Raw genomic sequence first — 57,671 nt, 5'->3', positions numbered from 1 at the left:
GCCGAGTAATCCGGCACTTTTTTCATTTTTGGTGACTGACAATCCAGTTTTAATGCTTTTTGTCAGTAGTTAATAAGAGTGTGACGCGCTTTGCTTTTTTTATTGTTCTGGTATGGTTAAATTAAATCCTCAAAAAAATGAAGAATAAAAATGAGTAGTCAAAACTATATAAAGAAAAACGGAGCGGCCATTATTCATATCGCTCGCTATTTATTAACGACTGAGGCTGGAGATAGGCTCAAGACGATTGATGAGCTGTCGATCGACATCGGTTGTTCCGTTGGCTATGTAGCAAACGCGATTAAATTTATCGAAAAGGAAGAGGCGGTCTACCTAAGCCGTCAAGGGCGTAATGGCACCATTATCTCTTCACTAAACTTCAATAAGCTGGTGGGTATTTCCGAGATTGGTAATATCGTTTGTGCGATGCCGCTGCCGTATACAAAGCATTACGAGGGATTGGCCTCTGGTCTTAAGCAACAGATAGACAACGTGCCCCTGTATTTTGCTCATATGAGAGGCGCAGGGGTTAGGGCGGAATGTCTTAGTGACGGTATCTACGATATCGCTATCATGTCCAAATTGGCGTCAGAAAAGTATGTTGCAGAGGGCGACTTAGAGATTGCAGTAGAGTTGGATGCACACAGTTATGTACCAGAACATCGATTAATTTACAGGCAGTCGGAGCGTAATAACATTAAACGAATCGGTGTTGATGCTGAATCGCCAGACCAAAAACTGCTTACTGAAATCTACTTTAAAGATCAAGAAATTGAGGTGGTTCCAGTACCTTATAACGAATGTCTCAAACAGATTGTCAAAGGTGAGATCGATGCTGCAATCTGGTATGCCTCACGAGAAGATTCTATTGAGGCGATGGGCCTTAGCGAAGAGCCGCTCACGTCTATTCCGGATTTTGAAAAGGCGTCGATTGCAGTGTTGATGGTTAGAAAAGGTTCGGACTATCTAAAGGCTATGCTAAAGAAATTCGTCAATAACGAGAAGTTACTAGCGCATCAAACGGACGTGATATCCGGTAAAGTGATTCCAACTTATTAGGTTCGAGCTAACAAGGAGAAAATGAGATGTCATTCGACACAACCGGTTTTACCTATTGCCATGAGCATCTGCATATCGATTTATCTCCTCAGAAGGGAGATATTGATTGCAAACTTGATCAATTTGAATTGATTAAACAGGAGCTTATCTCGCTTAGGAAACTTGGAGTACGGAATATCGTTGAGGTGACTAATCGTTTTATGGGTAGAAATCCTCAATTTATTGAGGATTTAATTAAAGCGTCAGAGATGAATGTTGTTTTGTCGACTGGCTATTACATCGAGGGTTTCTTTCCGGATTTCTTAGCGAATCTGTCGATTCGAGATATTGCCCAAACCATGATTGACGAAATTGAACAGCCTTTGGATAGCACCTCTCTAAAGGCGTCTGTGATTGGTGAGATTGGAAGCAGCGAAAACCAATTCTCCCCACTAGAAAAGAACGTCTTCTTAGCTGCGGCCATTGCTCACAAAGAAACAGGCGCGCCTATTTCAACGCACACCTCATTTAGCACGATGGCGAAGCAACAGATCCAGTTACTTGGTGGTGAAGGTATCGACCTTAGGAAGGTGACGATAGGACACTGCGACCTTCGAGATAACCTTGATGACTTGCTCTACTTGTTGGATCACGGGTGTTACGTGCAGCTCGATACAATTGGTAAGAACAGTTACAACCCAGATGAAAAGAGAATTGAAGTGATTAATACCCTGATCGCTAGGGGATACGTCGAGCAACTTATGTTGTCGATGGATATAACTCGACGTTCGCATTTAAAAGCGAATGGCGGGTTAGGTTTTAGCTACTTGATGGAGGAGTTTGTTCCTCGACTGTTCGCTTCTGGTGTAAGCGAAAGTGATGTCGAAGTTATGCTCAAACACAATCCAAACCGATTTTTCAATAACGGATAAACATAAAAGGAAAGCAGAATGAAAACGATCGCAATCGCGGGTTTACAACGCGAACAAATTAAAGCGCAGATAGAAGAGGCGGCACCAGGAAAGTTTGAGTGCCACATTCTCAACGACATGGATGCCGCGATGAAAGTAAAAGCAGGAGAACTTGATTACTACGTCGGGGCTTGCAATACAGGTGCGGGCGCTGCACTTAGCATGGCTATTGCTATTATTGGCTTCAATGAGTCGTGCACGATTGCGAAGCCTGCTATTCAAGCTAAGGAAGAGCAAATTGCTCAATTTATTACTGAAGGCAAAAAGGCATTTGGATTATCAATTGAGCACGTAGACCACGCGGTTCCTATGTTAGCGACATTGCTAGCGAGAGAGGTGTAGTTATGGATATCACCAACATTGCTCTAATTGCGACCTTGTGTGCAATGACTGCTTTAGTCGCACATATGTCGGCCGCCGTATTTCACGACGGGATACGACCCATATTGCCGCAGTTGATTGAAGGCAACATGACACGCCGAGATGCTGGTTCCGTTGCTTTTGGTTTGTCTATCGGTTTTGTCGCGTCTGTGGGTATTTCTTTTACCTTATCGACAGGCCTTCTTAACCCGTGGCTGCTTTTCTTACCGACGGACATCATAGGTGTTATGGCAACGAGCCGCATTATGGCGGTGCTTGGGGGCGGCATTTGGGGCGTATTAGTGGTTACCAGTCTGGCTGGTGTTAATGCGGTTCTGACAGGTCTTCCAATTGATGCGCTGGGTGCTTTGGGTGAGTTGGGTACACCTGTCATGTCGGCGTTTGCGTTATTCCCACTGTTAGCTATTTTCTACCAGTTTGGATGGAAAGCAGGGGCTGTTGCAGGTGTTGTGATACTTCTATCACGACTGTTTGTTATGAAGTTTACGGGTATCTATCCTGAGTCGATTCAGATCTTTGTTGGTATGGTGATGCTTGTGGCTATAGCGATTCGTAAAGATGTTCAAGATAAAGCGAACGGTATTACCCCTCCAGATATGAGTGGTATGCGAAGCTTGTTTGAAGAGCGAACTAAGCGAATTTTCAAGAACATGCCTTACTTAGCTGTTGTCGGTGCACTGATTGCCGCCGCCGCTGCGTCGGGGATCTTTGCGGGTTCAGAAGTCTCTATTTACTCGTTAGCAGATGCCTACAAAATAGAAGACCCTGTTGCTCAAAAAGAAGCATTAAACCAAGTCGCTTTGTCTGAAATGATGCGTGGTTTAGGCTTTATTCCACTGATTGCCACTACGGCACTTGCTACTGGGGTTTATGGCGTTGTTGGCTTTACGTTTGTGTTTGTAGTGGGTTATCTCTCACCAAATGTACCTGTGGCGGCAGTACTTGGCGCGATTACAATTTGCATCGAGATTTTCTTGCTTCGTGGTATTGGTCGCTTCTTAGAGCAGTTCCCTTCAATTCGAAATGCTTCGGACAATATTCGTAATAGCATGAACACGCTAATGGAATTTGCTTTGCTTATTGGGGGTGTGCTTGCAGTGATGAAAATGGGTAGCACGACCGGGTTCACGATCTTTGCAATGTTGTACTACTTGAACGAAGTAATGGGTCGTCCAATTTTGAAAATTGCAGCGCCTGCAGTAGCGGCAATACTTACCGGGGTCGTGCTAAACCTACTTTACGTCTTTGGGCTTTTTGTTCCTGCATAAATACGTGTACAGCTTTTTTCATACCTATCTGTACAGAGATTTGGAGAAATTATGAAACAACGAATGTCTCTTCTTTTGGTGCATAACGTAATCAGTCAAATCGCGTTTGATGCGACCATGAGGGCTGTCGGAATCTTGATGATTGAATGGAATGTGAAAGAGGATTCAGAACAATTTCAGATGGCGATGACTCATTTTGCACGTGCTATTGATCGAGTACTACAAAGCAATCCTATTGTAGAAGGCTTGGACTCTGAGATTCTAAAAGAAATGCAAGATGACGACGTATTTTCAGACATTGTCAGTATGAACAATCAGTTATGTTCGGCGTCTGGCGTACCAGAGATGCCTGAGACGGAAATCAGTTTTCTTTTGAGCAATCTGTACGCAATCAAACTGAGTGTGTCGTAACTGGATTTTTTTGGAAATTAATCTTCAAAAAAATGAAAATAAATTGAGTGGATTGAAAAGTATATGTATTTAAATGCTTTGCAACATCAAAACGACGCACTGATTCAGGCTACCCTTGCTCTTTATGAGCAGGGGAACCTGTTACCGGATTCGTACGTCATTGATGTCGAACAATTTACAGCAAACGCCAAAGTCATAAGGCAGCGTGCTAGCGACCTTGGGTTAAAGCTGTATGGCATGACCAAACAATTTGGGCGTAACCCATATTTAGCACAGCTTCTTCTCGAATTAGGCTATGACGGTATTGTTGCTGTGGATTTCAAAGAAGCGCGAGCTCTGCATTTAGCGGGAGTCAAGGTTCAACACGTGGGTCATTTAGTCCAGCCTCCATCAGCTATGGTGGAACAAATCGTGGCAGAGATGAAGCCAGAAGTTATGACCGTCTATTCGCTAGATAAAGCACGTCAAATCTCAGATGCAGCCTGCAAGTGTGGCAGAGTGCAACCTGTGCTAGTGAAGTTTTATGGTGACGAGGACAGGCTTTATGTCAACCAAGAGGCAGGATTTCCGATTGCTGAAGTCGACTCTGTGTTAGAGGCACTTGGTCAAATGAAGGGGATTCGCCTAGAGGGAGTGACTCATTTCCCTTGCTTTTTGTTTGATGGTGAGCAGCTTGCAGCAACAGAGAATGTCGACACGCTGCATCAAGTCATCGAACATTGGCCAGAGGGTGGGGTGCCTCACCAAGTTAACATGCCTTCAGCGACATGTTGTAACACTTTAACCATGATTAAACGGCTAGGTGGAACGCATGGTGAGCCGGGGCATGCTTTGACTGGTACATTCCCAGCTAACATTGATGGCAGTCAGCCTGAAAAAGTTGCGATGCTGTATTTATCAGAGATTTCTCATCAGTTTCAAGGTGCGTCGTATTGTTATGGCGGTGGTTACTACCGTCGTGGTCAACTTGAACATGCATTGATTGATGGTTCGGTATTCCCTGTTAGCAATGAGGATGTGAACGCTATCGATTATCACCTAAAAGTATCTGGGATCCATAAAATAGGTACACCGATAATCATGGCATTTCGAACTCAGGTCTTTGTCACTCGTTCCGATGTGGTTTTAGTTGATGGTATTCAATCTGGGAACCCAAGGGTTATCGGGCGCTATGATTCATTGGGAGGGGCGATAGATGGGTAGATTTATCGTTATTGTCTTGGATGGATTCGGTGTTGGTGCCATGGATGATGTCTATGAAAGCCGAACCAAAGATATTGGAGCGAATACCGCATACAAACTACTGGCCTCTTACCCCAATAGAGATTTACCCGCTCTAGCGTTATTGGGACTTAATAATGTTGTTGATTGCAACGTATCGCGCCTTAAACAGTACCCTAACGCCAACACCGGCACCATCAACCTAAAACACCAAGGATGCGACACATTTGCTGGACATCAAGAGCTTATGGGAACGCTACCTAAATTACCAAGGGTCAATCCATTTCATAACTCCATTGATACGATTCAAGAGTCCCTTGAAGAGGCGGGGTATTTCGTTGAGCGGGTAAAGAGAGGAGAGCTTGCTGTACTGTTGGTCGAGCAATCCGTAGTGATTGGCGACAATCTGGAAGCTGAATTAGGTGAGGTGTATAACGTTGCTGCGGATTTAAATCGTATCGAATTTGATAGTTTATTGAATATCGGTCGAATTGTTCGTGCAAATAATGATGTAGCAAGAAACATTGTGTTTGGAGGGCGACTTGATGCGACCGAACAGCTTATTGATTCGATAGAAGTCCGTGGAGAGTGCATTGGAGTTAATGCACCTAAATCTAGAGTTTATGAAAGGGGGTTTCAGGTCGCTCACCTAGGGTACGGGGTTAACCATTTAGTGCAAGTTCCCCATTTACTCGCCAATGTTGATTGTGAAACTGTTTTGGTTGGTAAGGTGGCCGACATTGTAGAAAACAACCATGGTGTGAGTTTCAAAGGATTAGTGGATACCGAACAGATCTTATCTATTGCTTATCAGGAAATTGATAAGCGAAAACATGGGTTTATTTGTATCAATGTGCAGGAAACCGATTTATCTGGGCATCGACAAGATCCAGATTTATATTGGCAGGTGTTGGAAAAAAGCGACGTTGGAATCGCTAAAATTATGCAATTGATGAACGATGAGGATATTTTAGTGGTTACAGCCGACCATGGGAATGACCCCTATATTGGTCATGGGCAACACACTAGGGAAAAAGTACCACTATTGGTCCATAAACTTGGTCTAGAGAATGTTTATTTGGGTGAACGAAACACTCTTGCTGATATTGGTGCAAGTGTTGCTGAATACTTTGGTGCATGCTTACCTGAAAGTGGGCAATCGTTTATCGAACAACTTACTTGATGTGATACGGTGGTAAGGAGAGCATGCCGGTTGGGATGCTCTCTGCTTGTTGAGAACGATTAAAACCTGAAACCAGCTAAAAAGCTAACCGTTGTTTTGTCAAAGCCTGAAGGTTCAGATTTACCATCAACAACGATTGTATCGATTCCGTCGAACGTAGCGTGCACACTCAACACGATATTATCCGATACCGGATAACCCAACCCAACGAACGGCGTGTATTTAGTCTTAGTCATGTCATACAGCACTTCAGATGTTGCATTGCCATTTTCTGTACCGTAAACATCGGCATTGAAATTGGCTCTTATCTGAGAAACACCAGCTTTAAACGCTAGACCTTTTAGCATAGTCGTATCTAATTGGTAGCCAGCATAGAGACTGTAGCTTTGCAATGAGCGTTTTTGGGTATAGGTGGCATTGGAAATATCTGGGTGATTGTAAGGGCCTGAATTGTACTCATCAGTAGAGCCTAAGTTTGCTTGTGCTCCTAGCAGAAAATTGTTGTAAACCAACCCTTCAATGCCAAAGGCAAATGATTTATTGGTATCTACGCCCGCGTTAAATTGAAAACTATGAGCGCTAGCAGTTGTACTTGCTAACAACAAGGTTAGAGGGAGGGCGACAGCAAAGGGCTTCACACTAAGATCCTTAAATTTTTATCCATTTATTCATAGGCTAAGTTGATATTTATTGAGTTGCAATACAAAAATCTTAGTTTTGTATCCACTGCCATGAAAGTGGGCAAATGGTGGCTAATTCACCACCACTTTAGTAATGACAATAGGTTCACAAGGGACATCATCATGCCCTTTGTAGGAATGCGTTGCTACTTTTCCAATGGCGTTGACCACATCCATGCCTGCGGTCACTTTGCCGAAAACCGAATAGCCCCAGCCACGGTTGGTGGTGGCAGTGTGATCAAGGAAGTCGTTGTCGGCTAAATTAATGAAAAATTCCGATGTTGCAGAATGAGGAGCTTCGGTACGAGCCATCGCTATAGATCCTGTCACATTTTTAAGTCCTCGATTGGCCTCGTTGACGATAGGTCCGCGCCCCGGCTTTTCTTCAAGGTTTTTGTTGTAACCGCCAGCTTGTATCATGAACCCGTCAATGACACGATGAAATACTGTTCCTTGGTAAAAACCTTCTTGGCAATATTTAAGAAAATTTTTGGCACTAACAGGGGCTTTTTCGATATTGAGCTCAATGTCGATATTGCCGACGTTCGTTTCCAAAGTGATAGTAGTCATGGTTAAGTCCTGAGTTTTCATTCCAAAAAGTAAGAAGTTTGCTATTGATAATGTAACTGTAATACTGAGTGTAGTAGTGACATAAAACGATGTATTGAAAGACAACAGCAAATGCGATTGCTTTCTGGCTAGAGCCTATGATGAAATAGCGCCGCATTCCACCCACACACTATTTGGAACTTTTAATGAGCACTGAACAACCAAACAACCCGTTACATGGCCTAAAGCTAGAGAAAATTCTTACTCAATTGGTGGAACATTACGGGTGGTCTGGGCTACACGATATCATTCGAGTGAACTGTTTTGCGAATGACCCTTCTATTAAATCATCGCTCAAGTTTCTACGTAAAACGCAATGGGCAAGAGACAAAGTAGAGCGTCTATATATTGAAACGTTTTGCTAGAAATTGTTAAGGCCAGTCATAGACTGGCCTTATTGGTCTTGGTGACCTGCACATTAGTGACCTGCAAATTTCACGCGAATCTTGCTGCCATTGAACATGGTAAGGTTCAGTTCTTTGATCGCCACTTTCGCTTCATCTTCGTTTGGCATATCTACGAACGCAAAGCCTTTGGACTTACCCGTTTCCTTATCCAACACCAGTGTACATTCAACAACGCGGCCGTAGCCTAGAAACAGTTTTCGTACGTCGTGTTCAATTGTGTCACGGTCAAGGTTTCGAACTAAGATTTTCATAATGAGCCATTTGATATAAGAATTACCGGCGGATTGTCTCAGGTTATGCGGTGTAAACCAAGTGATTCTGTGGAAATATCAATCCCGCAAAAATCTGATAATTGTGAAATCTCATTAATCAGGTATAACTAGACCACGACTAAAAGAAAAGATTCTGATTAATCTGTTAGTTAGACGTTGAAGGGAGACTTGTGGTGTTCACTCTAAAAGTTGATAACGAAATTGAGCTTGCGTTGGTACAACCTTCTTTTGCAAGACAGTATCTGGAGATTGTTAACGAGCAACGTGACTACTTAGCGCAATGGTTAGCGTGGCCACCTCATGCCGACTCAGAAGCTTTTTTCCAGCGATTTATTAGCCAGTCACTGCACGATTACGCGGATGGTAAATCTTTGGTGTGTGCCATGATCTATCGTAGCGAGTTGGTAGGAAACATTAGTTTTAACGCTATCAACCTGTCGCTAAAGAAGGTGGAGTTAGGTTACTGGCTGTCATCAAAGGCACAAGGTAACGGGATTGTAACGCGCAGCGTCGGTAAGCTTATCGATTATGCATTTAACGAGCTTGGTATGGAAAAGGTTCAGCTGTGTGCTGCGACGGAAAATACGGCTAGTAGAAATGTGGCGGAGCGTTTGGGCTTCTCGCTGGAAGGGATAATTACGCGCAACGAGAACTTAAATGGCAGGGTTGTTGACCACGCTGTCTACGGATTGCTGCGCTCTTGAGTAGCGCAGCACCGAGCTAACTCTAGTTATCTTCTGCTTACCGAAGAGCGTTTTACTAATATTGGCGCAAAGAGGTTTTGTGCTCTTTCAACGTCTTTCCCGCTGGCTCTTTGCAATGCTTCTAATACAGCTTGTTTAGCCATTACCTGAATTGGGTAACGAATAGTTGTCAGTCGAGGGTAGATAAAACGAGCGATCAATCCATCATCGAATCCAATAACCGACATATCTTCCGGAATTCGAATACCATTTTCTTGGATTAATGCTAAGCAGCCTGCCGCCATATCATCGTTATAAGTAGCAACGGCTGTAATCGATAGATTCTTGGCGAGTAGGTTCACCATGGCCTGTTCACCGCCAATCTCATCCGGCTCACCATACTCAATAAATTCTTCATTGGGCTCGATGTTGTGATCTTTGAGTGCCGCTAGGTAACCATCTCTACGATCATGAGCATCATCGATGTCGTGGCTGGAGGCGATATAACCTATTTTCTCGTGGCCGTTTTTAATCAAAAACTCAGTGGCCAAATACGAACCTTTGAAATTATCGAGTGCAATGCAGCGATCTGCGATTGCCGGAACAGAGCGATTAATGAGCATCATTCCGGGTATTTCGTCGGCCAGTTCGGTGAGCTCTTCATCTGACAGTCCTTTACTGTGGATGACAAGTGACTCACAGCGACTGCTAATGAGCAGGTTGATGGCATTTCGCTCTTTGACTGGATCGTGGTATCCGCTACCAATAAGAATTTGTTTGCCTTGTTCTGCAGCAATGGTATCTATGGCTTTAACCATAGCCCCAAAGAACGGAGCAGATACGTCGTGTACCAGAATCCCTACAGTATTGGACGATTTGCTAACCAGCGCGCGCGCGTTTGCATTTGGTCGATAGCCAAGTTTTTTCATAGCAGCTTGAACTGCAACGATAGCGGCCTCACTGGTGTGGGGCGCGTTGTTTATGACTCGGGATGTGGTCGCGATTGAAACGCCAGCTTCTTTTGCGACTTCTTTGATTGTGGCCATGACGCTCTCTACATCTTATTAATCATTTTATTAAACAATGCTTAAGCAAATATGACAAACGCTATTAGTGTGCGTGAACCCCCATTTTTAACGATTAGAGTAATCGTTTCCAAAAATGTCACTGTGAATAAAGTTTAACTCTATCTGACCGTCTTGCTTGAACACAATTTTACGTTTCGTCGCTTTATCCTCCTACGCTCAGAAAACGAGCTTTGAATATACTATAATTGTAAACGTTTCCATGATTATGCAGTGCCTCACAGAATTTCTATGATTTGAAGCTATTATGTAGAGCAAATCGTTTCTGAGGTTAGAGTGAATGACAAATAAAACGCTGATTGAACTTAAGGGCACCAGCACACAGATGCTTCTTGAAGTCGGGGAGTTAGCCGAGATTTTGCACTGGGGTAAGAACATCGATGTATCTCACCCTCAATCACGGTTGGCGTTGCATCGCCCAGTTCCTTATGGGCGCTTGGATGATGATATCGCTATGTCTTTAACTCCGGAGTTAGCTCGCGGGTTATTTAGCAGTCCGGCCTTAGAAGGACACCGCAACGGCCTAGATTGGGCTCCGGCTTTTACCATTTCAAAGACACTCCACAAGGATGGTCAGCTTACCTTAATCAGTGAAGATGCTACTGCAGGGCTAACGTTAACCACTGAACTGCATCTGGATCAGCACGATGTGGTTAAAGTTCGTCATACACTCACGAATACCAAGTCGGGTGCGTATCAAGTAAACCGATTAGCCAATACTCTGATGTTGCCAGAACGAGCCAAAGAGTTGATGAGCTTCTTCGGGCGCTGGGTCCATGAATTCCAAACGGTACGCCAGCCATTATTGCAAGGAGGCTTCCAACAAGAGAACCGCCGTGGACGGACCTCTCATGAGCATTATCCAGCAATTATTGCGGGTACCAGCCATTTTGATGAAATGTCTGGTGATGTGTGGGGTTTCCATTTTGCGTGGAGTGGGAACCACAGGTTAAGAGTTGATGTGAAAGCTGATGGCCGCCGTTATGCTCAGGCTGAAGTTATCTATCTGCCCGGAGAAGTGACTCTTGAACAAGGTGAAAGTCTAACTACTCCTTGGCTGTATGCCAGTTACAGCGATAAAGGGTTGAATGGCATGAGCCAGCAATTCCATGAACACGTCCGCCACTCAATTTTACCTTCTGAGTTTGTGAATAAACCTCGTCCAATTCACCTAAATACATGGGAAGGTATCTATTTCGATCACGATCCTGACTACATTATGTCTATGGCGACACAAGCATCACAGATGGGCGTTGAGCGCTTTATTATAGACGACGGGTGGTTTAAGGGCCGCGATGGCGACAAAGCTGCGTTGGGGGATTGGTTTCTAGATGAAACGAAATATCCAAACGGTTTGCAGCCTGTTGTTGAGCATGTAAACAGTCTCGGAATGGAATTTGGCCTATGGTTTGAGCCGGAAATGATCAACAAAAATTCCGATCTTTATCGTAGTCACCCTGATTGGCTGCTGGCAGTTGATGGCTATCAACAGCCTACTGGGCGCAACCAATATGTCATCGATCTTCAAAATGATGCCGCGTTTGAGTTCTTGTTTGAGCGCTTGGATTATTTCCTATCCACATACAATATCGGCTATATCAAGTGGGATATGAATCGTGAAGTGGTGCAACCCGGACACAAAGGTAGAGCGGCTGGGTATCAACAAGTGGTTCGCTATTATCAGCTGGTTGATAAAGTGCGAGAAAAACATCCTAACGTAGAAATTGAATCGTGTGCAGCAGGCGGTGGGAGAATCGATTTTGAAGTGTTGAAGCGTACCCATCGCTTCTGGGCATCAGATAATAATGATGCGCTCGAGCGACAGTCTATACAACGAGGTATGAGCTATTTCTTCCCACCGGAAGTCATGGGGAGCCATATCGGCGCGAGTCATTGCCATAGTACCAGACGCCGTCACTCTATCGAATTTAGGGGCCTCACCGCCTTGTTCGGTCATATGGGAATCGAACTTGATCCAGTCAAAGAAAGTGACATTGAAAAGCAAGGATTTGAGCGCTACATCAAGTTGCATAAATCATTGCGATCGTTGCTACACAGCGGGAATTCATGGCGTCTTGAAACCGATGATAACGCTCATAAGATCTCGGCTGTTATTGCCAAGGACCAGTCTCAAGCGGTTATCCAGATCGCTCAGTTGGCCATGCCAACGAATTCGTTGAGTGGGCATCTACGGATACCAGGATTGGATCCTAAAGCAAGGTACAAAGTTTCCGTGATTGATAAACCTGCTTTGTTTGATGACATCGTTAACTACCAACCGCCTTGGATGGAAGAGGGATGTGAGTTAACCGGAGAATGGTGCGAAGAGATTGGGTTGACGATGCCGATACTAGACTCAGAATCTGCGGTTCTAGTGGTGTTACAGAGACTCTAAACTGTACTGATTGCAAAAAGGCTGCATGACTTTGTCTTGCAGCCTTTTTTATTGGTCTATTTGTAATCGTTTCCTGTTTGTTTTTACTCCTTAAAGCTAATATTAGATGTACTCGATCACATTTAATTTACATATTGTCATGTTTTGTTGTTTTAGATCTCATTTCTCAATATGTATGTGTAAACGTTTCCAGTTGTGGTCATTGATCACAGAAAGGTGACTCTTCTGTCAGTAGGATTGCGCTCAGACCAATAAATCAAAGAAACTAAGTGTAACCTATGTCTGATCAACTGACTCTAAAAACCAAACTCTCATATGGCCTAGGTGCTTTAGGCAAAGACTTTGCTTGTGCACCTATCTACATCTTCCTAATGTTCTACTTTACAGACGTCGCAGGGTTGTCCGCTGCGTTTGTCGGTTCAATCTTCCTTGTGGCCCGAATTTTCGATGCTGTGACTGACCCACTTATGGGCGTGATCGTTGACAACACTCGTTCAAAAATGGGTAAGTTCCGTCCGTGGATTGTTGTTGGGACGATTCTAAACGCGGTTGTGCTGATTGCGTTGTTTAGTACTCATATGTTTGAGGGTACAACCTTATATGTATATGCTGCGGCAGCGTACATCTTATGGGGACTGACCTATACCATTATGGACATTCCTTATTGGTCGATGATTCCAGCGTTGTCTAGCTCTAGACAAGAGCGCGAGAAGTTAGTCGTATGGCCTCGTCTATTTGCTAGCTTGGCATGGTTTATCATCGGTACTTACGGCTTGCATATTGTTGGTACGTTAGGAGATGGCAATCAAGGAGACGGTTTCTTCAATCTATCAATCCTAATCGCGATTCTATTTGTGTTAAGTGCTTTCTTGGTAGCTCGAAACGTAAAAGAAGATACCAACATCAAAGCAAATGCAGCGGAGAAGTTTAATTTCAAAGATGTCATGGTAATTATTGGTCAAAATGACCAACTAAAAGCACTGATTGGCACGGTATTATCTTTCCAAATCGCTAACTTGCTAGTGGGCGGATTTGCTATCTATTATTTTTCTTATGCGCTAGGAAATCCTGAACTTTTCCCAATCTATATGATGGTTGCTGGTGCCGCGGAAGTCGCGGGTGTTTTCTTATTCCCACGCATTGCTGCTAAGTTGCCTAGAAAGAACTTGTGGTTTATCGCTTGTGGTTTCCCGATACTCTCATGTGGCCTGTTACTTGCGATGAGTGGCTTGGCTCCGGGTAACGTGGTGCTTATCGGTCTCTCAGGTGCAGCTATCAAATTTGGTATCGGTATTGCGAATGCACTACAAACAGTGATGCTTGCTGATGTTGTGGACTATGGTGAATATAAAACTGGTCGTCGCAGCGAGAGTGTTATTTTCTCAGTTCAAACCATGTTGGTAAAATTCGCGGGTGCAGCCGGTGGCTTCATCGTTGGTGTGGGACTGTCATTAGTCGGCTATGTACCGAACGTAGAACAAACTGCGGATACTATTTTTGGCATTGAGTTCATGATGGTGGGCTTACCTGCAATCTTAATGGCGATTAGTGGCATTGTTTACAAACGCTATTATCACTTGCACGATGGGTTTTCTGAGAGTGCGGTTCAGCACATCGAACAGGTGGAATCTCAAACGGCTAACGCGCAATAATTCAACATCTCTCTAATTATTATGAATCACACGGTTTAATGCAGTTTGTACAGAATGCATTGAATGGTGTGATTCATAAATAGAATCAGTCACTTCTCGTTTTACTCTTCCGATCTGAAGGTACTCTTCTGTCCCTTCGATGCTGACATTTCATTACAGCTCTTGACTATCTATCCATATAGACTATTCATATTATAAGTATCACTTATTTATATAACTTATTAATAACTAAGATATTTACAGAAAAATGACTTGAAGCCATTTTGTGATGCACTTCAAGTGAGTAAAGTCTATCGCCAAAACCTTCTATTTTGACTTTTTAGGGGAGCCCTTTTTAGCCAATGTTTTCAACTATTCTCAGTTTTGACCGAGCATCCATGAGTTCAACAGATGTGCAGCGTTCGCATCGCTTTGCATTCATGTGGTGTTTTTTCTATGCCGTCGCTTGGTCTTTGGTGTCTTATCACCTAGATCCAACCGTACCTTATGACGCAGTGGAAGCGTTGAACTGGGCCAGTAATGGGGAATGGGGAAGTCCGAATAATCCGTGGTTTGTAGGCTTCTTTGCTCGTATTTTACTTGTCTCAGATACCACAGAGTTTGCATCAGCATTTTGGTATGTAGGACACTTCTCTGTTATCGCATTGGGTATGCTGGGTTGCTACAGACTCGCTTACAAACTTACGGACTCAACGGCCTTAGCTTGGTTGGGGTTGCTGACTCTGAACTTATCAGGCGTTATCAACTTTGAAGCCATCCCATATAACGACAACTATTTGTTGTTTGGTTCTTGGTCATGGATTTTGCTGTTTTTTGTCAAAGCGGTTTATGAAAACGCGAAGTGGTGGTTACCGTTTGGTGTGTTAGCCGGTTGCTCTGCAATGGCTAAATACACGACCTTTGCACCAGTTGCGATGGTATTTGTACTTAGCCTTACAGTGCCAAACGTGCGTCGCTTTTGGAAAGAACCGTATTTCTATGCCGGTATTGTCGCATTTCTAGCTTTAGTAACGCCAAACTTCTTTTGGATGTTTGCCAACAACTTCTCGTCAGTGAAATGGGTGAGTGGTCAAGTATCGGCGCAGTTGAGTCCTGGTAGTTGGTTAGCGCTATTATCGGTATTCTATCCGTTTGTTTTGTTAGCGGCGTTGCTAGGCAAACGGGCGCTTAAACTGACTAAAGATGTGCCTGAAAAAGTATGGCTAACAACGTTTGTTTTATTGGCTCCTCTGGTGCTTATCATGGCTTGGTTCACCTTCCATAAAGGTAATCGCCTTGTGGAATGGCTACACCCGTTCTTCATGCCAGCACCAGCAGTATTAGTTGCCTATCTAGCAAAAGATGTTGTGGGTAAACTATCGAGACCATTTAAAGTATTGTCAGTGATGGCATTAGTTATGATTGTTGGTTATGCCTCGGTGATGATCTTTAACGTTCGCAATGCGGGGCAGAGCTTTAGCGGCATTAAGACGTTAAGCATTGAAGCAGAACAGTTTTGGTATCAGCACAATGATAAGCCACTGACATTAGTTGGTGGGACAGAGCTTTCTCAATGGTTTACCTTCTATATCGCACCTCATCCAAAAATGACAAACCAGTGGAGCAATGAGACGCTACCAAATGTTTACAATCGTCATATCACAGCAGAGGCAATTGAGCAGCAAGGTGTGTTGTTGATGGGCAATATGGGGGCAGGATGTAAAGAAGGAGTATTTGCTCGCTTTACTAATGAATGGCCGCAGTTTGTACCTGATATTCAACAAGAAGTGATTTATCAAGATTCTCCACAGGACAAACAACAAGTAGTATGTTTGGGAATCGTGAGTCCACGTTCTTAACCAGTACTGCGTTACAACGAATTAAGCCCTCCATTATGGAGGGCTTACTTTTTGAATCGACTTCTACAATAGAACTTAAGCGATCTTGATACCTTCCAGATGCTGCTGACATTGCGTTCTTGCTGTGCCGAAAAATGCCTGCAGATAGTGTTTATCCTTTTCTCCATTTCTCACCCCAGCAAAGAGTCTTCGCCAAAGCCCTTGTCCTAGTGGCTTGCTGGTGATTAACCCTTGACGAGAAAACTCACTCACTGCCCAGTTAGGTAAAGCAGCGACCCCTAAGCCCGCCGATACCATTTGCACCAACATTAAGGTGTTGTCAGCTTGTTTCCATTTGTTTGGTTCTATCCCTGCTGGGGTTAAGAAGTGTTTTACTACATCGAGACGTTGCTTTTGAACTGGATACGTCAATAAGGTCTGCTCTGATAGATCTTCCGGCTCAATTACAGATTTTTCTGCTAGTGGGTGAGAGATGGACGTGACTAAACGCATCTCAAAATCGAATAGGGGTTCATAATGAATTTCAGAGCGCGGTTGGATATCGGAGGTAATCACCAAATCTAGCTCTCCAGCAACTAAAGCAGGAATAGGCTCAAAGCCAAAACCAGAGGAAAAATCGAGCTCTACATGTGGCCAAGCGAGTTGGTACTCTTTCAAAGCAGGCATCAGCCACTGAAAGCAAGAATGACAGTCTATTGCCATGTGTAAACGCCCGTTGATGTCTTCCTTGAGACCTGCTAAATCCCCCTCTGCTTGCGCTATGCGAGGAAGAATTTCATTCGCGAGGTTGAGCAGTATCTCACCTTCCGAGGTAAATCTAACTGGGCGTGTCTTGCGAATAAACAACGGTGAACCGATACGCGCTTCTAAGTCCTTTAGTTGATGAGAGAGGGCGGACTGAGTTAGGTGTAGCGATGTGGCGGTCGCAGTTAGTGATCCTGTATCTCGTAGCGATGCCAATGTCTTTAAGTGCTTTAGCTCTATCATGAATATCCCTCATCCTGTTCCCTTAACTATTAACTTAACGTGATTTGCAGGATGTGTAAACATCTAGACGTCCATAATTATTTCGAACTGTTGTTGAATTAATTTCATATTCAATGTGAATAATTTGAGATTGTTCATATTTATTGGCTGGGAGATAGTTTAGCCATCCAGACAGCTTCAGATAAAGGACATCAACATGACAGTAACGCACATTCTTGGCTATCCACGTATCGGTGAAAAACGCGAGCTCAAATTTGCTCTAGAAAAATACTGGAAAGGGGAGAGCGACCAAGCTGCTCTCAAGCAAGCCGCAAGTGACATCAAAGAGAACAACTGGGCTCTGCAGCGAGATAATGAATTGTCTTTCGTGACAGCGGGTGATTTTGCTTGGTATGACCATGTACTTGGTACCAGCTTACTATTAGGCCATGTGCCAAAGCGTCATGCTAAAGGCTTTCCTGACCTTGATACTCTTTTTCGTGTAGGACGAGGTCAGTCACAAGCTCAGTGCGGCTGCAGTGGCGAAGCAGCGTCAGACATGACGAAGTGGTTTAACACAAACTATCACTACATTGTTCCTGAGTTTTCCTCTCAAGATAGTTTTCAAGTCAGTTGGACCCAGTTATTCGATGAGATAAATGAAGCTCAGCAAAATAACCGCAATGTGAAACCTGTGCTTCTAGGTCCCTTGAGTTACCTTTACCTTGGTAAAGAAGTCGAAGGCGGTTTTGATAGACTCACGCTGTTGCCGCGTCTTTTGACAGCCTACCAATCTATCTTAGCGAAGCTAGAAAAGCTGGGTGTAGAGTGGGTGCAAATTGACGAGCCAATATTGTCTCTTGAGCTTCCAAAGCCATGGCTAAGTAGTTTTAAGCTTGCTTATCAGGTAATTAGAAGTGACGTGAAGGTGCTACTGACAACCTATTTTGACTCTGTTGTTGAATCGTTAGATGTGATTAAGCAACTAAGTGTCGATGGCCTGCACATTGATGTGGCAGCGGCTCCCGAACAGCTAGATATCGTGGTTGATCAATTGCCAGAAGATTGGGTGTTATCGGTCGGTACTATCAATGGCCGAAATGTATGGCGCGCAAATTTACACAGTAAGCTCCAACAATTGCAGTCAGTGAAAGAAAAGCTTGGTGAACGTTTGTGGGTGGCCACCTCATGCTCTCTGCTACACAGCCCGGTTGATTTGGAACTGGAAACCAAACTTCCAGAAGGGACAAAAAACTGGTTCTCTTTTGCCAAACAGAAGGTTAGTGAAGTGCAATGGTTGGCTAAGGCATTAGATGGTGATGAAAATGCAAAACAGTATTGTGCTCAATACAGTCAACCAATTATAGAACGTGAGCTATCGACTTGGGTGAATAAGCCTGAGGTTCAAAAGCGTGTTGCCGCTCTGGGTCAAACCAACGGTGATCGCTGCGCACCTTATGATGAGCGAGCCCATCACCAGAAAGAAGTATTGAAGCTTCCTTTATTGCCAACTACGACGATAGGTTCTTTCCCGCAAACGTCTGAGGTTCGACAAACACGTGCAGCGTACAAACGTAATGACATTGATTTTTCAAGTTATCAAACCGCTATGCATGCATTTATCAAAGATACAGTAGAGCGACAAGAAGCCACCGGATTAGATGTTTTGGTGCACGGTGAAGCTGAACGTAATGATATGGTGGAGTATTTTGCAGAGAATCTTTCAGGCTTTCAAACTACTCAATTTGGTTGGGTACAGAGTTATGGATCGCGCTGTGTGAAACCCGCCATCGTGGTTGCTGATATAGAACGTGACAAGCCAATGACAGTTGAGTGGTCAACCTACGCTCAGTCGCTAACCTCAAAACCGATGAAAGGTATGTTAACGGGGCCTGTAACTATCTTATGCTGGACGTTCCCTCGTGAGGATGTGACGCGAGAAACGATAGCCAATCAGCTTGCATTAGCACTTCAAGATGAAGTTAATGATTTGCAGAACGCTGGAATTAATATCATTCAGATTGACGAACCTGCAATTCGCGAAGGCTTACCGTTAAAACAGCGTGACCATAAAGCGTATTTAGAGTGGGCGGTGAAAGCATTCAAGGTGTCTGCTGCAAGTGCTAAACCAGAAACACAAATACACACTCATATGTGTTACAGCGAGTTTAATGAAATCATTGAATCTGTGGCTGCGTTAGATGCAGACGTGATTACTATTGAAACTTCTCGTTCAAATATGGAACTGCTAAATGCGTTTGAAGAGTTTAACTATCCAAATGAGATTGGACCGGGGGTTTACGATATCCACTCTCCAAACATTCCGACCGTTGAATGGATTGAGCAGTTGATTGAGAAAGCAGCTGAGCGCATTCCTGCAGAGAGACTCTGGGTGAACCCGGACTGCGGCTTAAAAACACGTAACTGGGAAGAAACGGAAGTATCATTAAACAACTTGGTGAAAGCAGCGAGTAACTTACGTAGAAAGCTAAGTTAATCGGTGGAAAAATAAAAAAGGCTTGCAGATGCAAGCCTTTTTTGATGATTCGAATTAGTTCGCAGGCGGCTTGTCGCAATAGTCTTTTGTGACAAGCTGGTCTACCATAAGTTGACCGCGCGAGTTGCGAATTTTGATCCGGTAGGCCAAGCCCATATCCAGATTTGCTTTCACTTCACGGTCGGTACAGTAATAGTTCATGCTATTACGCAATACCGTATCAAGCGGTTTAGCGCCTTTAGCATCGGTATTGTAGATCATCATAATCTCAACCGTACCTTTGTTGGCAGAGGCCTTCATGATGGACAACGGGCCCTGTTCGATCGGCAAACCAGAAGACAACACGCTAGCGCGGCTTTGAGCTAGCATTTCTATCTGACGCTGTTGGTCATCGTTGGTGCTAGAACAGCCCGCTAACACGGTCACTGCCGTGATAACCATCCAAAGAGATTTTTTCATCGTTCGCCTTTAGAATACTTTCTTAAATGGTTTAACGATAACGTTAGCATAAACACCAGCTTCAATGTATGGGTCGGCATCTGCCCATTGCTGCGCTGCCGCTAACGACTCGAACTCAGCAATAACGGTTGAGCCTGTAAACCCAGCATCTCCCGGATTATCACTGTCAATGGCTGGCATTGGGCCTGCGGTGAGCAATCGACCTTCATCTTGGAGTGTTTGAAGTCTTTCCAGATGTTGTGGGCGAACGCTGAGACGTTTTTCTAATGAGTTCTCAACGTCTTGTGAAAAAATAACGTACCACATATTTGTTTCCTTCAAATAGTCATGTCTTCTTAAGATGTCATTTTTTCACGGAAAAGTCATCGCTAGAACTGCTTTAATTTGGATTAATTGGACGGGGGCGTCCATTTGCATCAATGGCAACGTAATGGAAGGTAGCTTCACATACTTGGTAACGCTCCCCGACACCTTCTAAACTTACGGGTTTAACCCATACTTCTAGGTTGATCGTCATTGAGGTGTTACCAATTTTGGTGCATTCACCGTAGCAGCAAACCACATCGCCAACTTTTACGGGGTGCTTGAACGTGATTCCTGAAACTGAAACCGTCACGATACGGCCATGAGAGATCTCTTTCGCCAGGATACCGCCGGCTAAGTCCAATTGAGACATAATCCAACCACCAAATATATCGCCATTCGCGTTGGTATTCTCCGGCATAGCCAGAGTGCGAATTATAGGTTGGCCTTTAGGTGTGTTTGATGTTGTATTGGTCATGGTTATAGTCTTCCTGAAACAAGACAGCGACCCGTAGGTCGCTGTTTTCAATTATCTGCGGAGTATACAAAACTTCCGCCTTGAATCAAGATGTATGATCTTGGTTCTCATTTTTGGCAGGTTTGCCTTCTTCATCTTTCGGGATGTGTTTGTAGATATATACACCAGTGAGAATGGTGAAGAGCAGGGTAGCTGCCAATAGGCCGAAGACTTTAAAGTTTACCCAAACGTCGAGTGGAAGGGAGTAAGCGACGTAAATGTTCAAACCCGCGCAGAAAGAAAAGAAGCCAACCCACGCATAGTTTACTTTGGCCCAAACCGCGTCAGGTAAGGTGATTTCTTTACCCAGCATACCTTTAATAGCACTTCGTCCCATCGCATGACTAACCGCTAGACCTATCGCAAATATCACGTAAACAATAGTTACTTTCCATTTTATGAAGTTGTCATCATGCAAGAATATTGTCATGCCTCCAAACACAGCGACCATTAAGAAGGTAATGACCTGCATTTTTTCGACTTTCTTATATAGGAAATAGGTGACGACGATTTGAACTGCGGTTGCGACGATCAATGCGCCCGTAGCCACGTAGATATCTTGCATCTTATATAGAACGAAAAAGATAATCAGTGGAATAAAATCAAGTAGTTGCTTCATGTTTCTCGCAAACCTTTCAGTGATGATTCACGACAGTGTAACCAAAACGTTGCCAATACAAAACAATTTGAACAAATTCGTGGTGAAGATGCTCGGGACAAGGGAGGTGTGCCAGTGACGAGACGAGTTAGAAAGACCCGAAAAGTCGGGCCTTTGTTAATCTTCTATTCCTAATACACTATTCGGTGATAGGTTTTTTTAAACCAGAGATCGATGCGTACTGAGGGGGATTAAGATCTTGCGGCTTTATTTGCACTCTGGCATCACTGGCTCGGCAGACACCATCGGTGAAATTGCCGCCACGGATGTACTTGTGTATGCCATCAAATCCGTTTTTATAGTAGGAGTCGAGCTTTCCTCTGTAACCGTAGTAAGTACATTTATCGTAGCCCCAGCCATACATATAATCAGCAAGAGCTTGAGCGAAGCTTCGCTGACCATTTACCCAGGAGGCACTGTTACAGTTATAGCATTTGATTTTGCCTGTAAAAGTCTTTGGAAGGCCATTTTCTTTTAGTCGGTCGACGACAAACCTGTGACCTACGACAGTGCCCCAGCATTTAGCCATGGTGATATGTTCTTTCCCCGGGAATCCATGTCCACGGATATATATTTGATCATCATTAGAAATATTGACTAGCTCGTTAATGGTAACGCCTTTTTGATACCAGATCTGAATGGCTTCTTTATCTTTGGTCGTAGCAAGATGTTGTATCCAGCGATGGTTTTTGCGATGCATTATGTTGTCAGAGAAATTGCCATCCTCGTCGGTCATTTCACCATACTCCATCCAAGCTCGAGCGTCAGAGGTTGGTGTCGGCATATAAAAGATTATCTTTCCCATGGGTACGTCAAACTCCTTTTGTTTGTAACCATAGATAACCTAGTAGAAAAATCATATTAAAACAGTTTTATATAAAAAAGGGCTGTCACTATAAAGTGACAGCCCGTGAAACTGGTTTTTTGGCCTAAGTTACGCTTGCTGTTTTTGTAACTCAGCCTCTTGTGCTTCTTCTTCAACCAGAGCATCAACGATGACCGCACAAGCTGCATCACCAGTGATGTTTAGAGCAGTACGAATCATGTCGAAGATACGGTCTAGAGCGAATAGCAGAGGTAGGCCTTCAATAGGAATGCCTGCCGCCAGTAGTACCGCTACGACAAGGAATGACGGACCAGGAACACCGGCTTGACCAACCGCACCTAATGTCGATGTCACGATGATAGCAATGTATGCACCCATTGAAAGATCGATATTGAATAACTGTGCAAAGAAGATAGCTACCAAACCATAGTAAATTGCGTTACCAGACATATTGATGGTCGCACCAAGTGGCAGTACGAACGACGCTGTCGAGTTCTTAACACCTAACTCTTTTTCTACTGTGTCCATAGTCACAGGTAGTGTTGCCATTGAAGAAGCCGTCGAAAGCGCAACTGCTTGAGGCTTTTTCATTGCACTAATGAACTTCTTCGCTGAGGTCTTTGTAAACACTTGAATCATCAGCGGGTATACAACAAAGCCGAAGATAAGGATGGCTGCAATGTAGACGACGAAGAGCTTGAATACCACCATTAGCGCACCAAAGCCGAAGGTGCCAACAGCTTCTGCCATTAGGCCGAATACGCCGATAGGAGCAATGATCATCACTTTGTTGATCATCCACACCATAACATCAACGATTGCGTTTACGCCATTAAGAAGAGGGTTACGACGAGTTTCTTCTAGTTTAGAAAGGCCGATACCAAAGAATAGGCAGAACACCAAGATCTGTAGGATGTTTGCTTCGTTTAAGGACTGAAAAACGTTGGTCGGGATCATACCTGTAATGGTTGCCCAGAAAGAAGGTAGGTCGCCCTTAGAAGCGTATTCAGCAGAGAACATGCCTTCGATGCCTGCTGTATCGATATTAATACCTGGTTGGAACACTTCACCCATAACAAGCGCTAACGCCACTGCTAGAGCTGAAGTTAGACCAAAATAAGCTAGTGTGGTGACACCAACTTTACCTGCGTTACTACTGTTACCAAGGCCTGCAGCACCTGAAATCAGAGCTACAGCAACCAAAGGAATGACTAACATCTTAATTAGATTAATAAAGATAGTACCCAATGGGGCAAACATAGACGCAGATTCACCCATCATGGCACCGATTAGGGTACCTAGGATCATTGCAATCACGACTTGGACGCCAATATTGTTTAGCATCAACTTTTCTTTTAACACTTCCTTAACTCCTGTGCTAATAAATTATAAAATCCTAGCATAGTCTCCCAGATGAACGGCAAATGTTAGACTAATGTTCGTTGGGGTTTTACACTTTATTAGCACTGTTAGCAATAGATAGAAATCAATTAGAGGTGATTTAGATAAGAATATTAGAAGGAATGCTGTTCTATTGACCGATAGCAAACGTTTGCTTTGAATTTGGTTAATAATTACTTACGGATTGAAAGATATTGATAATAGTTGTGAAAGTTAAGATGTAAAAAAAAAGTTGCGCAATTGACGCAACTTTTCTGTTATGAAAGGGCGAAATGAACTGTCTAAAAAAACGTCTACCTTTGTGTCGCGGCTTTCATCGCTTTAACAAATTCAGAAAGTTTGTTTAGCATTTTTTCTGGCTCTGCTAAGTTGTTTTCGATGATTTTAACGACCGCAGAGCCAGAAATAGCTCCTGCCGCACCAGCAGCCAATGCCTCAGAGACTTGTTTCGGCTCAGAAATACCAAAACCAAGTAATGATGGCGGAGCATCATGTTTAGTGAGCTTATCTAGCTGAGTATTCATAGGCATATTAGCTTTAGTTTCAGTACCAGTTACTCCGGCTCTCGAAAGCAGGTAGGTATAGCCGCCGCCTAGTTTTGCCACTTGCTGAATGGTTTCTTCACTCGCTGTTGGTGGCGCAATAAAGATAGGGTGAATACCGTGCTTATGAGCCGCTTCAACAAACTCTTTGCTTTCGTTAGTTGGGACGTCAGCGATAAGTACTGAGTCGACGCCCACTTCCGCGCATTTCTTATAGAAAGTGTCAACGCCACCTGAATAGACTAGGTTTGCGTACATGAGCAATCCAATTGGAAGCTCTGGGTATTTTGAGCGTATTTTTGCCAGTAGCTCAAAACAGATAGTCGGTGTGGTTTTTGAGTCCAAAGCACGAATGTTTGCGCCTTGAATAGTAGGACCGTCCGCTTGAGGGTCAGAGAACGGCATGCCAAGCTCTAGCGCATCAGCGCCAGACTCAACTAAGGTTTCGATGATTTTCAGAGACAGCTCTGGGGATGGGTCTCCCATTGTCACGAAAGGAACGAAAGCGCCTTGATTCTTCTCGCCCAGGCGTTGAAACATTTCTTTGTAGCGATCTTGATTCAGGCTCATTACATAACTCCTTTTTCTTTTAAGATATCGTGAACGGTGAATATATCTTTGTCTCCGCGTCCTGATAGGTTAACAACAAGAAGTTGTTCCTTCTCTGGGTTTTCGCGTGCCATCTTTAACGCGTAAGCCAGTGCGTGTGAAGACTCAAGAGCTGGGATAATACCTTCTCCGCGTGCTAGTTCTTGGAATGATTCGAGCGCTTCGTCGTCAGAAATAGACTCGTACTCTGCTCGACCAATACTATTGAGATAAGCGTGCTGTGGTCCAACAGATGGGAAATCGAGACCTGCAGATACGGAATAAGACTCTTCTATTTGGCCATGTGGATCTTGCATAAGTGGTGCTTTCATGCCGAAGAAGATACCAGTAGTACCATGCTTCAATGGCGCGCCGTGTTGGTCTGTATCAATTCCTAGTCCAGCTGGCTCTACACCGATTAGGCGAACGCTCTCTTCTTCAATAAAGTCTGCAAACATGCCAATGGCATTTGAGCCACCGCCGACACACGCAATAACAGCGTCAGGAAGAACCCCTTCACGTGCTAGGATTTGATTTTTGGTTTCTTCACCAATCATACGTTGGAATTCACGTACAATGGTTGGGAACGGGTGAGGGCCTGCCGCTGTACCTAGCAAGTAGTGCGCATCTTCGTAGCTGGCTGACCAGTCACGTAGAGCTTCATTACAGGCATCTTTTAGTGTTGCTGAACCAGAATGAACAGGAATTACCTCAGCACCCATCAGACGCATGCGGAAAACGTTAGGGCTTTGACGTTCTACGTCTTTTGCACCCATATATACTCGGCATTTTAGTCCAAGCAACGCACAAGCAAGTGCTGTTGCAACCCCATGCTGACCAGCGCCTGTTTCGGCAATAATTTCGTTTTTACCCATACGTTTGGCAAGCAAAGCTTGGCCAAGTACTTGGTTGGTTTTGTGAGCACCACCGTGAAGTAAATCTTCACGTTTAAGGTAAAGCTTCGTTTTGGTGCCTTTGGTGAGGTTGCGAGTTAGTGTTAGTGCCGTTGGACGCCCTGCGTATTCTTGCAGTAGGGACATAAACTCTGAACGAAATTCAGGGTCATCCTGAGCATCGATAAAGGCTTGCTCTAGTTGATCCAGTGCAGGGACAAGGATCTGTGGAACAAATTGTCCACCGTATTCGCCAAAATAGGCATCTAATTTAGACATGGTAAATTCCTTTAGTTGAAACTTGTTACTCGTACTAGAGCAAGTTTTAGTAATCTCGAATTAATGCGAAGGCTTGGTTGAGTTTTTCGGCATCTTTCTTACCCGGTGCGGACTCAACGCCCGAATTGAGATCTAAGCCGATGCATCCAAGCTCACTAGCTTGCTTAACATTCTCAGGAGACAGTCCTCCAGCTAGCATAATGTCAGTGGTGTTATTTAATAATTGCCAGTCAAAGCTTGTCCCGGTACCGCCTGATTGTTCACCCACCTTGGCATCCAATAAGTGGCGGTCAACATTGATTCTGTTTAGGTCTGGCAGCTCATCGGTGACACCGTGTGCTTTCCACACTTTGATATCATCATTAAGAAGAGGTTTGAGTGTATCTACGTAGGCTTGGTCTTCGTTACCGTGCAGCTGTACCGCAGACAGTTTCAGTTGATTTGCTGTATCTGCGACAAACTCCGGGTTATGGTTTTGAAATACGCCAACAAACTCAAGTGGAGCGCCACTCATGACCATGCGAGCTGATTCTAAATCGACGTAGCGAGGAGACTTTTCTACGAAAATCAAACCACCTTTTACTGCGCCAGCCTGGTAAGCTTTTGCCGCATCGTCTGCTTGGGTCAGGCCACACACTTTGTTTTCTCCGAACAGCACTTTACGAACGGCAAGTTCTAAGTTGTCTTCTGCCATGAGCGAACTACCGATTAGGAAGCCATTAGCAAACGGACAAAGATCTCGAACTTGCTGGTGGTTATAAATACCAGATTCAGAGATGATGATGGTTCCTTCAGGAAGTTTTGGAGCAAGCTCCTTAGTGCGTTCAAGATTCACCGACAGGTCACGAAGGTTGCGGTTGTTGATGCCGACAACTTTCGCCTTAAGCGCAATAGCTCGCTCTAGTTCTTCTTCGTTACTTACTTCGGTGAGAATACCAAGGTCGAGAGACTCTGCAACGGCTGCAAGCTCACGATATTCGTCATCATTAAGTACTGAAAGCATCAAAAGAATAGCGTCAGCATTGTAGTGGCGAGCAAGATAGACCTGATAAGTGTCAATCATAAAGTCTTTACATAGCACTGGCTGTTTAACCTGACGACGAACTTGGGGTAGGAAGTCAAAGTTACCTTGGAAATACTTCTCATCGGTCAAAACAGAGATCGCGCTTGCGTGGTTGTTGTACACCGAGGCTATGTAGTCCAAGTCGAAATCGTCGCGGATTAACCCTTTAGATGGGGACGCTTTTTTGCACTCAAGAATGAAGGCAGCTTTTCCTGTCGACAGCGCTCCATAAAAGCTGCGATCTGATGGCACTAGATCGGCCTTAAAGCTTTCTAGCGGTTGAGACTCTTTACGAGCCGCAACCCAGATTTTTTTGTCTTCGACGATTTTTGCTAATACCGTTTCCATTTTCTTTTCCTATGTTGTCGTCGATGGTTTATCCGCGCTCAGCGAGTTGCTGGACGAGTTGATACGCTTTACCTGAATTCATTGCGTCTATCGCTTGTTGAGCATTGGACTTAAGGTCGTCATGCCCAAACAGTTTCATCAATAATGCAACGTTGACAGCAACGGCGCCAAGTTGAGCGTCAGTCCCTTTTCCGGTCAACATATTGGTGATGATTGCGCGGTTTTCTTCTGGCTCACCACCTTTGATAGCCTCAAGTGGATGAGAATCTAAGCCGAAATCTTCTGGTGTTAACGTGTACTCGGTAATTTTCCCGTCTTTGATTTCTGCTACTAGCGTTTCGCCATGAATTGCTACTTCGTCTAGACCGCTACCGTGTACTACAGCTGCACGTTTCATCCCCATTTGTAGCATGGTTTCTGCGATAGGACGAACCAGTTTCGCGTCATAAACGCCCATCAATTCGATGTTTGGTCTTGCTGGGTTAATCAGTGGACCCAAAATATTGAAGATAGTACGAGTTTTCATGGTTTGGCGAACTGGCATTGCATGACGAACACCACCGTGATATTGCGGTGCAAATAGGAACGCAACACCAATATCATCAACGGCTTTGCGTGTGTCCTCGGCAGACATCGCTAGGTTGATACCAAAAGAGTCGAGCAGGTCAGAAGAACCAGATTTGCTCGACACACCGCGGTTACCATGCTTCGCTATTTTTAGACCACAAGCTGCGGCAACAAATGCCGCGGTTGTGGAAATGTTGATAGTGTTGGCTCCATCGCCGCCAGTACCCACGATATCCGCGAAGTCATAGTCAGGACGGGGAAAGGGGTTGGCATTGGCTAATAGCGCTTTGGCTGCACCAGCGATCTCCTCTGGGGTTTCACCTTTGATTTTCAGAGCGGTCAACGCGGCAGACATCAAAATAGGGTCAAGTTCCCCTTTAATGATAGTGTCAAACAACTGCTGGCTCTCTTGTTGAGACAGGTCTTGTTGGTCGTAAAGTTTATTAATAATAGTTTCCATGATTACGATTCCTTGAATTTGTTTCAGTTGTTTGAATGATTAAAGCTGTTTCGTTGCCCACGCAATAGCGTTACTTAACAGCGTTGCACCATACGTCGTCATGATCGACTCTGGGTGATACTGAAAACCGCAGACGCGGTCTTGTTCATGCGCTACAGACATAACCAAACCATCGACCTCTGCAGTGATATTTAAGCTGTCAGGTACTGTTGTTGCGACCAAGGAGTGATAACGTGCGATGGCCATTGGTGACGGCAGTCCTTGATAAATGCTGTGGTTATCGTGAGCCATCATCGAGACTTTGCCGTGAATGATTTCTCCAGCACCAGCTACAACACCACCGTAAGCTTCTACAATCGCTTGGTGACCTAGACAAATACCGATCATGGGGACTTTGCCACGCAGTGTTTTGATGAGTTCTGGCATGCAACCCGCATCTGCTGGCGCGCCTGGGCCAGGAGAAAGTACAACCACCGGATTGTCCAATTCAAGCACCGCGTTAGCTATGACGTCAGCGGCGATATGATTACGGTAGATTTTTACGTTGTGGCCTAAACTACGGAATTGGTCGACAAGGTTGTAGGTAAATGAATCGAAGTTGTCGACAAACACAATGTTGGCTTTGCTTGAAATAGTAGTAGACATCGTGATTACCCCTTGTGCGCCGTTTTAATTGCAGAAATAACAGCTTGTGCTTTGCCTCGTGTTTCGTCTGCCTCAGACTGCGGGTCGGAATCAAATACAACACCTGCGCCGGCTTGAACCTGAGCAACACCATCCTCCACATAGGCAGAGCGGATTACGATACACGTATCAAGATCACCAGCACCATTCATGTAACCAACTGCTCCACCATAGCTACCACGTGTTTGTCCTTCAAATTGACGAATGAGCTGCATCGCACGAATCTTTGGTGCGCCTGTAAGTGTTCCCATGTTCATACATGCTTGATAGCCATGTAGGGCATCAAGATCACCACGGAGCTGACCAACAACACGGGACACCAAATGCATGACGTGACTATAACGGTCGGTTTGAAGCAGATCGGCGACATGCCTAGTGCCGGGTTCTGCGATACGTGCAACATCGTTACGAGCTAAGTCGACCAGCATCATGTGCTCAGCGTTCTCTTTCATATCACTACGCAGTTCCAGTTCAATGCGGCTGTCTAGATCTTTGTTGATGGAGCCATCGGCGTTTTTACCGCGACGTCGTGTGCCAGCAATAGGGTAAATTTCAATTTGATTGGAGTCAGAACCGTACTTGAGTGCGCTTTCTGGTGATGCTCCGAATAGGGTGAATAATTCGTCCTGCATGTAGAACATGTATGGACTTGGGTTGCTTTGCTTCAGCTCTTTGTATGCTGCAAGCGGAGAAGGGCATGGCAGAGTGAAACGGCGTGATGGAACGACTTGGAAAATGTCTCCACGAACGACGTACTCTTTTAAATCTCTTACTATCTGGCAGAAATCTTCATCAGAGATACTGACGCTCTCTTCGATACCTTCAACTTTCTTCGCCTCTGGAACAAGTTTTAGGTCATCGCATTGCTGACTGATTTGTAGAATCCTTCCTCGGATACGAGCTAATTCATCTTCATCATGATTGAACAACGTTGTATGCAAGTCGCAGGATTCTTTTTGGTGGTCAACAACAAGTAGACTCTCTGCAACGTAAAATACGAAGTCTGGACATTGGTTTGATTGTTTAGCATCACCTAGTGGTTCGAAGTTGGCAACGATGTCATAAGCGAAAAGCCCACCCATAAATAATGCATTTTTATCTTGGCCTGTCAGGTCGAAACTGTGTTGTACAAGACGAAGTGCATCAAAAGAAGAGGCTTCACGAAGTCTAGAATCTTCGTCAAGCGTATCATCAGGCATCTCAAACTGAACGACCAACTCACGTTCTTGTAGGGTAAATTCAATGCCTTCAGCAAGATTCTGAGCAATGATATTGAGTAAGTTAACGCCGTTTGTGGTTAAGGCTTCGTAGCGAACTTTGTGACCTTCACAAACAATTCTTACCGCTGAATCAACGATAAGCAGACTTTGGAGATCTTGTTTAGAGTCAATCTCAGCAGACTCAAGCAACAGACTGTCTGTTTTGTTTTCACATAGCGTATGAAACAGTCGAGTCGGATCTTGGGTATAAGGTACTTGCAATGACAGTACTTCCAAACGACCTTGCTTTTTGATGGTAATGGCTTTGTTCACAAAACCTCCTCTAAATTCTTTGAATCTGCTTTTGCAACAATCTTGATACATACTCGCATAATTAAAACGTTTGCCCAACGTTGAATAGGTTCAATTTGTTGCTTAATTAATCAGTTAAATCGAAAAACAAAAAAGCCCACTCGTTTGAGTGGGCTTTAATCAAATTAGGTTTTGATTATGCACGCAAAAAAGCCCACTCGGATTGTGTCCAAGTGCGCCACCAACCTTGTAGAGAATTAACCGTACGGTTTAAAGGTTTTTTGATTGTATGAATATCTAGTAACATACGTGCTTAACTCAAATAATGTATCTGCGTACTAGTTAACTAGTTAACTAGTTCACAGTGCGAAAGTCAACCGAAATTGTGAAAAAATGAAGATAGATTTACATAGCCATACCACAGCCTCAGATGGCCGACTATCGGTTGCCGAACTTTTAGACAGAGCAATTGGCTTTGATGTCAAGGTTCTTGCCATTACTGATCATGATACTTTGGATGCGATTCCCGAAGCGCTTGAACTTATTGAGCAAAAATCACTGCCGATTGAGTTGGTTAATGGCATCGAAATCTCGACCGTCTGGCAGAACAAAGACATTCATATTGTGGGGCTGGGTGTGTCACTTGATTCTCCTGAACTGTTAGCGCTTATTGAAGCTCAGCAAGCAAGACGTGTTGAGCGCTCCGAACTCATTGCACATAGGTTAGAAAAGGCTACTCGTGAAGGTGTTCTCGAAGAAGTAAAGCTTATCGCGGGAGATGCCCCAATCACTCGAGCACACTTTGCAAAGTGGTTGGTGGATAATGGCTATGCTAAAACCATGCAACAAGTGTTTAAGAAATATATGACGCGCAATAATACCGGTTATGTGCCGCCCAACTGGTGTTCAATGCAAGAAGCTGTTGCGGCGATTCATAGTGCGGGAGGAGTGGCAGTTCTCGCTCATCCAGGGCGCTACCAATTGACCGCAAAGTGGCTCAAGCGACTGCTCGCTGCATTTTGTGAGGCTAACGGTGATGCAATGGAAGTAGCACAGCCACAACAAAGTCTTCAAGAAAGACGCAACCTTGCCGATTATGCGATACAATACAATCTATTAGCTTCACAAGGGTCGGATTTCCATTACCCGTCACCTTGGATGGAGTTAGGCAGGAATTTATGGCTTCCATCTGGAGTAGAACCAGTATGGGACCAATTATCATTAAAGACAGCAACCTCTCTGGACAACGCTACACTAGATAGTGGGGATGCTGCACGCAGTAGTTAAGAGATCGCTCTTGAAGTCGAACAACATGGAAGGTTGTACCGAGAGCATCCTAAAAGCTTGAAGGAATAACAATGAGTCAATTTTTTTATGTACACCCAGAAAACCCACAAGCACGCTTGATCAATCAGGCTGTTGCCATTGTTCGAAATGGTGGTGTGATTATTTATCCAACCGATTCTGGTTATGCATTGGGGTGTCAGCTTGAGAACAAACAGGCGCTAGAGCGTATCTGTCAAATTCGTCGTTTAGATGACAAACACAACTTCACGTTACTATGTCGAGATTTGTCTGAGCTATCTCTCTATGCTCGAGTAGACAACACCGCTTTCCGTTTGTTGAAGAACAATACTCCTGGCCCTTATACTTTTATTTTTAAAGGGACTAAAGAAGTTCCTCGTCGTTTGATGAATCCTAAACGTAAGACAATAGGTATTCGTGTTCCTGACAACCAAATCGCTTTGGATCTGTTAGAAGCTTTAGGCGAGCCTTTAATGTCAACGTCATTGATTTTACCGGGCAACGAAGTGACAGAATCGGATCCAGAAGAGATTCGCGACCAACTGGAACATGCAGTTGACTGTATATTGAATGGTGGTTATTTGGGTGAACAACCAACCACAGTAATCGACTTCAGTGATGATGACGCGAAGGTCCTAAGAACCGGGGCTGGTGACCCAACGCCATTCCAATAATAGGTCAATGTTTTCTTACTAATAAAGGTAAGAAACTTGGTGCGTCTAACATAATTCTTTGCAATAATGTGCGACCGCGATTTTTAAGGTCGCATTATCTGGTTTCGACGTCTGTGAAGACGACATTATAGGTAGGTAAATGAGCGAAAAATTACAAAAGGTGCTTGCTCGCGCAGGCCATGGTTCACGCCGTGAACTTGAAGCCCTAATTAAATCTGGGCGCGTGAGTGTTAATGGTCAGGTAGCAAGACTGGGTGAACGTCTAGAAGACGAAAATGCGGTTATCCGTATTGATGGTCATACTGTTTCTGCCAAAGCACAAGAAGAAGTGGTTTGTCGAGTGCTGGCCTATTATAAGCCGGAAGGTGAGTTGTGTACTCGTCACGATCCTGAGGGTCGTCGCACAGTATTTGATCGCCTACCTAAGATCCGTGGTTCGCGCTGGATTTCTGTTGGTCGTCTTGATGCCAACACATCAGGTCTACTTCTTTTCACTACTGATGGTGAGCTAGCAAACCGTCTAATGCACCCAAGCCGCCAAGTTGAACGTGAGTACTTGGTACGTGTATTTGGTGAAATTAACGAGAAGAAAGTTCGCAATGTGGTGAACGGCGTAGAACTTGAAGACGGTATGGCTCGTTTCGAAGATGTAGTTTATGCCGGTGGTGAAGGTATGAACCATACTTTCTACGTAGTTATCAACGAAGGTCGTAACCGTGAAGTTCGCCGCCTTTGGGAATCACAAGAAACGACAGTTAGCCGCCTGAAACGTGTTCGCTATGGTGACATCTATCTAGATAAGAAACTGCCACGTGGCGGATGGATGGAGCTGACACTGAAAGAAGTGAACTATCTTCGTGAGCTTGTTGAATTACGTCCTGAAAAAGAAACCATGCTAGACCTTAGCCAGAACACGTCACGTCAACGTGAACGTTCTCGTAGCCAGAAAATTCGTCGTGCGGTACGCCGTCATGAAGAGCGTGCTAACGCACCTAAAGGTCGCAGCAACCAGCAACGTCGCAACAAAAAGTCTGCTGGCGAGCAAAGCGCTCGTTCAAAAACAAGACGTTAATTAGGTGTATTGTTTGATATATTATAGAAAAAAGACCTAGGTTTAGGTCTTTTTTTTTGATTTTTCCGTAGTTGAGCGAACAAAGTTTATTTTTAATCTTAATGAGTTAGGTTTGTCTAATGACAAATCTTAAACTATAAATGTGGCAGTCCCCACGGCTGTCAGCTCTTCAGATTCGCCAAGCATTGAACCATTTTCTCATGTAAACCCAGCTCTAGTATATCCCAATCAAACTTCTCAATGTGTTTAACGACTTGATGCGATGCAGAGGGGCCTTTAGCTTCATTTTGTATCTGCCAATAGTCAGGTGGGGTATCTTCCCAGTGCTGATAGTCAAACCCTCTAAGATAGCCGTAGCAATACAGATACTGCATATAGCCCGCGTTAAATGGTTCATCCGTTTGGGCCTCGGGGATTAAATGTGGCAGGTAACTATGGCGAAACTCGCTCTCCGTTTCCTGAGCTTGACGATAGATTTGGGCAATATTGTTGCGTCGTTGATATTTGATCATAGTTTGTATCGAACGTCCCATGATACCCATGAACGAAGGCGTCGTTTCACTCCACTTCGCACCCAAGCGCGTGTTACTGATAACCCATACGTGACTGTTGATATGCGTCTCTTCTGTGAGTTCAAGTCGTTCAATCAGTTCTCGAGTATTATCGACAGCCTCTGAGGCATCAAAATAATCAGGCAGAAAAAATACTTGGGACACTACGCCGCCATCAACATGCATCTCGTCATATTTAACACCATCAATATTTACCGAAAGTAACACTGGGTTAAAGACACCGGGTATGGCCGCTGAAGCAATGATGACATCCTGAAACAGTTCTATGGATTTATCTCCCGGATGTAAGGCGATTTCCCCCATATTCCAGATGACTGAGCGCTGAGCATCCAAGTGAGTTGTTTTAACCAAAAACAATCGTCCTCGCAGATGTTGCTCTCTTACCTTATCTAACACATCTTGATCTATAAATGCTCTCACCATCTGTTCAAACGGCGTGGTATCAATGAGAGATGGGCTGTGAGTGAGAGCCCACAAACCTCTCTTATTGTAGATGTCTTCGTCCGATGTTTGGGTATACAGTTCTCTCAGTGCCGGATCAAAGTCTTGCCCCAAAAATGCATACAAACCGATGATCGCTCCAGTACTAATGCCTGTCACCAAGCGGTATTCTGGTCGCTGTCCACTATCAGATAATCCGTTGAGTAAACCCGCACCATAGGCGCCTTCTGCACCACCACCAGAGATACTCAAATGATCTATGGATTTGGTTTGATTCCCCATATCATTCAAGAGGCTTTTGTCTAGCTGTGTATGGAGCAAATGCGCTCCCTGCTGCCCGATATCATAATTATGAGTTAAGTCCCCCCAAGTACGAATACTGGGATCAAACATCGCCTCATCAGCAACCGCCATATCAGGTGTGAGCGCATTTCTTTGCATACTAGGCGCACAGGCCGTCAGCAATGTGCAGCACCCAGTTAAGAGAAGCAGTCTGAGTTTCATCAAAAACGTCTCCCCAAAGATACAAAGGCGGATTTACGTTGGCCAAACCCAGCTTCTGCCAATATATCCCAATCACGGTTGAGCGAGTATTGAAAGCCCGCCAGTGCATTCCATTTTTGTTCGCTTCGTTGGCTGACCTCAAATCGTGTATCGTCGATTAAAAAGTTCATGTCACCCAAGTCCAGCCCGAGTGCTTTGATATCTCCAGAGAGATGTTGCTGAACATCTTGATACATGGCACCGACAAACACTCTGAGTTCTCGTCCTCCTGTATATTGCCAGCGATGTCCTACTCTCGGCGCAGCAACAAACGTCTTAATACTGCCATCAATAGCATCAATGTCGGTATAGGTGTAATTCAAATCCAGTAGTGCAAACCAATTATTGATACCACCAACAACCGTAGTACCAACGCCATAAGTAATACCACTCATATCCAGAGTGAACTTGGCATCTTCTACAGGAATAGGAATACCGATTATGGAGATAGAATCAATTTCTGCGGTACTTTGCGCTTGTGTATACCCCAAAATTCCATACACATTCATAAAAGGCAGTAACCAAACATCGCCACGTAGGGTGACATTAGAGCCTTCAAACTGCGCCTGTTTCGCTTCTATATCAATGATATCGCCAATCCCACCAGCCAGATTGATGTTATCGATAGTGACTGGGTTACTTATGTCCATATAAGAGAGCGACAAGCCATAGGGCTTTGGTAGCGTGTAGCCACGCTGCGCCGCTTGCTCTCCCCAAATTGGGAAGATTGAATCCTGAGCAAAGCTGGTTGATGACAGCGTTAAAACTGTCACCAAAACAATGAACGGTTTCATTTTGTTACCTTTCTGATATTTAAATTTAAAACGTGAACGGTCTAACGATGACCGTTACAAAAATCGCAAAAATGTATTTATAATTAGGGCGTTGGCAATGTCGATAAAGAAACCACATACCAAAGGTACGATAATGAAGGCCTTATGAGCCGCACCATATTGTTGTGTTACTGCCGTCATATTAACGATGGCTGTGGCTGTTGAGCCTAATGTGATCCCGCCAAAACCAGAGCTAATAACCGCCGACTCGTAATCTTTCCCCATGAAGCGAAATACGACAAAGAGGGTGAATAAAATCGATGCTGCAACTTGGAACAACATAACAGTACCGATGAACAGCATGGTGCTCTGTAGTTGCCAAAGCTGAAGCCCCATCAGTGCCATGGTTAAGAACATTCCCAGACAGATGTCAGAAATCAGAGTTTGACCTAACTGCGCGTTTTCACTAACTTTCTTTTTAAGAACCAGAAGCTTAAAGTTACCAATTAGAATGCCCGCAACTAGGCAAGCCACGAACATTGGCAGTTGCAACCCCATCTTGCTAAGCCCCATGTCAATAAAATAACCAAGGATCAAACTGAGGTTCAGCATCAGCCATGCGTAGAGATAACCAAAGTGATCGAGCTTTACGGTTTGGTTATGGCAAATACCGATGTCCAGTTGAGTATCACCTTGTGACTGAAGACGATGTTTTTTGATTAGATAGTTGGCAATCGGGCCACCAATTAAACAGGCAAAGATCAATCCAAGAGTATTGCTTGCGAGTCCAACTTCAGCGGCGCTCTCTAGACCCATCTCATTGAAGCTCGGCGCCCATGCCATCGTGGTACCCACGCCGCCGATAAGTGAAATAGAGCCCGCCATCAGACCCAAGACTGGCTCTAGGCCAAGCATGGTAGCAACGCTCACTCCAATACCATTCTGGATAGTGATATAGACAACGCTTAATGCAGTAAGAATTAATAATGGCTTACCGCCTTTAAGCAATGTTGAGAAATTTGCGCTCAGACCAATACCAGCAAAGAAATAAAGCAGCAACGCATCACGCATGCCTAAATCAAAACTAATTGTGGTATCAAACAAGGCATAAATGACAGCGACGACAATGGCACATGCGAAGCCACCAATCACTGGCTCAGGTATGCTGTATTTCCTTAGTATTTCGTACTTTTTTGTCATTAACTTACCGACAAAAAGAAGAACAATGGCGAGAGTGAAAGCAAGGAAGCTATCCACTTCAATAATATTCATTTTATTTACCTTGGTGTATTTCTGTGTTTTAAATAAGTGACTAAGAGAACTTAGCTGCCATCACGTAAAAGAATGTTAAATAGAGTGAGAACATGAAAGCAATATGAACATACTTTTTGATGCTGTGACCTTTCATAAATAAATAGCTTGGCTGATTGCTTATAGAAATAATGAGGCCTGAATAATCAGGCCTCATTAAAATTAGAATCCAAATGAGTATTTAATTAGTGATAGGTTGTCACCGTGTTCACGCTTATATTCGTAAGCCAAGCTGTGATTGTTCATAAATGTGTAACCTAAGCTCGCTTTTACATCCCAACCTCGTAGGCTCTCATTACCTTGGTTGGTTTTTAGGTCGTTATAACTGTAGCTATATGTTGGTGCTACGCTAGCCCACAGGCCTGACGATGTATTGTAAATTGCGTTCAACGTTAAATCACTGTAATACGCACGGTTTGACATTTCATTATGGGTCATTGATCCTACAGAGAGCTCAGGCAAGAATGAGAATCCAATGTTATTGCCAAACATGTAGTGCACTGATAATTCAGTGGATTTTGCCGTCAAACTCTCATTCTTATAGTTCTTGTCGTGGTCATAAGCCAGTGTCCAGCCTAGACCTGTCTTGCTAATTGCACTAAGAGAAATGTTGTGATTATCGAAGCTATCTTCCGTCGTGTACTTACCCAGCAAAGACCAGTTTCGTGACATTTGAGTATCAAATTGAGCCGCTAGATACGCGCCATCAGAACCATAACCAACAGAAGCACCAGTATAAAGCTCATAAGGGTTAGCAAAATTCACACGCTCTGATGCAATTGCTGAAGCAGACATTACGATAGAAGCGGCAATAATAGTTAATTTAGACTTTTTCATTTGTGTATCTCTTTTAAATAAATATTGAGTTTGTGTTTTTTCTGATTCCCTTCAATGAGGATAAGTATACGGATTTCATTTTCTAGAGGAATGAATAAGAGCTATTCATATTTGCACTAAGGGGATGAAAAATGGGTTAATCACCAGTATTTGACTAACCAAAAGTAACAGAGTGTGTATGTGGCTTTCACAATGTGATTATTATGGTCTTAAAAGTGCAATCAAAGAGGAAATAATACCAAGTTTGGTTTAACGCATGAGAAAGCAATATTGAAAATAAAAAAAAGCCTGAGTACTTGACTCAGGCTCTCTGCGTAACTTAGTTCGTTTGTGGTTCGGTTGGCTGCTTGATTCTGAAGAACAGCGCATAATTCAGTGGAATCACCAGCAATGTCAACGCCGTAGCGAACAACAAACCAAACATGATCGTGACGGCCATACTCTTGAAGAACGGGTCTACAAGTAGAGGAGCGACACCCAATATCGTCGTAGCAGCGCCAAGAATAACCGGTCTAGCACGGCTCATTGCTGCCGATATAATGGCCTCATAAGGCTGCGTACCAGAGGCTATCTCCTTGTCAGCTTGGTCGACCAGAACGATGGCATTTTTCACCATCATACCTATCAAGCTCAAGAAACCCAGTGTTGCCATAAACTCAAAAGGTGTCTGGAAGGTCACTAGTCCAATTGCCACACCACACACGGCTAAAGGTACCGTACACCAAATAACCAGAGCCTGACGAATACCGTTAAACATAAACACTACGGCCAAAACCATGGCGGTGAAACCGTAAGGTGCAGATATCTTGAGTCCTTCGTCTGCTTCTTTGGCATCTTTGTACTCACCGAACCATTCCAGTTCATACCCTACAGGCAATGGCATGTTTTCAATATCTGCGCGAACCATTTCCATCGCTTCTGACGTTAGAATACCAGTCGCAGGGTCAGCCTGTGCCATAATAGTTGGCACTCGGTCAATACGGCGCAGCATTGCGTCTTGCCATTCAACGCTTGAGCTTTCAACCAGTTGCTCTACCTGAACGAACTGTCCAATCGCGGCACTATATACTTTGGTATTCTCAATCACACGATCATGGTGACGCTCTGATTCTGGAGAACGAACCACGATCGGGATAAGATCATTGCCTTCGCGGTAGACGCCAACATTGCGACCTGACAGCGTTTGTTGAATTGCCTGGTTTAGCTCTACCGTTGTCAATCCAAAACTCTGCACTTTTTCTGCTGAGTAGACCGGCCTAATGACCGGCACTTGTTGACGCCAATCATCCTGAATCGCTACCAATGCAGGTGACTGCTCCATAATCTCTTTTGCTTGTTCAGCCAGTTGTCTCAGTACTTCACTGTCAGGACCTTTAAAAGCAACCTCAATTTTTTTACCACCACCAGGGCCAAGCATAAACTTCCAAGCACTAATTGAAGCATCGGTATAACGTTCATTCAGTTCAATCTGTAGTTCAGCGACTAACGTTTCTATGACTTTGTAGTCATCCACGTCCACCAACATTTGCGCATAGCTCGAGTTTGGTGGTTCCGGGGAATACGTCAGCATAAAACGAAGCCCGCCCGAACCGATGAAGCTTGTCGTGCCAGTGATATTGGCTTTTTCCCATACGTCTTTTTCAATCTGCGCAACGATCTCATGCGTACGCTCGATGTCGGTTCCCTGTGGCAGACGAATATCAATAGCAAACTGCTCTCTTTGTGACTCTGGCATAAAGCCTGGAGGCACATGACTGAAAGTGACAACACCAACAGCAAACAGACCAACAACAACGACTAAGCTCTTTTTCTGATTATTTAATACCGCTTGCAGTACACGCTGATACGCAGCACTGATCTTACTTGGCTTCGATACTTTATTCGCATTTACTTTCAGATAATCATGGCAAAGCATTGGTGTAACAGTTACCGCAAGCACCCAGCTAAGCATCATCGAGTACAGAATTACCCAAAACAGCGACCCAGCAAATTCCCCCATGTTTGATGGAGAAAGACCGATAGCGCTAAATGCACAGATACCAACGATTGTACCGCCAAGTAGTGGCCACTTAGTTTCGTTGACAATATCGGCAACGACTTTATTGCGGTCAGCACCTGGATCTTTCTGTAGACGAGTGAGAACACCATCCGTTACTACGATTGCGTTATCGACCAGCATACCAAGAGCAATGATCAAAGCACCCAGTGAAATACGCTGCATCGCGATGTCATCAATCAACATGATGATCAGCGTACCTGCCACGGTCAGCACCAGAACAAAACCGATGACGAGACCCGTTCTTACCCCCATAAATAGCAGCAGAACAACGAATACAATGACAACTGCGGCAATCAGGTTATTAATAAAATCAGAAACAGAGTCACGTACTGAATCAGACTGAATCGAAATTTCATGCAGTTCAATCCCGTGAGGACGCTGACTTTCTAGTTCAGCAATACGCGCTTTTACTGCATCGCCCATTTCAACTACGTTGCCACCAGCAACGTTTGATATTCCGAGGCCAACTGCACGTTTGCCGTTGTAACGCATAAGCACTGATGATGGCTCTTCGTAGCCACGAGTGATGCTGGCGACGTCCGACAGCTTCATGATCGTATTGTTATCACCAATGGCAATTTTCAGATTTTTCAGTTGTTCAAATGAGCTGATGCTAGACACTGGAGTGATTGCAACACGCATCGTATTCGTGTTGATAGTGCCTGCGGTAGAAACCATGTTCTGACGCTCTAATACGTTGTAAACCTGGTCGGCAGACACACCAAGCTGCTCAAGGCGGTCACTGGCAATCTCAACAAAAATAACTTCATTTTTTTCTGCTAACGTAGCCGTTTTCGATACACCCGGTACCAAAGCCAGCTCTCGGCGTAACGTATCTACGTAGTCCTGCAACTGCTTATCGCTGTGACCTCGGCCAGTAACAGCATAGAACTGGGCGAACACATCGGCGAAATCATCATTGACGATCGGTGCCCCTGTGCCAGGAGGCAGGGAACGCTCGGCATCACCAATTTTGCGTCTGACTTTATCCCAAACCTGCTGCAACTCCGCTTCGTTATTGGAGAATGCGCGTTTGATCTCAACCGTGACTTCTGACATGCCTTGTTTCGACACAGAAGTGATTTCCTTCACCTCTTGCAGAGACTGTAAAGCCCCCTCAACAACGTCAGTAACCTCATCAGAAACTTCTTGTGCGGTAGCTCCTGGGTATGGGGTGACAATCACGGCTTGGCGAATAACAAACTCTGGGTCTTCAAATCGACCAAGCTTTAAGTAGCTGATGTATCCACCGATAAGAGTCAGCGCGATTAATACCCAAACGCTCGTGCGTTTGGCTATGGTGAAATTTGCGATGTTCATTATTCTGCTACCTCAGTTGCCATTGGTCTAACTTCTTGCCCTTCGGACAAGCCCAAAGTACCTGCTGTAATCACCTTCTCTCCAGAGTTGAGCTTTGATAGTACTTCCACGCGATCTCCTGCCATGGAGCCCGTTTCAATTACTCGACGATGAATAATATTGTTACTATCCACTACCCATACATACTGATTCCCTCGGTTGTCCGGCGAAATAGCTGAGAGTGGAACAGTCAGCATGCCGTTTTCTTTTTCGGTTGAAACAGAAAATACTTGTACTGTCATGCCAGGAAGTAGAGCCGCCTGTTGCGTATCGTCAAATTTCAACGTAACACCATACGTTCGCGATGTTGGATCTGGTTCGGTTTCAAATGTCTTCACTGACAAGTCAAAGGTTTTACCTGGGAACAAAGACGAACTTGCTAGCACTTTTCGAGCACCATTTGACTGCGCCATAATTCGTTCGGGAACCTGAATCATTACTTCTAGCTGGCTCAAATCATGGATGGAAACAATCGTTTCATTACCTTGAACTTGAGTATAATTGTCCACCATTTTACGGCTAACCATGCCGTCAAATGGCGCTCTCAATGTCATGTCTTCTAGGCGACGTTGAGCATCTTCCAACTTGCTCTCTGATAGCTGATAACGAAGTTTAATTTCATCTAATTGGCTTTTTGAGATCGCTTGTTTACCGTTATATAGCTGCAAAGCGCGTTGGTATTCTGTGTGCGTGTTTGCGAGCTCATTTTTGGCTGCAGTTAACGTGATCTCTGCATCAACAGAATCAAGCTTTGCAATCACTTGTCCCTTAGAAACCTTATCCCCTTGCTGAACCAAGAGTTCATCAAGACGACCAGAGGTACGAAATGAAAGCTCTGCGCGGTTAGAAGACTGAACCACACCATTAAAGTACAAATCTGCTACGGCCTGAGCAGTAACAGTTTCAGTGAAAGCTGGACGAACGACAGGGGCAGTTTGCTCTGCAGCCTGCTCGCTCTTGCATCCGGTGAGTAATACCGAAGCGGAAAGTCCAACTGTCACAAAAAGAGGTTTGGTATTAAAAAGGGCTGACAACATTGGGCGATTCACGGTTCTCTCCAAAAATTCTTTAAAGTGTCGAATAAGGTTTAGACATTTTTGTCTGTTGGCTGGCAGTTTAAAGAATTCCCTTCACCGCGCTACGTTTAGCAGTTATTCATATTTGCAACTTGGCTTTTTGCAATAATGAATAACTCTTATTCGTTCAGTTTGTGGCGGTTGCTAAGTAGTCTTACAGTGAAAATTTGAGTGTATTAAGAGGTAAAAATGAGCAGTAGGCACCCACTACGGCAAACCTACTATCAAGAGTCCATCCATCTCAATGACAGGCCTTATGGCCTATTAGACATTGGGGACGGAGCTTGCAAAGTGATTCTTGTAGCAGGAATAAATGAAGCTAACTACAGCAAAAACGCGAAACTTGGTCGAAGAATTGTAATCGATATTTCAAAGTCTTGGAGCCATGATAGCCACGCACTAACTAAGCAAGAACTAGAACAGTTAGCCGATGATATTCACCTACTATTGGACGTATTCTGGCTAGATTGTGTGATATTTGATACGACACTTGATGGCCTGGATCTGTCTTTTATAGAAAAACGACTTGCGGTTCGTCAGTGTGGCGAAACCTGTGTGAATTGAGTCAAGTAAAGAATGTAGCCGCGCCAAAAAGCTGAGCCTTTATGAGGTTCAGCTTTTATTTTTAGTACATGGCAACTAATAATCAGACTTTCCAGTAAACCTCCTTAACATAAAAACAACAAACACTTCTGCGCTATGATAGGGTTAAGAATAGTCACTCAGATATAGCAAGGATCGCCTCTGGTGTTATTAAATTTAATGAATGCTCTCTCACTCCGTAGCCATTTCATCAGAAAGATGATACTCATCGCTCTACCTATTGCCTTCCAGAATGTACTTTACTCAAGCCGAGGTCTTATCGACGTCATCATGCTTGGTCATTTGGGAGATATAGAATTAGCCGCCATTGGTGTGGCAGCACGAGCCATTTTTGTTACCACTATCATGATAGTGGGCACTACGACGGCAGGCGCGTTAATAACAGCTCAATATTGGGGAGCAAAGAATGAGAAAGGAGTTAGAGAAAACACAGCCCTGACATGGGTTGTATCGAGTATTCTAGGGGTTATTTGCGCATCAATATTTCTACTATTCTCTACTCAGATAGTGTCACTAGTGACTGAGGATAACTCAGTTATCAAACTAGGGAAGTTGTATTTATCTATTGCCGCGCCAAGCATGTTAAGCGTGGCCTTCATAACCACGATGCTGTTTGGCTTGAGAGCGATGCATAAGCCCGGTGTCAGTACCTTTTTTAGTGCCGTAGGCTTGGTGATTTATATATTTCTCAATTGGGTACTCATTTTTGGACATTTGGGCTTTCCTGAACTCGGGTTTAAAGGCGCGGCCATTGCAACTCTATTAAGTGGGATCGCCGAGTTCCTTTTGCTCTATATGTTCATCTACAGTAAAAAATATACGGTTGCTTTTAGTTCTCGAGATGTAATTAACTGCATTCAAGCCAAACAGCTATCTCACTTTATGAAGATATCTGCCCCTACAACTCTGAATTTCCTAGTGTGGGCTGCGGGGTTATTTGCCTGCCACGCCATCATGGGGCAGACTGGAGTCTTAGGGCTCGTTGCTCTATCTGTAGTGGCGCCAATTGAATCATTTGCTCTCTCTGTCGTGATAGGACTCTCAAGTGCTGCTGGTGTTTTGATAGGCAACAACCTTGGAGCCAGAAAGTACAAGAGCAGTTGGATCTATGCCAAAAGCGCAATGGTACTCAATATCAGTTGCGCTTCAGTCGTCGCACTGACCGTATATCTATCTCAAAATTTGCTGCTCTCAATGTTTCCAGCGCTCACCGAAGAATCGTTCGAGCTGGCAAATTATTTTATTCTTGTCTTGTGCTTGGGGATTGTGCTTCGCTCTATTCCTATGATGGCAATTACAGGGATTCTACGCGCTGGAGGAGACGTCAAGTTTTGCCTTTACCAAGATCTCATTGCGCAATGGTTAATCACGATACCGATATCATTTCTGGCCGTTTATTACCTTAATATCGGGCCGTTATCAGTCTTCTTGTTATTTTTGCTTGGGGAGCTCATTAAGTGTATGAGCTCCATTCTAAGAATAAGAAGTAAGAAGTGGATTCAAGGTATCACCTGATATCAAACTAGGTTTTGTCTAGCTCTATGTCAGGTTGCAGAACTTTGTTAAAAAAGCTTTGTATTGTCTGGTGTAAATACTGATTGAGAGGATAGCCACGCTTGGCTTGCAAATAACCACCAACGACAGACACGCTTCTTAACTCTTTGGGCATAATCGGAAGTGGATAACAGGAGAGCTCGTCGCTGTGCGTGAGCAAGTAACTACTACTAAACTTGAATGCATCCGACTTAGTTAGTTTATCAACTGCGATAGGGATACTGTGTGTATTCAGCACAATATTAGGCGTGTAACCTTTTGAAGTAAAAAGTGCATTTGTATAAGGATCACTCTTAGCACTCACAGCATCCGAAAAAAGCTTAACCATTGGAAGCTTATGAATAACCTCCCAGTCAGAAGTCTGACTCAATACAGGATGGTTTTTTCGTGCAACTAGGTTGATTTTAATATCAGATAAATGATGCGTATAGATGTCTTGAGGCAACGAGTAAGGCTCAAAATGAACCAGGTAGTCGATGTGACGCTCGAGTATTTGGGAAAGTGTGTCCTGCTGCCAGTAAACCATAGACAAGCTTGCCTTAGGCAAGGCATCGGCTAAAGCTTGGTATATCCCTCGTCCAAATATCTCAAGCAAACTTAACTCAAATGCAATTACTATAGAGCCTTCGTAACTATGAGGATCAAAGGTACTATAAGCATCTAGCACTTCAGTAAACGGAGTCAACATATTGTCTGCAGCTTCTGCTAACTTTTCAGCAAGCTCTGATGGCTCTACACCATGCGCCTTACGGATAAAAAGTTGATCGCCAAAAGTCTCCCTTAACTTTGCCATGCCGCGACTAACACTGGTTTGAGAAATCCCAAGGATTTCACCTGCTTGAGAAACATTACGTGTTTCAACAACCACTTTTAAGAGAGTTAAGAGATTTAAGTCGAGATCTTTTATTGATTTGCTCATCCATGAAGCCTTTCTAATGCCATCCATCAAACTTAAAAGTAACATTTGGCAACATAACCATCAACAAGCATCAACAAGCATCAACAAGCATCAACAACTGGGGGAATCTATAGGAAATCACACCAGAACAATACAAGTATTCTGGTGCGTTTTCGTTAAGCTAGCGCTATATCTGCTCCCCTTTACCAAACCGATAAACCAATCGACCTGTTGCTATGTTCTCGCTCGCTTTTGCTGAAGGTCGCCCTGAGTGTCTCCACTCGGCTTGCAGAGCCCAGTTTGGGTGAAGTGCATAATGCAACCCTGCTCCTGCGTTTAGCTTGAACTGTTTGGTTTTAGTGTCCTCATTTTTCATGCTTTCACCAAAGCCAGCTGTCAAAAATGGGCGTAGTTTGGAGTCCGAATTAAAGTAATAAAGGCCATTTGCACTGTAGCTTTCGTAGGTCACAGATTGACGAGTGTTTCGGTCATTCAGCGACGCTCGAGTATAAGTTAGGTGTCCAGACAATGCAGGGCTAAAGTGTAAGCCCACCGTAAAGGAGACACCCATACCTGAGTCTAACTCCCAGTAATCCGATGGCTCTACATAACTCGCACCCGCCGAAACTCCAATGATACTATAAGTCACAGGGTCTTCACTGCTTTGAGAGTGGTAGCTCTTTCTAGTTCGTGACGAGCCCGGAGTCGCATCGAGAGCGTACTGCACTTCAAATCTAAATTGACGCTCGGAAACACCATTCGGCGTGTTGACATTTTGTACCCCAATGAACCCGGTACCTGCTTTTACAATCTCTTTTCCTGCCAGATGGTTAACGCCATTTCCAAGACCATCAACAGGGTCAAGTAAGAACATCGATATGTTACCCAATGACTTTGAACCCCAGACCGTTCCCCCTGTTAATCGGATTTCTTGCTCTTTATTGTAGGCCCACTCGCCGTATACCCAACCTAGGATAGGCGTAACAAAAAGATCCTGAATAGAAGGGACCTCAGCAAAGGCTTCGATGCCATATTCCCAATAGAACGTCGACATCATGGCTGAGTATACAAACGAGTCCCACTGTCGATAACCAGATTTACGAGCAGCTTGATAGTACACTCCTCCGAAATAAGGGTGGCCGATATAGTTGATAGCCCAGTCGTCGCGATCCCAAGTAGGACCACTGCTAACGTTATCAACCCATTTACTAAACAGATCGTCCCCGCCTTTTTCCCAATTTGTGATGGACTCTGGCATGAGAGCTAAAGCACCCGCTACACCTACACCATAGGCAGCAATTGACTTTGTTTGCGACCATAGCCTAGCGCCATCTTCACCATTTTGAGGAGAGAATAAAGACACACGATAAGGGTTGCTGTAAACGTGGTTGGTGTCTGAAAGCTCTTCCCATGCTGTATTGGACTTCTCTGGGTGAGTTCGGATAGTAAAATCCGAACTCTGAGGTTGTGCGATCTCTGAGAATTCGGTCAGTGACGCTTCCCAGTGTTCGACTAGCTGAGATTGCTGATGGTCACTATCTAGTGGCAGTGCATTGGATAAAACAGGAGCGCTTAATATTACCGATGCGGCAAGCGCAGGTCTGATTAGAGTATTCATTATAGTGTTTCTGCTTCTGATATATGTAATTTATGTCCATCCTTTGTGAGCTCTGAAATTCATATTCCTTAGATTTCGTCGTCATCAATCGTTTCTCAATTAATGAAACGTGATGTTTTGTTGGGAGGGAGTTTAAAGTCGTTACAGAAGCAAATGAACGTATATCAGAAATTCAAAATTGATGTATCAGAAAGCTGATATATTAAAGAAAATGAAATGAAGGTCTGTTGACAGAGAGGGGAATTAGACCTGTGCGAGCCCCTATTAGAGTACTCGCTATGCCTTAGGTTGTTAGAAGGACGGCTGCTCTATAGAGTTGAAAAAAGTCTCTAGTGTTTGATGAAGAAACTGATTGATTGGTTGCCCGCGTTTTGATTGAAGATAGCAACCGGAAACACTGATCTTTCTCATGTCTTTCGAAATTTTTGGTAGTGGGTAGCACTCGAGTTGATCATTATGAGAAAGTAAATAACTACTGCTGAACTTGATTGCATCCGAGCTTAGAAGCTTCTCTACTGCAATAGGCACACTGTGAGTAACCAAGCAAACCTTGGGCTCATAACCTTTACTAAGGTACATTTCATCATACGGGTCATGCTTGGCTTTCATCGCCTCTGCTACCAATTTAACGAGAGGAAGGTGGTGAATATCTTCCCAGTTCGTCGATTTACTGAGGACTGGGTGATCCTTTCTAGCAACAAGGCTAATAGCAATCTCCGAAAGGTGATGAACATATATGTCTTGAGGAAAAGGCATCAAAGTATAATGAATCATATAATCTAACTGTCTGTTGAACATATGATGAAGTGACTCTTCTTTCCAATACACTACTCTTATTTGCGCATTTGGTAATGCTCGATTGAGTGCTCTGTATAAACCCGGTCCAAAGATCTCGAGTAGACCAAGTTCCACCGCAATAGAAACGCTGCCATTGTACTCTGAAGGGTCAAATGTCTGATAGGCTTCTAACACCTCACTGAACGGCTTTAACATATTTTCCGCGGCTTCAGCCAGTTTCTCCGCTAGCTCAGACGGCTCTACACCATGTGCTTTGCGAATAAACAACTGGTCACCAAAGGTTTCTCGCAGCTTTGCCATACCACGGCTGACACTAGTTTGCGAGATTCCCAAGACTTCCGCAGCTTGCGAGGTATTGCGAGTTTCTACAACGATACGAAGTAGCTTTAGTAGGTTAAGGTCAAGTTCCTCTAGTTTGGATTGCATACCAAGCACTTCCTTATAAATCTTTGTTATTACTATAATAGTATAGAAAAAAACATCGGCCTGACTAAGGACGCTCGATGCTGCAATTTGCCTAACGGCTAGCGTTGATTGAGGAATAGTTACAAGTATCCCATAGTAGACGTTTGAGTGATTTCGCTAGATGATAACTGCTACCTATGCATTGGGGTTTTACGGAAATGACTTTCCACCATACGCTGAGTCACAATATGTTGTGGGTTGGTCATTATCTCGTTCGTGTTGCCATATTCCACTACATCGCCTTCGTGCATCACCATGACCTTGTCGGTAATGTGTTTGATAATGCCTAAATGTTGTGACACGTAAACGAACGCAACTCCCATCTCTTCTTGAAGTTCTAAGAATAGATTAATAATTTGCGAGCGCATCGCCATATCGAGGCCGTTTAGCGCTTCATCTGCGACGATAATGGATGGTTGAAGAATCAAAGCACGAGCAAGGCAGACACGCTGCTTTTGACCGGTTGCCAGCATCTGAGGGTAGAAGTAAGCGTGCTCTGGAAGTAAACCGACGCGAACCAGAGTATCTTTTACTCGTCGCATACGTGCTTCTGGAGGCATATTGGTATTCCGTTTTAGCGGGCCTTCCAAAATACGACCAATCTGAATTCTTGGATTCAAAGACGTGTTTGGGTCTTGAAAGATCATGCGAATCAGTTTGCAACGGGTGGAGTAATCTTCGTGTTCAAGTAAATCGCCATTGACTCGAATTTCTCCCGCGGTTGGTTCAACTACACCCGCAAGCATACGAGCTAGTGTGGATTTACCAGAGCCATTCTTGCCAATAAAGCCGATAGTTTGCCCAGCCTCTAGGTCAAAACTCACCGGTTTGACTGCGTGCTGAACTTTCTTCTTAAATAGCTTAGATCGAGTTACAAAGTCTTTTTTTAATCCGGAGACTTCTAACAACGCGCTCATGCTTTTTTCTCCGTATTAAGAGGGAAGTGACAACTGTATTTATGATTCTTAATGCGTTTAGCGCTAGGGATTTCCACGCATTGTCTTTGCGCATAGGGGCAACGAGGCCCAAGGCGGCAACCAATCGGTAAGTGCTGCAATGGTGGAATAGAACCTGGTAAAGATTGCAGTTTCTCTTTGTGCGGAATCCAATCGCCAAAATCCGGCATTGCCTTGAGCAGCGCCACTGTATAGGGATGCTTGGGTTTCGCGAGTAGTTTTGCGGTATCCGCCGATTCGACAGATTGACCACAGTACATCACTGTAATTCGAGTCGCCCACTGAGTAATCGTTGTTAAGTCGTGACCAATCAGAATGATGGTGGTGTTATTTAACTGATTCATACGACTTAAAAGACGCAATATTTGCGATTGAGTAATTGGATCCAAGTCGTTGGTTGGTTCATCGGCAATCAGCAGCTTTGGCTTGGTTGCAATTGCCATAGCGATCATGATTTTTTGACATTCGCCATCAGTGAGCTCGTAGGGGTAGCTGTTCATGATACGGGTATGGTCTTTAATGCCAACCTTATGAAGTAACGCGATAGCTTGCTTTTTACGCCACTTAAATCGCTCCCACCATTTACCTTCAAAGGAACGAGAAGGGATCGACTCTATAAGCTGCTTGCCCACTTCGTCAGACGGGTCTAGACAGGTTGAAGGTTCCTGGAAGATCATTGCCACATCGCGAGCAATAACACGTCTGCGCTCACGAGGCGTGAGTTGTAGTAGATCGATATTACCTAACCGCATTCTATCGGCAGTCACGCGCCAGTTGTCCTTACAGACACCAACAATGGCTTTGGCAACAAGACTTTTTCCTGAACCGGATTCGCCAACCAAACCTCGAATTTCACCTTCATTAATGGTGAAGCTCATGCGATCCACCGCTTTGACGAGACCTTGTGGTGTCTCGATTTCGATGGTTAAGTGTCGAATATCTAAAACTGGCATTATTCGATCCCCGCGTTTAGTGCGCTGCGCACACCTTCACCAACAATATTCACCACGACAACGGTAAACAGAATAGCTAAACCTGGAAGGATAACGGTCCATGGTGCTAAATAGAGCAACTCGGCGGCATCACCTAACACTGCTCCCCATTCGCTGCTTGGGGCTTGTGCGCCAAGGCCAAGGAAACCAAGGGCGGTAATGTCTAAAATGGCGATGGATAATGCAAATGTTACTTCGGCTGCAATGACCGTTAGTATATTAGGCAATATAGAGTTCCACAGCAGATAAAAGTCGTTCGCACCGTCTAAACGAGCAGCCATGATGTAGTCTTTTTCAACTTCGGTATGAACCGCAACATAGATTGAGCGAATGAATCTAGGAATGAGCGCTAAACATATCGCTAATAGAATGTTGAACTCACCGGGACCTAAAAATGCTACGAAAATGATCGCTAGTAGTAGCGATGGGATAGACATTACGGTATCGAGAAGGTGGTTCAGCGTACTCGAGAGCAGGCCACGTGTCATTCCTGCTAATATACCAATCAAGCATCCTACTGCTGCTGCAATCGCGGTAATGATGATTGCTGCGCCAAAAGATAGGCGAGAGCCATCGATAATGCGTGACAAAATATCGCGACCTAAATCGTCAGTTCCAAAGAAGAAATCGACGGTACCTTGAGGATCCCAAGATGGTGGAATCAACAAATAGGAGCTCTGCGCCATTGGGTCGTAGGGAGTGATAAATGGCGATGCAATAGTGATGATAATGACAAAGACCAAACACCAAAGGCCAAACATTGATAGGCTATTCGAGCGGTAACTACGCCAGAATCGCTCAAGCTGAGTAGGAATGCGCTCTTCTTGGTAGACGTTATCTGACAGCATACCATTCCTTCCTTACTAGAGGGTTGACCATCGCACCCAACAAATCTGACAAAATGCTTGCTGCTAAGACGATAGAAGCCACGACCAAGACGCCTGCTTGAATTGATGCGTAATCCTGATTGGAGAGCGCATCCAGCAGCCAACGTCCAATACCCGGCCAGTTAAAAATAGACTCGGTCATAATGGCAAGTGTGATCATACTTGAGAGCTGAACTCCAAGTTTAGGAATAATAGGTGGAATGGCATTACGTAGCACATGCTCAATGACGATTTCATAATTCGACAAACCTTTAATTCGAGCAGCTCGAATGTAGTTTTGTCCCATTACTTCGGTTACTGAAGTACGCATCATACGGATAACTTGCATTGTTGGTGAGAGTGCTAGCACTAAACACGGCAAAATCATATGTTCAATAACGCTTTGTAACGCCTCTTTGCGATAAGGTGCGTCCGACAGCAGAGCATCAATGAGTGCAAACCCTGTGACATGATCAATTTCATAAAGTAGGTCATAGCGTCCTGCAACAGGGAACCATTGATAATTCAGCGAGAAGTACATAATCATCAATAACGCAATCCAGAATAAGGGGGCGGCATAACCCACCATGGATGAGAACGAAATGATGTTATCCAACCATTTACCCTGTCTCATACCTGCGATGGTGCCAGCTGGAATACCCACAAACACAGATATCATAAACGCGGCAAAACACAGCTCTAGAGTTGCAGGAAGTACAGCTGAAAGCTCTTGGGTAATGGGTACACCAGCTTTAGTCAGTCCAAAATCTAGACGAGACAATTGAGCGACATAATCAAGCCAGCCAGGGAAAAACGCTTGAGTAGTCCAGAAAGAATCAGGGTCAAGTCTGACTAAGCTATAGCCGACGAAAGTCAGGATCAATAACGTAATGACAAATAGATTTAGTCTGCGGACAGAATACCAAAACATCTACTTCAACCTCACAACTTGATCAAACGGTTGGGCGTTGAATGGACTGGTTCTAAAACCTGTCAGGCTATCGCTATGTGCTTGATATTTTTGACCGTGTGCAATAGGCAACACAGGAACTTCCTCATTCAAAATGTTTTGTGCTTGTCGATATAGATTGAGTCGATATCTTGGTTGACTCACTTCAAGCGCCAGATCTAACAGAAAGTCAAAGTCATCATTACACCACATAGATAGATTCAAACCTTCACGTTTTGACGTGCAAGATAACAAAGGACGTAAGTAGTTATCTGGGTCGCCAGTATTTCCCACCCAACCTGTGAGCAGTAGATCAACGGACTCAATATTCGATAGCTCTTGGCGATCGACTCGATCATCGGTGAGTAGGTTAAGGGTAATTCCCACATCGGCTAAGTTAGCTTGGATAAGTTCTGCCGTTTTACGTGGACTCGGGTTGTAGACTCGTGGCTCAAGAGGTACCGCCATAGTGAGCTCTAGCCCTTTCTCATAGCCAGCCTCTTTTAGCAGCGCCATTGAATAATTACGGTCGTAGCGAATTTGAGTGGCATCTTTCTGGTGTGCCCAAGAACTTGGTGGAAGAAGGCTATAAGCTTTCTCTCCGGTGCCAAAATAAACTGCTTCGAGAATGTTGTCGCGGTTTATCGCGAGATTCAGGGCTTTACGAACTCTAGGGTCACTAAGTGCTTTATGCTGAGTATTGATAGCCACAAAAGCCACGTTCATGGCTGGTTTGGCTTGTAGAACGATGGACTCTTCATTCAATATCACAGGGATTTGGCTTGAAATAGGCGAGTTCAGGACATCGCACTCATTTCTTAATAGTTTAGCTAAGGCGCCAGCTCCGCGATGAGAGATATCAAATACGACTTGTTCCATATCTACTTTGCCACGCCAGTAGTTTTCGTGACGCTTTAGGCGAACTAAATCTGCGACTTGGTATTCGTCTAGGTAGAAAGGCCCAGTACCAACAGGGTAAATATCAATATCGAGTTTATGATCGGAAAAGACGAGTTGATCAGCATATTCAGCAGAATAGATTGGTGCGTGTGCCGTCGAAATGTTGGAAAGGAACGAGTTGTCTGGCCTCGATAGAGTAAACTTGACCGTGTTGTCATCCAATGCTTCAACTTTCTCGACCAAATTTGCGAAGTCAATGCCTGCGAACCACGGATAGACACTGCCGCCTACGTCGTGGAAGGGATTGTTAGGGTCGATAATACGCGTGAAGCTAAATACAACATCGTCCGCATTCATCGGACGTGTGGGAGTAAACCATTCAGTGGTTTGGAACTCTACACCTTTGCGCAGAGTGAACGTGTACTCTGTGCCTTCCTCGTTAACTTGCCAGGATTTCGCTAAGTTTGGAACGGGTTGGTGAGTGCCCGGGTTTAGCGTCAGTAGCGTATCGAATAACTGCGGCGCAATGGATTCGACAGTGATGCCACCGTCTACTAATTGCGGGTTAAAAGTACTAGGACGACCTTGGTCGCAATAGACGAATCCGTCTTGTCTAACTTTTGAGTGATCGACTTTTTCTTCGCAACCTGTCAATAGGATGAGACCGCAAAGTCCAAGCGATAAATTGATTAATGCCTTCATAAACACGCTACATTCATTTTAGCGAACGTAATATCTGTATTGAGATCAGGGTAATTTACCACTAAATCGTCAGCTAAACCAATAATCACAAGTACTTATCGTGCAATTGGTTAAAAAGTGTGGCGACTGTCTGACCCTGCTCAAACCAGTTTGTACTTTCGCACTAAACCTCTTAGCTGATCATAGCTCAAGCTTAGCAGCTTAGCAGCACCGCGTTGATTGTATTGAGCTTGCTTAAGTGCTTCATTAATCAACTTTATATTTTGTTCATCCTGCCATGTTTTAAAATCGAGTGGAAAGGTGAACGCCTCTTCAGTTGAAGGTTGAGAGGACAGAGACTCTTGTTCAGAAGGCTTCTCACTATGTTCCGCTCTCATTGATGGAAGTGCACCGAATTGACCTTCAAATGGATTGAATATTAATGACTCAATGGGCTGTTCATTGGTCCCTTGTTGATACACAGCACGCTCAACTACATTTTTTAATTCACGAATGTTACCTGGCCAAGGGTAGTCAGCCATGCTTTGCCAAGCTTGTTCGGTGAACCCAACAAAGAACGGTAGACCCAACTCTCGACACATTTTTATCGCAAAGAACTCGGCTAATAGTGGAATATCTTCGGGACGATGGCGCAGAGGCGGTAGATGGATCACGTCAAATGCCAGCCTATCAAGAAGGTCAGGACGGAACCTTCCTTGCTCTGCGAGTTTTGGTAAATCTTCGTTGGTGGCACAAACCAGTCGAACGTCTGCTTCCAACGCTTTTGCTCCGCCTACACGTTCATACTGCCCGTATTCAATCACTCTAAGGAGCTTCTCTTGCACAGATAAAGGGGTAGTAGCGAGTTCGTCTAAGAATAGTGTGCCATTTTCTGCTCGCTCGAATCGTCCTTGGTGACGACCTTTTGCACCGGTAAACGCGCCAGATTCGTGCCCGAACAGCTCAGAGTCGATCAGCCCTTCACTCAAGGTTGAACAATTAAGAGAAACCAAAGGTTGATCCCAACGTTTAGACAAATAGTGTAAACGCTGAGCAATCAATTCTTTACCGGTACCACGCTCACCGATAACTAATACAGGACGGTCAATGGGAGCGAGTCGAGATACTTTATCGAGTACGGCTAGAAAGGCAGGAGATTCGCCAATTAAGTTTTGTGCCATAGTGATTCCTCTAGGTTGGTAAAAATTACCAATAGTTGGCTAGAGCCATCATAGCATGTCAATCTGATTAAGCGAGTCTAATATCTATCTTATTGAATATTATGGGTTTAACAAATTGGCACGGTAATTGGATTAACAATAGCAACGATTCAGAGTTCATTGGCGAGCTCATCCAATTAGGAGAAGTAGTATGGGTATTTTTTCTCGTTTTGCAGATATTGTAAATTCAAACGTGAGCGCTTTACTTGATAAGGCAGAAGATCCAGAGAAAATGATTCGTCTGATCATTCAAGAAATGGAAGATACATTAGTTGAAGTTCGCACTAACTCAGCAAAAGCGATTGCCGACAAAAAAGAGTTAGCTCGCAAAGTGAAAGCGATTGAAGAGCAAATTATAGAGTGGCAGCAAAAAGCGACACTCGCGTTAACAAAACAGCGTGAAGATTTAGCGCGAGCAGCACTGATTGAAAAGCAGAAGCTTGAAAATGTAGTGAAAGGGCTGCACGATGAGCAAACTTTGGTGGAAGAAACCATCGACAAGCTCACTAATGAAATTGCTAAATTAGAAGCCAAAATTACCGAGACACGTGCGAAGCAGCAGGCGCTGATCATTCGTTCGGAAGCAGCAAGCAATCGTCGTGATGTGCAGAAGCACTTGCATACCAGCCGCACTCATGAAGCGATGGCGAAGTTTGAACAATACTCTCGCAAAATTGATGAACTAGAAGCGGAAGCTGACCTGTATTCGAAAACAGGTAATGCGAAATCTTTAGATCAAGAGTTTGCTGAGCTGCAAGCACAGGACGAAATTGATAAAGAGCTCGCTAAGCTTAAAGAGCAAATGAACAACGAAAAATAATGCGGATTAGGAGAAAAGTATGTCGTCATTTTTAATTGCGGGTCCATTAATTGTCTTTTTGATTTTTGTTGCACCGCTGTGGCTTTTTCTCCACTACCGCAGCAAGCGTAAATCAGAGAGTGGTCTGTCGCAGCAAGACTTCCAAAAGCTGCAATCGCTGTCTCAACGTGCAGAAAAAATGCAACTACGTGTTGATAACCTAGAGCGAATTCTGGATGTGGAATCCCCAAACTGGAGGCAAACCTATGACTCATAGAGAGCTGTATAAAGATCCGGTCAATGGCAAGCTGACAGGGGTGTGCGCAGGTTTAGCCAATTATTTCGGTATTGAAGTTTGGCTGATACGAATTCTTGTAATTTCGGCGGCGCTGTTAGGGGGGAGCTTTTTAGTCTTGTTGGCGTACGTAGCAATGAGCTTGATGCTAGAAAAGCAGCCTGACAACTTTGTTGAAGCCATGAAAACCAAGAAAGAACACTCATTGAAGAGTAAACCTTGGCAACAAGGGCAAAACGCGAAAGACTTGCTGAATACGCTAGAGCGCGATTTTGACTCGATGGAGCATAAAGTGAGAGATATGGAAGCGTATGTCACGTCAGAGGCATACAAAGTAAATCGAGAGTTCAGTAAGCTTTAATATCTTATAGCGAATGAATAAAGAGGTGCAGTGGCACCTCTTTTTTATATTTGCTGGAGAATAGATGAGAAACAGTTGTTGTTAATGCTTGTCGCGCAGTTGTTCTGTTAACCAGTTTGACAACGCTTGAAATTTTACCCGCTGTTCCATTCCTTTTGGGCAGACTAAATCATAGCCTTTACCTGATTCCACGCTGGCAAATGGAGCCACTAACTTTCCCTGCTTAATTAACGGTGCAATAAACTCCTTTCTGCCGAGAGCGACTCCCAAAGAGAGCTGGGCCGCATCTATGGCAATCCTGTTATCGCTATAATAGTCACACTTAACCTGGCAGCTGATGTTGAGCTGCATCTCATTGAGCCAGTGCTGCCAAGCAATGCTGTCGCTGTTGTGAATAAAACGCACGTCTTTTAGTTGAGAATCATCAAGATGCAGTTGGTGTTTTTCAGCGTACTCTGGGCTGCAAACCGGTATACGCTGACCAGCAAAGAGTCGCCGGCTGAAGTGGTTAGGATAAATACCTTCACTGTAAAAAATAGCAGCATCGTATGCTTCGAACTGAAAATCACTTTGATTCTGTTTGGTGTCCAGTTTGATGCTTAGATTCGGATATTGATGACGAAAATCCGGCAGTCTTGGCATTAACCACGATGATGCGAAATAGGGGGAGGTCGCGATGTATAGCTCACCCGTTAACTCACCTGTTTGGATGTCTGACAGTTCAGAAAATATAGATTCAAATGAGGTATTCAGAATACTGAAAACCCGCTGTCCTTCTGGGGTAAGTTCGAGTTTCCTCGTTTTCCTAATGAACAAGTTAAAGTTAAGCAGCGTTTCAAGCTTTTTAATGCGTTGGCTTACGCCTCCTTGAGTAAGAAATAATTCTTGTGCGGCGTGAGTGAAACTAAGATGTCGAGCCGCCACATTAAACGTATGCAAGAGTGATAACAACTGCTGTCGATTGTGGTTTAGATTCATGGATTACTCCGGCTAATGTATTGGTTCGATTTATTGGTTTGTTTAACGTTTTTCTTGATT

Annotated in this window: 54 protein-coding genes and 1 other annotated feature; of the genes, 21 read left to right on the top strand and 33 right to left on the bottom strand. The window is 44.2% G+C overall.

Annotation, left to right across the window (positions count from 1 at the left end):
- Nucleotides 1–150: 150 nt before the first annotated feature.
- The 7 genes from yhfZ (at nucleotide 151) to VME0621_RS13005 (ending at nucleotide 6,473) form a co-directional block, all read left to right on the top strand.
- Nucleotides 151–1,059, top strand: a complete 909-nt coding sequence (yhfZ, locus tag VME0621_RS13035) for a GntR family transcriptional regulator YhfZ (protein WP_006071578.1) — start codon at nucleotides 151–153, stop codon at nucleotides 1,057–1,059.
- Nucleotides 1,060–1,085: 26 nt separating this feature from the next.
- Nucleotides 1,086–1,970, top strand: coding sequence for a phosphotriesterase family protein (locus VME0621_RS13030; RefSeq protein WP_062460871.1), 885 nt, complete (start codon nucleotides 1,086–1,088; stop codon nucleotides 1,968–1,970).
- Between the two features lie 18 nt (nucleotides 1,971–1,988).
- Nucleotides 1,989–2,351, top strand: coding sequence for a DUF2620 domain-containing protein (locus VME0621_RS13025; protein WP_031494231.1), 363 nt, complete (start codon nucleotides 1,989–1,991; stop codon nucleotides 2,349–2,351).
- A 2-nt stretch (nucleotides 2,352–2,353) separates the two neighbouring features.
- On the top strand, nucleotides 2,354–3,658 hold the full coding sequence (locus VME0621_RS13020; protein ID WP_006071581.1) for a YhfT family protein: 1,305 nt from the start codon (nucleotides 2,354–2,356) through the stop codon (nucleotides 3,656–3,658).
- Nucleotides 3,659–3,709: 51 nt separating this feature from the next.
- The gene (locus VME0621_RS13015; RefSeq protein WP_062460874.1) at nucleotides 3,710–4,069 is read left to right on the top strand and encodes a hypothetical protein; all 360 of its coding nucleotides are present in this window, start codon (nucleotides 3,710–3,712) and stop codon (nucleotides 4,067–4,069) included.
- Between the two features lie 63 nt (nucleotides 4,070–4,132).
- A complete protein-coding gene (locus VME0621_RS13010) occupies nucleotides 4,133–5,272 on the top strand; it encodes a YhfX family PLP-dependent enzyme (RefSeq protein ID WP_062460876.1) in 1,140 nt (379 codons plus the stop codon).
- Nucleotides 5,265–6,473 (top strand): phosphopentomutase, encoded by a 1,209-nt coding sequence (locus tag VME0621_RS13005; protein ID WP_062460879.1) that lies wholly within the window; start codon nucleotides 5,265–5,267, stop codon nucleotides 6,471–6,473. Before VME0621_RS13010 ends, VME0621_RS13005 begins: the two co-directional genes overlap by 8 nt.
- 59 nt (nucleotides 6,474–6,532) lie before the next feature.
- Here VME0621_RS13005 and VME0621_RS13000 read toward each other — a convergent pair whose 3' ends face one another.
- Together VME0621_RS13000 and VME0621_RS12995 are read right to left on the bottom strand one after the other, a co-directional pair.
- Entirely contained in the window at nucleotides 6,533–7,111 is a 579-nt protein-coding gene (locus tag VME0621_RS13000; RefSeq protein WP_062460882.1) for a hypothetical protein, read from the bottom strand.
- Nucleotides 7,112–7,225: 114 nt separating this feature from the next.
- Nucleotides 7,226–7,723, bottom strand: a complete 498-nt coding sequence (locus VME0621_RS12995) for a peptidylprolyl isomerase (RefSeq protein ID WP_062460885.1) — start codon at nucleotides 7,721–7,723, stop codon at nucleotides 7,226–7,228.
- A gap of 185 nt (nucleotides 7,724–7,908) precedes the next feature.
- On the opposite strand from VME0621_RS12995, the gene VME0621_RS12990 reads away from it, so the two are divergent.
- A complete protein-coding gene (locus VME0621_RS12990; protein WP_006071586.1) occupies nucleotides 7,909–8,127 on the top strand; it encodes a VF530 family protein in 219 nt (72 codons plus the stop codon).
- A 53-nt stretch (nucleotides 8,128–8,180) separates the two neighbouring features.
- Here the strand turns inward: VME0621_RS12990 and VME0621_RS12985 are convergent, their stop codons facing one another.
- The gene (locus VME0621_RS12985) at nucleotides 8,181–8,420 is read right to left on the bottom strand and encodes an RNA recognition motif domain-containing protein (protein ID WP_031495002.1); all 240 of its coding nucleotides are present in this window, start codon (nucleotides 8,418–8,420) and stop codon (nucleotides 8,181–8,183) included.
- A 194-nt stretch (nucleotides 8,421–8,614) separates the two neighbouring features.
- Between VME0621_RS12985 and VME0621_RS12980 the strand changes: the two genes are divergently transcribed.
- Complete coding sequence (locus tag VME0621_RS12980; protein WP_062460888.1) at nucleotides 8,615–9,145, top strand: GNAT family N-acetyltransferase; 531 nt, start codon at nucleotides 8,615–8,617, stop codon at nucleotides 9,143–9,145.
- Nucleotides 9,146–9,171: 26 nt separating this feature from the next.
- Here VME0621_RS12980 and VME0621_RS12975 read toward each other — a convergent pair whose 3' ends face one another.
- Nucleotides 9,172–10,170, bottom strand: coding sequence for a substrate-binding domain-containing protein (locus VME0621_RS12975; RefSeq protein WP_006071589.1), 999 nt, complete (start codon nucleotides 10,168–10,170; stop codon nucleotides 9,172–9,174).
- 319 nt (nucleotides 10,171–10,489) lie between these two features.
- On the opposite strand from VME0621_RS12975, the gene VME0621_RS12970 reads away from it, so the two are divergent.
- The 3 genes from VME0621_RS12970 (at nucleotide 10,490) to VME0621_RS12960 (ending at nucleotide 16,094) form a co-directional block, all read left to right on the top strand.
- The gene (locus VME0621_RS12970) at nucleotides 10,490–12,604 is read left to right on the top strand and encodes an alpha-galactosidase (RefSeq protein WP_062460891.1); all 2,115 of its coding nucleotides are present in this window, start codon (nucleotides 10,490–10,492) and stop codon (nucleotides 12,602–12,604) included.
- Between the two features lie 278 nt (nucleotides 12,605–12,882).
- Complete coding sequence (gene melB, locus VME0621_RS12965; RefSeq protein ID WP_038228117.1) at nucleotides 12,883–14,256, top strand: melibiose:sodium transporter MelB; 1,374 nt, start codon at nucleotides 12,883–12,885, stop codon at nucleotides 14,254–14,256.
- A gap of 377 nt (nucleotides 14,257–14,633) precedes the next feature.
- On the top strand, nucleotides 14,634–16,094 hold the full coding sequence (locus VME0621_RS12960) for an ArnT family glycosyltransferase (RefSeq protein ID WP_062460894.1): 1,461 nt from the start codon (nucleotides 14,634–14,636) through the stop codon (nucleotides 16,092–16,094).
- A gap of 75 nt (nucleotides 16,095–16,169) precedes the next feature.
- On the opposite strand, the gene metR is transcribed toward VME0621_RS12960, so the two are convergent.
- Nucleotides 16,170–17,081 (bottom strand): HTH-type transcriptional regulator MetR, encoded by a 912-nt coding sequence (metR, locus tag VME0621_RS12955; protein ID WP_062460897.1) that lies wholly within the window; start codon nucleotides 17,079–17,081, stop codon nucleotides 16,170–16,172.
- Between the two features lie 196 nt (nucleotides 17,082–17,277).
- Here metR and metE point away from each other — a divergent pair, with 196 nt between their 5' ends.
- A complete protein-coding gene (gene metE / locus VME0621_RS12950) occupies nucleotides 17,278–19,557 on the top strand; it encodes a 5-methyltetrahydropteroyltriglutamate--homocysteine S-methyltransferase (protein ID WP_062460900.1) in 2,280 nt (759 codons plus the stop codon).
- A 54-nt stretch (nucleotides 19,558–19,611) separates the two neighbouring features.
- Here the strand turns inward: metE and VME0621_RS12945 are convergent, their stop codons facing one another.
- The 12 genes from VME0621_RS12945 to VME0621_RS12890 all read right to left on the bottom strand — a co-directional run bounded on the left by VME0621_RS12945 (nucleotide 19,612) and on the right by VME0621_RS12890 (nucleotide 30,677).
- Nucleotides 19,612–20,016: a GspS/AspS pilotin family protein gene (locus VME0621_RS12945; RefSeq protein WP_062460903.1), complete on the bottom strand. Its 405-nt coding sequence runs from the start codon at nucleotides 20,014–20,016 to the stop codon at nucleotides 19,612–19,614.
- A 9-nt stretch (nucleotides 20,017–20,025) separates the two neighbouring features.
- Entirely contained in the window at nucleotides 20,026–20,322 is a 297-nt protein-coding gene (locus VME0621_RS12940) for a YciI family protein (RefSeq protein ID WP_006071598.1), read from the bottom strand.
- Between the two features lie 73 nt (nucleotides 20,323–20,395).
- A complete protein-coding gene (gene yciA / locus VME0621_RS12935) occupies nucleotides 20,396–20,797 on the bottom strand; it encodes an acyl-CoA thioester hydrolase YciA (RefSeq protein WP_038228126.1) in 402 nt (133 codons plus the stop codon).
- Between the two features lie 85 nt (nucleotides 20,798–20,882).
- Complete coding sequence (locus VME0621_RS12930) at nucleotides 20,883–21,455, bottom strand: septation protein A (protein WP_038228128.1); 573 nt, start codon at nucleotides 21,453–21,455, stop codon at nucleotides 20,883–20,885.
- A 178-nt stretch (nucleotides 21,456–21,633) separates the two neighbouring features.
- Nucleotides 21,634–22,299, bottom strand: a complete 666-nt coding sequence (locus VME0621_RS12925; RefSeq protein ID WP_051647683.1) for a hypothetical protein — start codon at nucleotides 22,297–22,299, stop codon at nucleotides 21,634–21,636.
- A 129-nt stretch (nucleotides 22,300–22,428) separates the two neighbouring features.
- Nucleotides 22,429–23,664 carry a dicarboxylate/amino acid:cation symporter gene (locus tag VME0621_RS12920; RefSeq protein ID WP_038228130.1) on the bottom strand — a complete coding sequence of 412 codons (1,236 nt, stop codon included), beginning with the start codon at nucleotides 23,662–23,664 and terminating at the stop codon, nucleotides 22,429–22,431.
- A gap of 350 nt (nucleotides 23,665–24,014) precedes the next feature.
- Complete coding sequence (trpA, locus tag VME0621_RS12915) at nucleotides 24,015–24,833, bottom strand: tryptophan synthase subunit alpha (protein WP_062460906.1); 819 nt, start codon at nucleotides 24,831–24,833, stop codon at nucleotides 24,015–24,017.
- Nucleotides 24,833–26,023, bottom strand: a complete 1,191-nt coding sequence (trpB, locus tag VME0621_RS12910) for a tryptophan synthase subunit beta (RefSeq protein WP_006073854.1) — start codon at nucleotides 26,021–26,023, stop codon at nucleotides 24,833–24,835. Before trpB ends, trpA begins: the two co-directional genes overlap by 1 nt.
- Before the next feature lie 46 nt (nucleotides 26,024–26,069).
- On the bottom strand, nucleotides 26,070–27,434 hold the full coding sequence (gene trpCF / locus VME0621_RS12905; RefSeq protein WP_062460909.1) for a bifunctional indole-3-glycerol-phosphate synthase TrpC/phosphoribosylanthranilate isomerase TrpF: 1,365 nt from the start codon (nucleotides 27,432–27,434) through the stop codon (nucleotides 26,070–26,072).
- Nucleotides 27,435–27,462: 28 nt separating this feature from the next.
- Nucleotides 27,463–28,461 carry an anthranilate phosphoribosyltransferase gene (trpD, locus tag VME0621_RS12900; protein WP_062460912.1) on the bottom strand — a complete coding sequence of 333 codons (999 nt, stop codon included), beginning with the start codon at nucleotides 28,459–28,461 and terminating at the stop codon, nucleotides 27,463–27,465.
- A 39-nt stretch (nucleotides 28,462–28,500) separates the two neighbouring features.
- A complete protein-coding gene (locus VME0621_RS12895) occupies nucleotides 28,501–29,106 on the bottom strand; it encodes an aminodeoxychorismate/anthranilate synthase component II (protein ID WP_006073861.1) in 606 nt (201 codons plus the stop codon).
- A gap of 5 nt (nucleotides 29,107–29,111) precedes the next feature.
- On the bottom strand, nucleotides 29,112–30,677 hold the full coding sequence (locus tag VME0621_RS12890; protein ID WP_062460914.1) for an anthranilate synthase component 1: 1,566 nt from the start codon (nucleotides 30,675–30,677) through the stop codon (nucleotides 29,112–29,114).
- 126 nt (nucleotides 30,678–30,803) lie between these two features.
- Nucleotides 30,804–30,906 (bottom strand) — a sequence feature (Trp leader region).
- 143 nt (nucleotides 30,907–31,049) lie between these two features.
- Between VME0621_RS12890 and rnm the strand changes: the two genes are divergently transcribed.
- The 3 genes from rnm to rluB all read left to right on the top strand — a co-directional run bounded on the left by rnm (nucleotide 31,050) and on the right by rluB (nucleotide 33,707).
- Nucleotides 31,050–31,943: an RNase RNM gene (rnm, locus tag VME0621_RS12885; RefSeq protein ID WP_062460918.1), complete on the top strand. Its 894-nt coding sequence runs from the start codon at nucleotides 31,050–31,052 to the stop codon at nucleotides 31,941–31,943.
- Nucleotides 31,944–32,014: 71 nt separating this feature from the next.
- On the top strand, nucleotides 32,015–32,635 hold the full coding sequence (locus VME0621_RS12880; RefSeq protein WP_062460921.1) for an L-threonylcarbamoyladenylate synthase: 621 nt from the start codon (nucleotides 32,015–32,017) through the stop codon (nucleotides 32,633–32,635).
- 139 nt (nucleotides 32,636–32,774) lie between these two features.
- The gene (rluB, locus tag VME0621_RS12875) at nucleotides 32,775–33,707 is read left to right on the top strand and encodes a 23S rRNA pseudouridine(2605) synthase RluB (protein WP_006073868.1); all 933 of its coding nucleotides are present in this window, start codon (nucleotides 32,775–32,777) and stop codon (nucleotides 33,705–33,707) included.
- A 161-nt stretch (nucleotides 33,708–33,868) separates the two neighbouring features.
- Here rluB and VME0621_RS12870 read toward each other — a convergent pair whose 3' ends face one another.
- The 6 genes from VME0621_RS12870 to VME0621_RS12845 form a co-directional block, all read right to left on the bottom strand.
- Entirely contained in the window at nucleotides 33,869–35,224 is a 1,356-nt protein-coding gene (locus VME0621_RS12870; RefSeq protein WP_082795543.1) for a patatin-like phospholipase family protein, read from the bottom strand.
- A complete protein-coding gene (locus VME0621_RS12865) occupies nucleotides 35,224–36,057 on the bottom strand; it encodes a hypothetical protein (RefSeq protein ID WP_062460927.1) in 834 nt (277 codons plus the stop codon). The genes VME0621_RS12870 and VME0621_RS12865 overlap by 1 nt, the downstream gene beginning before the upstream one ends.
- A gap of 54 nt (nucleotides 36,058–36,111) precedes the next feature.
- Nucleotides 36,112–37,308 (bottom strand): sodium/glutamate symporter, encoded by a 1,197-nt coding sequence (gene gltS, locus VME0621_RS12860; RefSeq protein WP_062460930.1) that lies wholly within the window; start codon nucleotides 37,306–37,308, stop codon nucleotides 36,112–36,114.
- 201 nt (nucleotides 37,309–37,509) lie between these two features.
- Nucleotides 37,510–38,184 (bottom strand): hypothetical protein, encoded by a 675-nt coding sequence (locus tag VME0621_RS12855; protein ID WP_062460933.1) that lies wholly within the window; start codon nucleotides 38,182–38,184, stop codon nucleotides 37,510–37,512.
- Between the two features lie 319 nt (nucleotides 38,185–38,503).
- Nucleotides 38,504–41,563, bottom strand: a complete 3,060-nt coding sequence (locus VME0621_RS12850) for an efflux RND transporter permease subunit (protein WP_062460936.1) — start codon at nucleotides 41,561–41,563, stop codon at nucleotides 38,504–38,506.
- Nucleotides 41,563–42,651 (bottom strand): efflux RND transporter periplasmic adaptor subunit, encoded by a 1,089-nt coding sequence (locus tag VME0621_RS12845; protein ID WP_062460939.1) that lies wholly within the window; start codon nucleotides 42,649–42,651, stop codon nucleotides 41,563–41,565. The genes VME0621_RS12850 and VME0621_RS12845 overlap by 1 nt, the downstream gene beginning before the upstream one ends.
- Nucleotides 42,652–42,867: 216 nt before the next feature.
- Between VME0621_RS12845 and VME0621_RS12840 the strand changes: the two genes are divergently transcribed.
- Together VME0621_RS12840 and VME0621_RS12835 are read left to right on the top strand one after the other, a co-directional pair.
- Nucleotides 42,868–43,242 carry a hypothetical protein gene (locus tag VME0621_RS12840; RefSeq protein ID WP_062460942.1) on the top strand — a complete coding sequence of 125 codons (375 nt, stop codon included), beginning with the start codon at nucleotides 42,868–42,870 and terminating at the stop codon, nucleotides 43,240–43,242.
- A 198-nt stretch (nucleotides 43,243–43,440) separates the two neighbouring features.
- Entirely contained in the window at nucleotides 43,441–44,796 is a 1,356-nt protein-coding gene (locus VME0621_RS12835; RefSeq protein ID WP_062460945.1) for an MATE family efflux transporter, read from the top strand.
- Nucleotides 44,797–44,803: 7 nt separating this feature from the next.
- Here VME0621_RS12835 and VME0621_RS12830 read toward each other — a convergent pair whose 3' ends face one another.
- From VME0621_RS12830 to pspF, 9 genes are all read right to left on the bottom strand, one after another.
- On the bottom strand, nucleotides 44,804–45,754 hold the full coding sequence (locus tag VME0621_RS12830) for a LysR family transcriptional regulator (protein ID WP_062460948.1): 951 nt from the start codon (nucleotides 45,752–45,754) through the stop codon (nucleotides 44,804–44,806).
- A gap of 166 nt (nucleotides 45,755–45,920) precedes the next feature.
- Nucleotides 45,921–47,351 (bottom strand): DUF3943 domain-containing protein, encoded by a 1,431-nt coding sequence (locus tag VME0621_RS26825; protein ID WP_082795544.1) that lies wholly within the window; start codon nucleotides 47,349–47,351, stop codon nucleotides 45,921–45,923.
- A 291-nt stretch (nucleotides 47,352–47,642) separates the two neighbouring features.
- Nucleotides 47,643–48,575, bottom strand: coding sequence for a LysR family transcriptional regulator (locus tag VME0621_RS12820; RefSeq protein WP_062460951.1), 933 nt, complete (start codon nucleotides 48,573–48,575; stop codon nucleotides 47,643–47,645).
- 170 nt (nucleotides 48,576–48,745) lie between these two features.
- A complete protein-coding gene (locus VME0621_RS12815) occupies nucleotides 48,746–49,531 on the bottom strand; it encodes a peptide ABC transporter ATP-binding protein (protein ID WP_006073870.1) in 786 nt (261 codons plus the stop codon).
- Nucleotides 49,528–50,523 (bottom strand): peptide ABC transporter ATP-binding protein, encoded by a 996-nt coding sequence (locus VME0621_RS12810; RefSeq protein ID WP_006073871.1) that lies wholly within the window; start codon nucleotides 50,521–50,523, stop codon nucleotides 49,528–49,530. Before VME0621_RS12810 ends, VME0621_RS12815 begins: the two co-directional genes overlap by 4 nt.
- On the bottom strand, nucleotides 50,523–51,410 hold the full coding sequence (locus tag VME0621_RS12805) for an ABC transporter permease subunit (protein WP_006073874.1): 888 nt from the start codon (nucleotides 51,408–51,410) through the stop codon (nucleotides 50,523–50,525). Before VME0621_RS12805 ends, VME0621_RS12810 begins: the two co-directional genes overlap by 1 nt.
- Nucleotides 51,397–52,359: an ABC transporter permease gene (locus VME0621_RS12800; protein ID WP_038228144.1), complete on the bottom strand. Its 963-nt coding sequence runs from the start codon at nucleotides 52,357–52,359 to the stop codon at nucleotides 51,397–51,399. Before VME0621_RS12800 ends, VME0621_RS12805 begins: the two co-directional genes overlap by 14 nt.
- Entirely contained in the window at nucleotides 52,360–53,979 is a 1,620-nt protein-coding gene (locus VME0621_RS12795; protein WP_006073878.1) for an ABC transporter substrate-binding protein, read from the bottom strand.
- A 140-nt stretch (nucleotides 53,980–54,119) separates the two neighbouring features.
- The gene (gene pspF / locus VME0621_RS12790; protein WP_062460954.1) at nucleotides 54,120–55,139 is read right to left on the bottom strand and encodes a phage shock protein operon transcriptional activator; all 1,020 of its coding nucleotides are present in this window, start codon (nucleotides 55,137–55,139) and stop codon (nucleotides 54,120–54,122) included.
- A 190-nt stretch (nucleotides 55,140–55,329) separates the two neighbouring features.
- On the opposite strand from pspF, the gene pspA reads away from it, so the two are divergent.
- From pspA to pspC, 3 genes are read left to right on the top strand one after another with little or no spacing between them, the layout of a single operon-like run.
- Nucleotides 55,330–55,998 carry a phage shock protein PspA gene (gene pspA, locus VME0621_RS12785; protein ID WP_006073881.1) on the top strand — a complete coding sequence of 223 codons (669 nt, stop codon included), beginning with the start codon at nucleotides 55,330–55,332 and terminating at the stop codon, nucleotides 55,996–55,998.
- A gap of 19 nt (nucleotides 55,999–56,017) precedes the next feature.
- Nucleotides 56,018–56,254 (top strand): envelope stress response membrane protein PspB, encoded by a 237-nt coding sequence (pspB, locus tag VME0621_RS12780; RefSeq protein ID WP_062460957.1) that lies wholly within the window; start codon nucleotides 56,018–56,020, stop codon nucleotides 56,252–56,254.
- Nucleotides 56,214–56,633, top strand: coding sequence for an envelope stress response membrane protein PspC (gene pspC, locus VME0621_RS12775; protein WP_172427828.1), 420 nt, complete (start codon nucleotides 56,214–56,216; stop codon nucleotides 56,631–56,633). Before pspB ends, pspC begins: the two co-directional genes overlap by 41 nt.
- A gap of 81 nt (nucleotides 56,634–56,714) precedes the next feature.
- On the opposite strand, the gene VME0621_RS12770 is transcribed toward pspC, so the two are convergent.
- The gene (locus VME0621_RS12770; RefSeq protein ID WP_062460961.1) at nucleotides 56,715–57,611 is read right to left on the bottom strand and encodes a LysR substrate-binding domain-containing protein; all 897 of its coding nucleotides are present in this window, start codon (nucleotides 57,609–57,611) and stop codon (nucleotides 56,715–56,717) included.
- Nucleotides 57,612–57,671: the final 60 nt, after the last annotated feature.

The organism is Vibrio mediterranei (assembly GCF_900088415.1).
Lineage (GTDB): Bacteria > Pseudomonadota > Gammaproteobacteria > Enterobacterales > Vibrionaceae > Vibrio > Vibrio mediterranei.
The sequence above is the reverse complement of the archived record's forward strand: the minus strand, read 5'-3'. Positions and strand labels throughout refer to the sequence as shown.

Bases quoted from the DNA above. Each gene is read 5' to 3' on its own strand.
- yhfZ (WP_006071578.1), top strand. From the start codon at position 151: ATGAGTAGTCAAAACTATATAAAGAAAAACGGAGCGGCCATTATTCAT.
- VME0621_RS13030 (WP_062460871.1), top strand. From the start codon at position 1,086: ATGTCATTCGACACAACCGGTTTTACCTATTGCCATGAGCATCTGCAT.
- VME0621_RS13025 (WP_031494231.1), top strand. From the start codon at position 1,989: ATGAAAACGATCGCAATCGCGGGTTTACAACGCGAACAAATTAAAGCG.
- VME0621_RS13020 (WP_006071581.1), top strand. From the start codon at position 2,354: ATGGATATCACCAACATTGCTCTAATTGCGACCTTGTGTGCAATGACT.
- VME0621_RS13015 (WP_062460874.1), top strand. From the start codon at position 3,710: ATGAAACAACGAATGTCTCTTCTTTTGGTGCATAACGTAATCAGTCAA.
- VME0621_RS13010 (WP_062460876.1), top strand. From the start codon at position 4,133: ATGTATTTAAATGCTTTGCAACATCAAAACGACGCACTGATTCAGGCT.
- VME0621_RS13005 (WP_062460879.1), top strand. From the start codon at position 5,265: ATGGGTAGATTTATCGTTATTGTCTTGGATGGATTCGGTGTTGGTGCC.
- VME0621_RS12995 (WP_062460885.1), bottom strand. From the start codon at position 7,723: ATGACTACTATCACTTTGGAAACGAACGTCGGCAATATCGACATTGAG.
- VME0621_RS12990 (WP_006071586.1), top strand. From the start codon at position 7,909: ATGAGCACTGAACAACCAAACAACCCGTTACATGGCCTAAAGCTAGAG.
- VME0621_RS12985 (WP_031495002.1), bottom strand. From the start codon at position 8,420: ATGAAAATCTTAGTTCGAAACCTTGACCGTGACACAATTGAACACGAC.
- VME0621_RS12975 (WP_006071589.1), bottom strand. From the start codon at position 10,170: ATGGCCACAATCAAAGAAGTCGCAAAAGAAGCTGGCGTTTCAATCGCG.
- VME0621_RS12970 (WP_062460891.1), top strand. From the start codon at position 10,490: ATGACAAATAAAACGCTGATTGAACTTAAGGGCACCAGCACACAGATG.
- melB (WP_038228117.1), top strand. From the start codon at position 12,883: ATGTCTGATCAACTGACTCTAAAAACCAAACTCTCATATGGCCTAGGT.
- VME0621_RS12960 (WP_062460894.1), top strand. From the start codon at position 14,634: ATGAGTTCAACAGATGTGCAGCGTTCGCATCGCTTTGCATTCATGTGG.
- metR (WP_062460897.1), bottom strand. From the start codon at position 17,081: ATGATAGAGCTAAAGCACTTAAAGACATTGGCATCGCTACGAGATACA.
- metE (WP_062460900.1), top strand. From the start codon at position 17,278: ATGACAGTAACGCACATTCTTGGCTATCCACGTATCGGTGAAAAACGC.
- VME0621_RS12945 (WP_062460903.1), bottom strand. From the start codon at position 20,016: ATGAAAAAATCTCTTTGGATGGTTATCACGGCAGTGACCGTGTTAGCG.
- VME0621_RS12940 (WP_006071598.1), bottom strand. From the start codon at position 20,322: ATGTGGTACGTTATTTTTTCACAAGACGTTGAGAACTCATTAGAAAAA.
- yciA (WP_038228126.1), bottom strand. From the start codon at position 20,797: ATGACCAATACAACATCAAACACACCTAAAGGCCAACCTATAATTCGC.
- VME0621_RS12930 (WP_038228128.1), bottom strand. From the start codon at position 21,455: ATGAAGCAACTACTTGATTTTATTCCACTGATTATCTTTTTCGTTCTA.
- VME0621_RS12925 (WP_051647683.1), bottom strand. From the start codon at position 22,299: ATGGGAAAGATAATCTTTTATATGCCGACACCAACCTCTGACGCTCGA.
- VME0621_RS12920 (WP_038228130.1), bottom strand. From the start codon at position 23,664: ATGCTAAACAATATTGGCGTCCAAGTCGTGATTGCAATGATCCTAGGT.
- trpA (WP_062460906.1), bottom strand. From the start codon at position 24,833: ATGAGCCTGAATCAAGATCGCTACAAAGAAATGTTTCAACGCCTGGGC.
- trpB (WP_006073854.1), bottom strand. From the start codon at position 26,023: ATGTCTAAATTAGATGCCTATTTTGGCGAATACGGTGGACAATTTGTT.
- trpCF (WP_062460909.1), bottom strand. From the start codon at position 27,434: ATGGAAACGGTATTAGCAAAAATCGTCGAAGACAAAAAAATCTGGGTT.
- trpD (WP_062460912.1), bottom strand. From the start codon at position 28,461: ATGGAAACTATTATTAATAAACTTTACGACCAACAAGACCTGTCTCAA.
- VME0621_RS12895 (WP_006073861.1), bottom strand. From the start codon at position 29,106: ATGTCTACTACTATTTCAAGCAAAGCCAACATTGTGTTTGTCGACAAC.
- rnm (WP_062460918.1), top strand. From the start codon at position 31,050: ATGAAGATAGATTTACATAGCCATACCACAGCCTCAGATGGCCGACTA.
- VME0621_RS12880 (WP_062460921.1), top strand. From the start codon at position 32,015: ATGAGTCAATTTTTTTATGTACACCCAGAAAACCCACAAGCACGCTTG.
- rluB (WP_006073868.1), top strand. From the start codon at position 32,775: ATGAGCGAAAAATTACAAAAGGTGCTTGCTCGCGCAGGCCATGGTTCA.
- VME0621_RS12870 (WP_082795543.1), bottom strand. From the start codon at position 35,224: ATGAAACTCAGACTGCTTCTCTTAACTGGGTGCTGCACATTGCTGACG.
- VME0621_RS12865 (WP_062460927.1), bottom strand. From the start codon at position 36,057: ATGAAACCGTTCATTGTTTTGGTGACAGTTTTAACGCTGTCATCAACC.
- gltS (WP_062460930.1), bottom strand. From the start codon at position 37,308: ATGAATATTATTGAAGTGGATAGCTTCCTTGCTTTCACTCTCGCCATT.
- VME0621_RS12855 (WP_062460933.1), bottom strand. From the start codon at position 38,184: ATGAAAAAGTCTAAATTAACTATTATTGCCGCTTCTATCGTAATGTCT.
- VME0621_RS12850 (WP_062460936.1), bottom strand. From the start codon at position 41,563: ATGAACATCGCAAATTTCACCATAGCCAAACGCACGAGCGTTTGGGTA.
- VME0621_RS12840 (WP_062460942.1), top strand. From the start codon at position 42,868: ATGAGCAGTAGGCACCCACTACGGCAAACCTACTATCAAGAGTCCATC.
- VME0621_RS12835 (WP_062460945.1), top strand. From the start codon at position 43,441: ATGAATGCTCTCTCACTCCGTAGCCATTTCATCAGAAAGATGATACTC.
- VME0621_RS12830 (WP_062460948.1), bottom strand. From the start codon at position 45,754: ATGAGCAAATCAATAAAAGATCTCGACTTAAATCTCTTAACTCTCTTA.
- VME0621_RS26825 (WP_082795544.1), bottom strand. From the start codon at position 47,351: ATGAATACTCTAATCAGACCTGCGCTTGCCGCATCGGTAATATTAAGC.
- VME0621_RS12820 (WP_062460951.1), bottom strand. From the start codon at position 48,575: ATGCAATCCAAACTAGAGGAACTTGACCTTAACCTACTAAAGCTACTT.
- VME0621_RS12815 (WP_006073870.1), bottom strand. From the start codon at position 49,531: ATGAGCGCGTTGTTAGAAGTCTCCGGATTAAAAAAAGACTTTGTAACT.
- VME0621_RS12810 (WP_006073871.1), bottom strand. From the start codon at position 50,523: ATGCCAGTTTTAGATATTCGACACTTAACCATCGAAATCGAGACACCA.
- VME0621_RS12805 (WP_006073874.1), bottom strand. From the start codon at position 51,410: ATGCTGTCAGATAACGTCTACCAAGAAGAGCGCATTCCTACTCAGCTT.
- VME0621_RS12800 (WP_038228144.1), bottom strand. From the start codon at position 52,359: ATGTTTTGGTATTCTGTCCGCAGACTAAATCTATTTGTCATTACGTTA.
- VME0621_RS12795 (WP_006073878.1), bottom strand. From the start codon at position 53,979: ATGAAGGCATTAATCAATTTATCGCTTGGACTTTGCGGTCTCATCCTA.
- pspF (WP_062460954.1), bottom strand. From the start codon at position 55,139: ATGGCACAAAACTTAATTGGCGAATCTCCTGCCTTTCTAGCCGTACTC.
- pspA (WP_006073881.1), top strand. From the start codon at position 55,330: ATGGGTATTTTTTCTCGTTTTGCAGATATTGTAAATTCAAACGTGAGC.
- pspB (WP_062460957.1), top strand. From the start codon at position 56,018: ATGTCGTCATTTTTAATTGCGGGTCCATTAATTGTCTTTTTGATTTTT.
- pspC (WP_172427828.1), top strand. From the start codon at position 56,214: ATGTGGAATCCCCAAACTGGAGGCAAACCTATGACTCATAGAGAGCTG.
- VME0621_RS12770 (WP_062460961.1), bottom strand. From the start codon at position 57,611: ATGAATCTAAACCACAATCGACAGCAGTTGTTATCACTCTTGCATACG.